The sequence below is a fragment of the Streptomyces sp. NPDC091271 genome, from assembly GCF_044757505.1.
GTDB lineage: Bacteria > Actinomycetota > Actinomycetes > Streptomycetales > Streptomycetaceae > Streptomyces.
This window is the reverse complement of sequence record NZ_JBIVVD010000004.1, coordinates 662,922-720,004: the sequence shown is the minus strand read 5'-3', so window position 1 is coordinate 720,004 and position 57,083 is coordinate 662,922. Positions and strand designations below refer to the sequence as shown.

The window sequence follows — 57,083 nt, the reverse complement described above, 5'->3', positions numbered from 1 at the left end:
AGGCCGAGGCGGGGGACGCCTCCGTGGTGGTCGCCTCCCGGCTGCCGAGGATGGTGGCCGCCGTCCTCATCGGACTGGCACTCGGCATGGCCGGCTCCGCCCTCCAGGCGGTCAGCCGGAACGTCCTCGCCTCACCCGACACGCTCGCCGTGAACGCCGGCTCCTACCTGGCGCTCGGGGTGCTCGCCGTCACCGGCACCACCCTCCCGCTCCTCGCCTCGTCAGGGGCCGCGTTCGTCGGCGGACTCGCCGCCGCGGCCGTCGTGCTCGGGCTGTCCGGGCTCGGCAAGGGCACCGTCCGTCTGGTTCTCGCGGGCAGCGCGCTGGCCCTGGGGCTGAACGCGGCGACCGAAGCGCTGCTCCTGCTGTTCCCTCAGCAGACCGAGGGGCTCTACCGGTGGAACCAGGGAAGCGTCGGCCAGAACGGCTTCGACGGTGTCATCCAGATGGCCCCGGTCATCGCCGTCGGCCTTGTCGGGCTGATGCTCGTCGCCCGACGCGTCGACGCCCTGGCCCTGGGCGACGACGCGGCCCGTGGGCTGGGCGTGCCCGTCCGTGGGACCCGGGTCACCACGGTCGTGCTCGCCACCCTGCTCTCCGCTGCAGCGGTCACGCTCGCCGGCCCGATCGGGTTCGTCGGCCTCTGCGCGCCCGCGCTCGTACGGCCTCTCATCCGGCGCTTCCGGGGGCTCGCCCGCTCCCGGGTGAGCCTGCCCGTGGCGGGGCTCGTGGGGGCCGCGCTCGTGCTGGGCTCGGACGTGCTGCTGCGCGCGTTCGTGCCCGCCGACACCGCCGTCGAGGTGCCGACCGGCGTCGTCACGACCGTGGTCGGCGGGGTGTTCCTCGTCGTGATGGCGCTCCGTACCCGTGACACCGCGGCGGCGGACGCGCCGGACCGGCTGCGGATCCCCGGACGGACCGCGTTCCTGGTGACCGTGGCCGTGCTCGCCGTCGTCCTCGTGGGCGTGCTGGTGGCGGCGGTACTCCTCGGCGACTCGAAGCTGCTGCTCGGAGACGTCGTGAACTGGGCGCAGGGCAGGGCGGGCCGTGTCGTCACGTTCGTCCTCGACACCCGGGTGCCCCGGGTGACGGCCGCGCTCCTCGCGGGTGCCGCGTTGGCCCTGTCCGGCACCCTGGTGCAGGCCGTGACCCGCAATCCGCTCGCGGAGCCGGGCGTCCTGGGGGTCTCCGGAGGCGCCGGTCTCGGCGCCGTCCTGCTGGTGACCACCGCGCAGTCCGCCGGTTCGTGGGAGGTTGCGGGAGCGGCGTTCGGCGGGGCCGCCGTCACCGCGTCGCTCGTCTTCGGGCTGGCCGCACGGGGCGGTTTCCGGCAGAGCAGGCTGGTGCTGCTCGGCATGGGGGTGTCCTCCGCCGCGGCGGCGCTGATCAGCCTGATCATCGTGCTCAGCGACCCGTTCGACACGACGAAGGCCCTCACCTGGCTGTCCGGTTCGACGTACGGACGGAACATGCCCGATGCGCTGCCGGTGGCCGTCGTGCTCGTCGTCGGCATCGTCCTGGCGGTGGTGCGCCGACGGGAACTGGACCTCGTCGCGCTCGACGAGGACACCCCGAGGCTTCTGGGCCTCGGTCTCCCCCGGGCACGTCTCGGTTTCCTCGTGGTCGCCGTCCTGCTGAGCGCCTCCGCCGTCGCGGCCGCGGGCACGATCGGCTTCGTCGGGCTGGTCGCCCCGCACGCGGCGCGCGCCCTCGTCGGCCGGCGGCACGTGCGGGTGGTCCCGGTCTCGCTCCTCCTCGGTGCGGTGCTGGTCTGCCTGGCGGATCTGGCGGGGCGCACGGTGATCGCCCCGGCCCAGCTCGGGGCCGGTCTGATGACGGCAGTCATCGGTGCGCCGTACTTTCTCTACCTGCTGGTCCGCACGCGCCGATGAGACCGGGCGGTGCGGGCTCCACAGACCGGAGCCCGCACCGCCGACCGTCCACCGCCGCGCCCGCGGGACGCGTTGCGGCCGATGCGGACGTGGAGGGTGCGGCCCGGTCCCCTCCTGGACAGAATCAGAGGCACATCCGCCTTCGTCCCTCAGCAGGAGTGCACCGTGTCCATCCGCCGCGTCGTGCCGGACATCCGTTCAGAGGCCATGGAGGAGAGCCGGGGGTTCTACGGACTCCTGGGGTTCGAGGAGGTCATGAACCTCGGGTGGGTCATGACGCTCGCCTCTCCTTCCAACCCCACGGCGCAGATCACCTTCATGAGCCACGACAAGGCGGCCCCGGTGGTGCCGGACGTGAGCGTGGAGGTGGACGACGTGGACGCGGCTTACGCGGTGATGCGGGCGAACGGCGCCGAGATCGTGCACCCGCTGCAGGACGAGGAGTGGGGTGTGCGCCGGTTCTTCGTCCGTGACCCCAACGGCCGCGTCGTCAACGTGGTGGGCCACCGATGATCCGGCTGCCCAGACGCCGCCACCTCGCCTGACCATGCGCCGTTCGTGCGAAAGAGGCCGACGGCTCGCGCGTCCGGAGCGGCAGGAGGAGGACTTCTCCACCGGATGCGCCACTGTTGCGGGCGGAGCGCGCCGAACCCGCCGCTCCGGGTCCCCGTACGTCCGGAGGTGTCGCGTGACCGGCCTTCAGCTGTCGGTCGTCGTGCCCTGCTTCGACGAGGCCGAGGGCATCGGGTCCTTCCACGTGGCGTTGACCGCCGTCCTGGAACGGCTCAAGGAGCCCTTCGAGATCTGTTACGTGGACGACGGCAGCAACGACCGCACACGGGTGATGCTCAACGCGTTCGCCGCCCAGGACGAGCGGACCAGGTACACGGCGTTCAGCCGGAACTTCGGCAAGGAGGCCGCCATGCTCGCCGGGCTCCGCATGTCGCGGGGCGCCGCCGTGGTGATCATGGACGCCGACCTCCAGCACCCGCCCGAGCTCATTCCCCGCATGCTCGAACTGCACCGCCACGGTTACGACCAGGTCATCCCGCGTCGTGACCGCTCGGGCGAGGGCATGGTCCGCAGCACACTCAGCCACGCCTACTACGCGGTCGTGCGCCGCTGTGTGGACGTGGAGCTCCTCGACGGGACCGGGGACTTCCGGCTGCTGTCGCGGCGGGCGGTGGAGAGCGTCCTGTCCATGCCGGAGAGCAACCGTTTCTCGAAGGGGATCTTCTCCTGGATCGGCTTCGACACCGTCAGCTTCCGCTACCGGAACAGCGAACGTGTGGCAGGCCGCTCGAAATGGGGCAGCCGGCGGCTGCTGAACTACGGCATCGACGGACTCCTGTCCTTCAACAACCGCCCGCTCCGCCTGGCCATCTACACCGGCTTCTGGGTCTTTCTCTCGGCCCTGGCCTACGCGGTGTGGACGGTGGTGACCGTGGTGCTGCACGGCGCGGACACTCCGGGCTATGCCACGCTGCTCACCGCGGTGGTGGCACTCAGCGGTATCCAGCTGGTGACCCTAGGGGTCATCGGCGAGTACGTGGGGCGCATCTACCACGAGGCGAAGCACCGACCGCCGTATGTGGTGCGGGAGACCGACGAGAGCTGTCCCGTGCCGTCGGACCGCCCTCCGCCCGCGGTGACCGCGCCCGTCTCCCCCCGGGGTCGCACCGCGCGCCAGTTCGCCAGTTTCGTCCTGGTGGGATGCGTGAACACAGCTGTCTATCTGGGTGTCTACGCCGTCCTGAACCGCTGGATTCCTTATCTGGTCGCCCATGTCCTCGGATACGCGGTCAGCATCGTGTGCTCGTTCCTGCTCAACTCCTACGTCACCTGCCGTACGAAGCCGACATGGCGCGCCTTCGTGCGCTATCCCGTGTCGAGCCTGGTGAACCTCGTGGCTTCGGGCGCTCTGCTCTACGGGGCGGTCAGCGGCCTCGGCATGGACAAGAACCTGGCCGCGCTCGTCGCCGGTGTCCTCGTCACGCCGGTCTCCTTCCTGCTGGCCCGGTGGGCGATCATGTCGGGCCGCCGCGAGGCCCCCACCCCGGCCGGGCGGCCCACGCAGCAGCCCGAGCCGCCCGTGGGCGCGCCGGTCCCCGACCTCCCCGTCCGCGCCTCCGAGGACCGGTGAGCGCGGATGTCCGACAGCACACCGGAGTCCGCGGCCCCTGACCGGCCGGACGCCACGGTGCACGACCCGCGGGGTCTGCCCGGGCGTCCGCAGCACGGCTCCCGGCCACGCACGCGGACCTCGCTCTGGCTGACCGCCCTCTCCCTGCCGCCCCTGGCCCTGCTCGCCGCGGCAGCGTGGTTCGGGCGGTCGGTCCGTCCCGGCGCGGACGACTGGTGCTTCCTGCCCACCGTGCGGGACCACGGCGTCACCGGCCTCGTCGGCCGGTTCTACTTCGACGACAACGGGCGGGTCGTCAACGCCGTACTGGTCGGCGCCTACGCGAAGTTCCAGGTCGCGGGCCACCAGTGGTTCGGCCTGGTCACCGGTGTGCTGACACTGGCGGTGCTGTGGGCTGCGGCCGTCCTCGCGCTGCGGCGTCTCCGGCTCACCGTGCCGCGGGGGCTGCCCCTGCTGGTCGCGGCCATGACGACCGCACTCTTCCTGTTCGTCACGCCCAACACGTACAAGACGTTCTACTGGCCGGCGGCGTCCGTCTCGCACACGATGCCGCCCGTGCTGGCCTGTGCCGCGCTGCTTCCGTTCCTGGTGGCCCGTACGCCCCGTGGCAGGGGCGCGGCCGTCGCCGTGGCCCTCGTCGCCTGCCTGGCCATCGGCACGCTCTCGGAGGAGACCGCGATCGTCGTGGCGGTGCTGCTGGTCACCGTCCTCGTCCTCAGCGGCCGAGTTGCCGCCGGCCCATTAAGGCGCTTCCTCCGCCTCTGGTGCGCGGCCGGCCTCACCGGGGTCGCCGCCGGGGCCCTCGTCCTGATCACCTCACCCGGCTCGAACGCCCGGCGTGACCGGTTCGGGGCGGGTACGACGTCCATGGTCGCGCCGGAGTCGCTCGTCGCCTCGTTGCGCGGATTCGCGGAGATCGCGCTGACCGTGGCCACCACGTGGCAGTACGTCGGGGCGGTGGCGGTGGGGGTGCTCCTGGGCCTGCTGTGCCGGCGCCCGGACAGGAGTCCGCCCGGCCCGCCCGCCCACTGGCCTCTGACGGCCTGTGCGGCGGTGGCCGCGCTCCTCGTGTCCGGCTTCCTCTGCACGGTCGTGGCCTATCCGGTGTTCCAGGGCCGGGTGAGTGATCCGAGCGCCAACCGGCTCTGGAACGACTACCTGTTGGTCTACGTGGCCCTGCTCGTCGCTGCCGGTGCCCTTCTGGGGCTGGCCGCCCGGCAGCGGGCGAGGAGGACCGGCCCCCTGCAGGCCGCGTGCGCGGTGCTCTGCGTCCTGGTCTGCTTCGGGCCGGCCGTCGCACTGCTCGACCTCGACACGAACATGCGTGCTCGGGCCGGGGAGTGGGATGCCCAGGACCGACGGCTGCGCGAGGGGGCGAGCGCCGGCGCGACGGTCCTTCCGTACGAGCGACTCGTGATCAGTCAGATGCTGGAGCCGTTCAGCCGACGTGGGCGCTCGTACTGGCCCGGAGGATGCGTCGCCGACTACTACCGGATCGACCGCGTCACCGACGCGACCCGGTCCCCCGGCCGCGGGTAGGACGGACGAGCACCGTTCCGGGCACCGGCGCTTCTGCGCCCGTCCCCGCGCCGCCCGGTCCCGGGAATCGGTAACACGCGTGACACACGTGCCTGTTGAAGCTTTCCCGGGGTGATCATAGACTTCACCGCCGTCGGCTCCGGTTCGCGTCCGCGACTGTGACCCAGCTCCACGGATGTGCGCGTTCAACGCTGCGCTCCTCACGGCGGGCCCGGGGGCCGCTGCTCGGCCTGCACCACTGCGACACCCCGTACCCACCAAGCCGGGAGAAGCATGTGAGAGCACGTCGTACGGCCGGATGGGCCGCCTCAGCACTCGTCACCGCCCTCGCGCTGACCGGCGTCGTCGCCGGCCCCGCAGCCGCCTCCGGGCCCGCGGCGGCGCAGGAGCGGACGGGGCCGGTCGCCACCGCGGCCGACCCCGTCACACATCAGGAGAACGACCGTGTCCCCGAGGGCTCCCTCTGGACGCAGCACTACTTCCCGTCCTCGGACCGCTCCGGCACGGAACTGCATGCCGACGTGCTGCTGCCCGAAGGGCTGCCAAAGAAGGCGAAGGTGCCCGTCATCCTGTCGGTCGGCCCGTACTTCGGGCACTCCGGGCAGTCGGGCGCCGAGGGCTGGACCCGTACCGGCCCCTCCGACCGGTTCCAGGACTTCATCGAGGGCACCGACCTGTTCGACCAGGGTTACGCCTTCGTCATGGTCGACCTGCGCGGCTTCGGCGGCTCCACCGGCTGCCTCGACTGGGGTGGCCCCGGCGAGCAGGCCGACGTGAGGGCGGCGATCGACTGGGCCGCGAAACAGCCCTGGTCCACGGGTGCGGTGGGCTTGTACGGCAAGTCGTACGACGCCGTGACCGGTCTGATCGGCAACAACCTGGACCAGCGCGCGCTCAAGGCCGTCGTCGCCCAGGAGCCGGTCTGGGACATGTACCAGTACATCTACTCGAACGGTGTACCCCGCCCGAACGTCACCGGCACCGCCAACGCCTACAACTCCATCGCCACGCTGGCCCAGCTGCCGGACGACGACCCCCGCTATCTGGCCAACTCCCGCTACGAGCAATCGCATCCGGAGTGCCTGACGCAGAACGCGGCCGGCTACCGGATAGCCGACCAGGACGACGCGTTCTGGACCGCACGGGACCTGGCCAAGGCGGCCAAGGGCACCGACACCCCGCTCTTCGTGACCCAGGGTTTCATCGAGAACAACACCAAGCCCGAGGAGATGCAGGAGTACCTGGACAACCACAAGGGCCCCGAGCGCGGCTGGGTGGGCCAGTGGGAGCACGTACGCGGCGGGGACCGCACCAGCGACGGGCGCCTGTCCATGGGGCGTGAGGGCTGGTACGACGAGACGCTCTCCTTCTACGACCAGTACCTCAAGGGCACCAGGCCGGAGGTCCGCTACCCGGTCTACTCGGTCGAGGACTCCACCGGCACGTGGCGGGCCCAGAGGACCTGGCCGGCCGTGGAGCGTTCCGTCACCCTCCCCCTGGGCAGCGGATCGTACGTGGACGACGGCGGCCTCTCCTCCCTCGCCGCCCTGGCGACGTCCGGGCTGCCGGCCCTCCAGAAGCGCGTGAAGCCGTCCGGTGACTGGGACATGGAGAACGCGCCCACCACCGACCCGGCCGCGCCGAGGGGTCTGGCCGAGGGACAAGCCCTGCTCCAGAAGGCGGGGAAGGTCACATCGAGCTTCTTCGTATGGTCCAAGGCGCTCAAGAAGTCCGTGCGGATCACGGGGACCCCGCAGATCTCCCTGAGCGCCGAGGGAGAGGGCAATGTCATGCTCAAGCTGTACGACGTCGCCCCGGACGGCACCGCCGTCATGTTCGACGAACAGGTCTCGCTGCTGTCCACGGGCAGGATCACCGTCGACCTCAAGGCGACCGACTGGACGCTGACGGCCGGTCACGTCCTCGCGGTGGAAGTGGGCTCCATCCGGACCGGCTCGTGGCGCGACACCCCGTCCGGCGGGACGATCGACGTCAAGGACGCCCGGCTCCGACTGGCCCTGGACGACCCGTCCGACGACGTCCCCACCGGAGGTGCCCGCTCGCCGTACCTGGACACCTACCTGAGCCAGTACACGGTGGACCTGCCGGCCGGGCCCGCCACGTTCACGGTGGTCCCCGGCGGCCGCCTCTGACCCTCGGGCCGTCGTTCTCCTGCCGGTGGGTGTCCCCGGTTGTACCGTCGACGCATCGACCGGCAGGAGGCGGCGGCACGACATGCGGGTGACGATGACGAGCGGGGCGGCACGACCCGGCCACGTGAACGAGGACTTCACCGGTGCCGTGCCGACGGCGGCGGTACTGGTCGACGGCGCCGGCATCCCCGGCACCGAGTCGATCTGCCGGCACGGCGTGGCCTGGTACGCCACGCGTCTGGGAGGCAGCATTCTCGGCCTCTTGTCCCTCGCCGGAGAGCCCGGTCTCCCGGGGCTGCTGGCCGCGGCCATCGAACAGGTGACGGACGATCACCGGGACACCTGCGATGTGGCCGACCCCGTCAGCCCGTCGGCGGCCGTCGCCTTGCTGCGCGTCTCCGAGGGCATCGCCGAGTATCTGGTCCTGGGTGACGCGGTCCTCGTGCTCGACACGGCGGAGGGGGCACCGCTCGTCGTCTCCGATCCCCGGGAGGTGGTCATCAGCCGGTCGTACCGGTCCGCGCTCGAGGCCACCGCCGAGGACAGCGGCGCGTACCACCGGATTCTCCGGGACCTGCGCGCCAACCGGAACCGGCCGGGTGGCTTCTGGGTGGCCAAGGACGACCCGCGGGCGGCCGACGAGGCGGTCACCGGAAGTTGTCCGGTCTCCGGGCTGTCCGGTGCCGCCCTGCTCAGCAACGGCGCCGGCCGCCTCGTGGACCTGTTCCGGCTGGCCGACTGGCCGGAGGTCATGGCCGTCCTGGCGTCGAACGGTCCCGCCGAGATCATCCGCCGGGTCCGGCAGGCGGAGGCGCGCCACGCGGTGGCGGCGGACGATGCGACCGTCGCGCACTGCACCGACCTTGTCCCAGGCCCCGTTTCCGACCTCGGTGAGGCCTGACGCCGGCCGGGTGGGAGCGCCCACCGCGGCCTGCCAACGCACTCTCCCTCGGCCACCCTTCGGCGTCCGCCAGTCTCACCTGCTGAAACGCCGGCCGGTCAGGACTTGAGCCGGCCGGTGCGGTTCCCCCACAATGCCTGACATGACCGCTGCTGCCGACTTCCTCGTGGCGCGCCTGCACGTCGACCTGTGTCGCCAGTCCAGCGCGACCTGTCGCCGCTGACGCCGGCCTGGCCCTCGGGACCTCAGCTCCCCCGGCCCTGAGCTTCTCGCGCATTCGCATCCCCGCGGCACCACCACCGCGCCGCGGCCCTTCTCTCCCCGTGTCCCCGCGTGCCTCGACGCGTACCTGACCGTACGCCGCCGGGCAGCCGCGGCATGCCCTGCCGGCGTGCCGGCACGCAGTCCTCCGCACCCCTCGGGAGCTCCCGCATGTCTGCTCTTACCTTCCACTGGTTCCTGCCCACGACCGGTGACAGCCGCCACGTCGTCGGCGGCGGCCACGGCTCGACGCCCGGCAGCGCCGGCGGAGACCGGCCGGCCTCCATCGAGTACCTCGGCCAGATCGCCCGCACCGCGGAACAGCTCGGCTTCGTCGGGGCACTCACCCCCACGGGGGCGTGGTGCGAGGACGCCTGGCTGACCACGGCCATGCTCACCCAGGTCACCGAGCGGCTGAAATTCCTGGTCGCCTTCCGCCCCGGCCAGATAAGCCCGACGCTGTCGGCGCAGATGGCGGCGACCTACCAGCGGCAGTCCCACGGCAGGCTGCTGCTCAACGTCGTCACGGGAGGCGAGTCCGCCGAGCAGCGCGCGTACGGTGACTTCCTCGACAAGGACCAGCGGTACGCCCGTACCGGGGAGTTCCTGGACATCGTGCGGCGGCTCTGGGCCGGTGAGACGGTCGACCATCACGGCGAGCATCTGCGGGTCGAGGCAGCCGAGTTGACCAGGCTGCCCGATCCGGTGCCGCAGATCTACTTCGGCGGCTCGTCGCCCGCGGCCGGTGAGGTGGCGGCGCGGTACACCGATGTGTATCTGACCTGGGGCGAACCGCCGCAGCAGGTGAAGCAGAAGATCGACTGGGTGCGCTCGCTGGCTGCCGCCCAGGGACGCTCCGTACGGTTCGGCATCCGCCTGCACACCATCAGCCGGGACACATCGGCTCAGGCGTGGGCCGAGGCGGAGCGGCTCCTCGCCGCCATGGACCCGGAGCGTGTCAAGGCGGTGCAGCGCGGCCTCGCGACCAGCGAGTCCGAAGGACAGCGGCGGATGCGCGCGCTGCACAACAGCGGGGACACCGGCGACCTCGAGATCTACCCGAATCTGTGGGCGGGCGTCGGCCTGGTCCGCGGCGGTGCGGGCACGGCGCTGGTCGGCAGTCATACGGAGGTCGCGAACCTCATCGAGGAGTACCACCGGCTCGGCATCGACGAGTTCGTCCTGTCCGGCGTGCCCCACCTGGAGGAGGCGTACTGGTTCGGCGAGGGCGTTCTGCCGCTGCTGGAGAAGCGCGGTCTGTGGCAGCACCCGGCCGGTCCGCGCATCGTCGAGGCGGGCACCGTCCCGTTCGCCGGCCGGTGAGCGCCACGCCCGTGCCCCCGAGGGCACGGCAGAGCGCTTCGGAGCCGGGACAGGATGCCACGTCTCCCCGGCGGCTGAGGACCGTGGTGCTCGCCAGCCTGCTCGGCACCACGGTGGAGTGGTACGACTTCTTCCTCTACAGCACGGCTGCCGGGCTGGTCTTCAACAAGCTGTTCTTCCCCACGGCCGACGGCACGGTCGGCACGATGCTTTCGTTCGCGACGTTCGCGGTGGGTTTCGTCGCCCGTCCCGTGGGCGGCCTGCTCTTCGGGCACCTCGGTGACCGGATCGGCCGCAAACACACCCTCGCCTTCACCATGGGCCTCATGGGGGTCTCCACCGCGCTGATCGGTCTGCTGCCCACGTACCAGCAGGTCGGTGTCCTCGCCCCCGCTCTGCTTCTGGTCCTGCGCGTCGCTCAGGGCGTGGCGCTGGGCGGGGAGTGGGCCGGGGCGGTGCTGCTGGCCGTGGAGTACGGGCCGGCGGGGCGGAAGGGCCGGTTCGGCAGCTATCCGCAGATCGGGCTCGCCATCGGGCTGGCGCTGGGCACCGGGGTGTTCGCGCTGCTGAGCAATGTGCTCAGCGAGTCGGCGTTCCTCGACTACGGATGGCGGATCGCCTTCCTCATCAGCCTGGTGCTCGTCGTGGTCGGACTGACCGTGCGTCTGAAGATCGACGAGACGCCCGCCTTCCGTGCCGCCCGTCGCCTCCAGGAACTGCCCCGCGCGGCGCCGCTGGTGGAGCTGTGGCGTGAGCCGGCCGCGCGCCGTCACGTCCTGCTGGGCATGCTCGCGCGGTGGGGCGAGGGGGCCGCCTTCAACACCTGGGCGGTGTTCGCCATCACCTACGCGACGGGGACGCTCGAGCTGGCGCGCACCCCGGTGCTGCTCGCGGTCACGGCTGCCGCGCTCGTCATGGCCGCGCTGATTCCGGTGTCGGGAAGCGCCGTCGACCGCTACGGGGCCCACCGGGTCTACCTCGTGGGCATGGCCGCGTTCACCGTCTCCGTCTTCCCGGCGTTCTGGCTCTTCGGTACCGGCGGGACCTGGGCGTTCGCAGCGGCGCTCGTCGTGACTCTGGGCATCGTGCACGGCTCGTTCTACGGCGCCCAGGGCACCCTGTTCGCGGCCCTGTTCGCCACGCCGGTCCGGTACACGGGCATGTCGTTCGTCTACCAGATGTCCGGCATCTTCGCGTCCGGCATCACCCCTCTGATCATGACCGCGCTCCTGGCTCTCGGCGCGGGCAGCCCGTGGTGGGCCTGCGGCTACCTGGCGCTGACCGGCCTGGTGAGCGTGTGGGCGACCAGCCGGCTCCGGGACGGGGACCAGCACGTGCCGACCGGACGGACCGCCTCGGCTCCGGCCTCACCGGCGGCCCTGCCCTCCCTGGTGGGGGCGGGCTCGGGGAGCGCCGAGGGCGCCCGGACCTGAGTACCTCACCCGCATGAGGCTCCGCCCGAGGGGATGCGCGAACCTGTCCACGATGTCCGTGACGGAGGCCGAAAGCAGGTGCGGATCGCCCCCGGACGCCGAGGGCAGGGTGGGTCTCGACTTCAACCGTGCCGCGAACCCTCCCTGCGCTGGAGACCTGCCCGCTGGAGCGCGGCGGACAGACAGCCCAGACCGTACGGCGCCCTCCGAAGCATGGAGACGGCTCCCCGGCTCGTCCCGCCCGTCGGGACGAGCCGGGAGGCTTCATGACGGGTCGCCACCGGATGACACGTCCGGCTCCTGCCGCTCCTCGCCGAGCTGCTCGCGCAGATAGTTCCAGGCCACCGCGATCAGTGCGGCGGCCGGTACGGCGAGCAGGCTGCCCACGATGCCGGCGAGGCTGCCCCCCAACGTCACCGCGAGCAGGATCACAGCGGCGTGCAGACCGAGCCCGCGGCTCTGGATCATGGGCTGGAACACGTTGCCCTCGAGCTGCTGCACCACGACGATGATCGCCAGCACGATCAGCGCGTCGGTCAGCCCGTTCGACACCAGGGCGATGAGAACGGCGACGAAACCGGCGAACAGGGCTCCCACGATCGGCACGAACGCGGACACGAAGGTCAGCACCGCCAGCGGGAGCACGAGGGGCACCCCCACGATCCACAGGCCGAGGCCGATGAGGACCGCGTCGAGCAGGCCGACATAGGCCTGGGAACGCACGAATCCACCCAGGGTCTCCCAACCACGGGAAGCCACGGCAGGAACATCGGTGGCGAGCCGACCGGGCAGCTGACGCTCCAGCCACGGCAGGAACCGGGGGCCGTCCTTGAGCATGAAGAACATCAGGAAGAGTGCCAGGACGGCGGTGACCACCCCGTTGACCACGGTGCTCACCCCCGTGACGACTGTGGTGACCATGCTGCCGAGGCTGTCCTGGATGCGGGCGGTCGCGGAGTCGAACGCACCGGTGATCTGGTCGTCACCGATGTTCAGCGGCGGACCGGAGGCCCACTCGCGCAGTTTCTGGATGCCTTCGACCACGCCGTCGGCCAGCTGCCCGGACTGGGAGGACACCGGTACCGCGATCAACGCCACGACCCCCGCGGCGACCAGGAGGAACAGCACCGTCACAACCGAAGCCGCGAGGGCCGGGGGCCACCCGCGCCGGCGTAGGAGTCGCGCTACGGGCCACGTCAGGGTGGTGAGCAGCAGGCCGACTATGAGCGGCCAGACAACCGACCACATCCGCCCCAACACCCACACCGCCACTGCGGTCATGGCAAGGACGATCAGCAACTCGCCTGAGACGCGGGCCGAAACGCGGAGGGCGGCGCGGGTCTTGGTGGAGCTCAACGTGACAGACATGGGGGTCAGCCTATGGGCCGCCGGCCCCGCTCCGGACCGCCCCCACCCCTCCCCGTGCCGCACGAGGCGTCGACCGACCCGCCGCCCGGGGTATCCGGTGGCTGCGGCGTCCCCAACGCGCCCGCCTGTGTGAGGCATTGACACGCCCGACCGCCCGTACTTAACGTGGCGCCCCGTCATTACATCGATGTAAAAGCGCGTGTGGTCCCCATCCCCCAACGGGCTCGGCCCGGAAGGACGCCTCATGCCCTCACGATCGCCCCAACACCCCACAAGACACATCGGCGCCCTCGTCACCGCCTTCCTCGGGCTGGTCCTGGGTCTGCTTCCCGCTGTCACCGCCCCGGCCGCGGCAGCACCGGCGCCGGAACCGGTGGCCGCCGCGGCGGCCGGCACGTTCCGCAACCCGCTCAACACGGGACCCGACCCGTTCATGACCCACTGGAGCGGGAACTACTACCTCACCACCACCCAGGGCGACAGCATCAAGATGTGGCGCTCGCCCTCTCTCGGCAATCTCGCCGCCGCCGACCCCGTCACCGTGTGGACCGACTCCGACCCCTCACGTAACCGCAACATCTGGGCTCCGGAGTTCTACCGCTTCGGCGACCGCTGGTACCTCTACTACACGGCGGACGACGGCGTCGACGACCACCACCGCCTGTACGTCCTGGAGTCGGAACGCGACGACCCCACCGGCCCCTACCACTTCAAGGCGAAGCTCGCCCCGCCCAACCACGCCGACGAGTTCGCGATCGACGCCGGCATCCTCCAGATGAACGGCCGTCTCTACCTCGCCTACAGCGGCATCAACCAGTACCAGCACAACGGCCTGAACATCGCCCCGATGTCCAACCCGTACACCGTCTCCGGGAACGCCGTCGCCTTCGACGCGGCAGGCGGCTGCCCAGAAGTACGCGAGGGACCGGAGTTCCTCTACCGCAACGGCCGTGTATGGATGACGTACTCCGCCTGCGACACCGGAAAGCCCGATTACCAGATCCGGATGATGTCACTGCCGGCGGGCGCCGACCCGCTGGTCCCGGGCGCCTGGTATCAGCATCCCGACGCGGTGTTCTCACGGGCCGACGACCGGGGCGTGTTCGGTCCCGGCCACCACGCCTTCTTCCGTTCCCCGGACGGCACGGAGGACTGGATCGTCTATCACGCCAAGACCACGTCCGTGTCCACGTACACCAACCGCACCACCCGGGCACAGAAGTTCACCTGGCGGGCCGACGGCACCCCTGACTTCGGCCGGCCTCTCGCCCTCGGCGCCACCCAGGACCTGCCCTCCGGCGATCCCGGTTCCGGTAATTACTGGATCAACGACGACGGCCGGTCCAGCGGGGCGGGCAGCGTGACCTACAGCGGCGCCTGGAACTCAGGCACAGGCTGTGCGACCCAGTGCTTCTGGAGCGACGACCACTGGAGCGACAGCGCGGGCGCCACGGCGACGTTCTCCTTCACCGGCACACGCATCGCCCTGCTGTCCGTGAAGGACACGGGCAACGGTTACGCGGCCATCAGCATCGACGGCGGGCCGGAGCAGACCGTGGACTTCCACGGAGCCATCCGCATCGGAGAGGCCGTGCAGTACAGGAGTCCACGACTCGGGCACGGCAACCACACCCTCCGGATCCGGGTGACCGGGCAGCACAACGCCCAGTCCCAGGGGTCCTTCGTGAGTGTCGACCGTGCCGAGGTCTACGTCAACTGAATCCGCACACGCCGGCCGTCGGTGACACCCCTCGCCGACGGCCGGTGGATTCCTACCGCTCCGGGACGCGGTAGCGCAGGTGGGTCACGGACCCCACGGCGGGTCTTCCCTGCTGGACCAGCCGGGCCCGCTCCCCGGCGAACAGGGGCGTGCCTCCTCCCAGCAGCAGGGGGACCAGGTGGATGCGTACCTCGTCGAGCAGCCCCGCCATGAGCAGCTGGCGGGCGACGTCGGCACCCAGCACCAGGACGTCCTTGTCTCCCGCGGCCTCCTCGGCACGACGGGCCGCGTCCCGCAGCCCGTCGAAGGCGAACGTTCCGCCGTTGTCGCCGAGGAGGTCTCCCCTGGTGCGGTGGGTGACCACGAAGCCGGGGACGCCGGGCCACGGCGTGCCGCCCCACGGGCCCAGCCCGAGGTCGAAGGTGCGCCGCCCGATGACGGCGGCCCCCACCGACGCGTCCACCTCCTGACGGACAGCGGTGTCGACCGCGCCGTCCGGCCCCTCCCCGGCCATCCACTCGTGCAGCTGTTCGCCGCCGTCTCCCATGGGTTCCTCCTTCCGGACGTTCGGTCCGGCCGTGAACCCGTCCAGGGACATCGACACATCCAGCACCACCTCGGCCATCGCGAGCCTCCTCCGCGCCATCGGCACCGCCGTCCGGCGCCGGTGCTGCTCCTGCGGTCGACTCTGGCCGTGCCGCCGGGAGACGGCAACACGCACCTCCCCGAGCGAGCGCCGCTGAGCGCGCGGAGTTCCGGGGGCCGACTCCGTCGACCGCGAGCCGGAGAAGGCGGTCGGCCTGTTCGGCGGCGCCGGGGTGCTGTTCGGTGGCCAGCCGGAGGCCGGGGCTGATGGGTGGCGAACCTCCCATCAGCTCACGGTTCAGGTCGTGGGACGGGTGACCACGTTGAGGTTGAACGTACGGGCCTCCAGGCCGCCCGCGATGCCCATGAAGAGGAGCGCGAAGTGCTCCTGTCCCGTGCGGTGGTAATTCCGCCGATGTCCAGCTGGGACGACGGGGGCCGGCCGAGGTCGGTGAGCAGTCGGCCGGCGGTTCGTTTGGCTTCGGCGTCGTCACCGGAGAAGGCGACGGTGCTCGGGCCGTCGAGACCGTCCGGGGCGGTCATCACGGTGGAGTCCATGGTGCACAGCGTCTTGACGACGGGGGTCAGGGGCAAGGCCTTCTGGATCTGTTCACCCAGGCTGCTGTTGGGGTGCGAGAGATCGGTGAAGTCGTCGGAGAGGCCGACGCCGACATCGATCATGAGGGTGCCGGCGAGCGCCGTACCCCGATGGAGTGCAGCAGTTCCACGGAGACGGTCCGAGTCGTGGCGTTGACCAGTATCTCCGCGTGGGCCGCTGTCTCGCGGAGGCCTGCCACGGGGAGACCGAGGTCCGTCCGTTCCTCGGGGTGGCGTGAACCGAGTAGAAGTCGTGTCCTGCGGCACTCCAGCCGTGGGCGAGCGGAGCGTACTCCTACCCCGGGGCGTGTCGGCCGCCCCGTATCCTGAGCGGTGTGCTGCCGAATGCGGGTATCGAGGGCGAGTCACCGAGCAGGCGTGTCCCGGCCTCCACGACCGAGCCGGAGCCGGACACAGTCGCCGGCCGGCGCTGAGCGGGCCATGACCGACACGGGTGGAGGCGGCCCGCGACCGCGCGGCTCGTGGTGGCGGGAGGGAGCGATCACGGCGACGGCATTCGCGCTCTGCCTGCTCGGCTGCGTGGTGCAGGTCGACGGCACACTGTCGCCGCCTTCTGCCGCAGCCTGCCTCATCGCCGTCGTGTCCTGTGCGGTTCTGACGGCACGTCACCGATCACCCGTGGCCACCATGACGGCCACGACCCTGTGTGGCCTGCTGGTGCCGGCCTCGGGTCTCCTGCTGAACCCGCTCGTCGTGGCCCCCGCCGTGATCACCGCCTACTCCTACGCGCTCACGGCACGCACCGAACGGCGCGCGGCGGGCGTGGTGTCACTCGCCTCCGCGGCGCTGCTGGTCGCCTCCACCCCCGCGTTCGGGGACCTCTCATGGCAGGACGCGAGCAGGATGGGCGCGGTGGCGGCGTTCCCGCTGGTGGCCGGCGTACTCGGTCACTCGGTGCAGACCCGACGGGCGTACCTGGCGGCGGTGGAGGAGCGGGCCCGGCGGGCCGAGAAGAGCCGGGACAGCGAGGCGCGCCGGAGAGTGGCCGAGGAACGGGTGCGCATCGCCCGGGAACTGCACGACCTCGTGGCCCATCAGATCACCCTGGCCAACGCGCAGGCGACGGTTGCCGCCCATCTCTTCGCCACCCGCCCGGAGCAGACCCGCACGAGCCTGAACGAGCTCGTCGAGACCACCGGTCACGCACTCGACGAGCTGCGGGCCACGGTCGGTCTGCTGCGTCAGTCCGGGGACGCGGCCGCGTCCACCGAACCGGCTCCCGGGCTGTCCCGGCTTCCCACGCTCCTCGAGTCCTTCCGCCGCGCGGGCCTGGAGGTGTCGGTGCACCAGGAGGGCACGGCCAGACCGCTGCCGCCGGGGGTGGACCTCACCGCCTACCGCATCATCCAGGAGGCCCTGACCAACGTGACCAAGCACGCAGGCACCGGTAGCGCCCGTGTACGCCTCGGCTGGAACCGTGATCGCGTGACCATCACCGTCGCCGACGACGGAGGGGGTGGCCGCCGTACGGCACCGACCTCATCCAGGGGACCTGGGGTGTCCACGGTGCCGGACCGCCCGCCCGGTTACGGACTGATAGGGATGCGTGAACGTGCCACCGCGATCGGGGGACAGCTCTCCGCGGGCACACGCCCGGAGGGTGGCTTCCTCGTCTCCACCCAGCTGCCCCTCCCGCCCGCCGGAGACACGGCTGGGAGGCGCGACGGAGCGACAGCCGCCAAGGGCCGGATGGCCGGCGGACCGGCAGGCGACGGACGGACGGGCAACGGAGAGGCCGGGGGTGCGCCGTGACGCTCCGCGTACTGCTCGCCGACGATCAGGCCCTGCTGCGCGATGCCTTCCGGATACTCCTCGACACGGCTGACGACATCACCGTGGTCGGCGAGGCCGCCGACGGCAGAGAGGCGGTGCGGCTCACCCGTGAACTGCGCCCCGACGTGGTGATCATGGACATCCGTATGCCGGATACGGACGGACTCACCGCCACGGCGGAGATCTGCGCGGACCCGGAGCTGCGCGCCAGCCGCATCCTGATCCTCACCACCTACGAGACCGACGAGTACGTCGCTCAGGCGCTGCGCGCGGGGGCCGGCGGTTTCATCGGCAAGGGCATCGGGGCCGAGGCCCTGCTGGAAGCCGTGCGTACGATCGCCGACGGCGACACCCTCCTGTCCCCCGCCGCGACGCGCTCCCTGGTCGCCCGCTTCCTGGCCGCACCGGACGACACTCCGCAGCACCACCCCGAGCGGCTCGCCGTGCTCACCCCACGCGAACGCGAGATGGTGGCTCTGGTCGCGACCGGCCTGTCCAACCAGGAGATCGCCGATCGAATGTTCCTCAGCCCCTTCACCGTCCGCGCCCATGTGCAGCGCGCCATGACGAAGCTGGAGGCCCGCGACCGGGCACAACTCGTCGTCATCGCCTACCGGACGGGCCTGGCCCACGCCGCCCCCGACGGCGGTACCGACCGCCTGTCGTAGTCCGCGCCCTCACCTCACCTTCGCTGCCCGCGCCGCCGTACCCGTCACCGGAGCCGGTGTCGCCCTTTCGCCCCGTGCCCTCCCATCGGTCACGAAAGACGTCGGCAGGGACGACCTTCCGCGGCTGAAGCCGGGCCTGGTCGGACGTCGCCGCACCAGGACATGATTGTGGGGTGTCGAGATGCGTGTGGAGCCGGCCACCGTCAGCCCGTACCCCTACCTGCTGTGATGCGCACGAGGTGACTCTGCTGACTCTGCTGCCGTTCAGGTGGATCGCCCCCCGATATGGTGCGGATCGTCGAGCGCGCGGACGCCGCTTCGGTCGTGACCGGAGCGGGAAGGCCGCAGCGCTCAGGGGGCGGGGCTCTCGGCGGCGGCCAGCATGTTCTCGATGAGGTCTGCGGCGCGCATGGTGCCGCCCTCGGCCCGTGCGGCAGCCTGCAGCTGCGCGGAACGGACGACTCGTTCCGGGTCCCCGACCAGGTCGTTCAGCGCCGTGCGAAGGGTCTCGGCGGTGGCATCAGCTGTGTCCACACGGCGGGCGACGCCGAGTTCCACGAGCCGGTCCGCGTTCATGAACTGCTCGGCTCCCTGCGGCACGGCGATCATGGGAACACCTGCCAGGAGCCCTTCGCCGCAGCCGCCCATGCCGGCGTGGGTGACGAAGGCGTCCGCCTGTTCCAGGATCGCCCGCTGCGGGACCCAGGAGTGCACCTCGACATCGGGCGGGATGTCCCCCAGCTCCTCGGGGTCGGTGTGCCTGCCGATCTGGAGCACGACGTGCCAGCCGGGCAGATCGCCGAACGCGGCGAGGCACCGGCGGTAGAACTCCGGCTGACGCGTGTACGCGGAGCCGAGCGAGATCAGCAGCACGCGGCCGGCGGCCGGCGGGCGCGTCCAGCCGTCCCTGTCCGCAGGGGCGTCGAAGCAGGGGCCGACGAAGGTCACGGTCCCGGTGTCGACCCGGTCGGCGTGAGGCTGCATCGCTCGCGGGATCAGGGCGATGGCTCGTGCGGGCGGGCCGGAGAAGGCGTCCACGTCCGTGGTGGTCGCTCCGCAGTCGGCGAGCCACCGCGCAAACCTCTCCCGGTACGCGTCGGCGCCCGGCAACTTCCGTAGATGAACCGCGACTTCCTCCTCGTAACCGTCCCAGCCGACGAACGTCGGGGACAGCTGCAGGAGGGGACGGCCCTGCGCCTCGGCGAGGGCGCGCGCGGCGTGGGCGCCGATGTCGTAGAGGTACAGGTCTGCCGGGTCGTCGTCGTAGGCGGCGCGCAGTTGCGGGAGCGCCTGGACGGCGTCGTCGAGGAAGAGGCTCGCCGCGGCGATGGGGTCGTCGGGCCAGTTGTTGTCGGCGACCGGCAGAACGGAGGTGCAGGGCATCAGTTCGGCGCCCGCGGGCCGGATCCGGTCGGCCACGACCGGATCATTGGCGTAGGTGACCCGGTGGCCGCGGGCCACCAGTTCGCGGATGACCGCGAGGCCGGGCAGGACGTGGCTGACGATGGGCACGCCGACCATCGCGATATGGGCACGGGGGCGAGGCATGGTCGATCACTCGTTTCCAGGAGGCGGGGCGACGAGGAAGGTGAGGCCGGGACGTGTCTGCCAGGACGACGGCACGCCCCGATGTCAGGGCCCGATGAGCGCGGCGGCCTCCTCCAGTTCCGCGATCGACCCCGACATGATCGTCCGCACGTGCTCGGTGATGTGCTGTACGGGCCAGTCCCACCACGCCACGGCGAGAAGCCGCGCGACGTCGGTGGCTTCGTAGCGGGTACGGATGAGTCGGGCGGGGTTGCCTCCGACGATGCCGTAGTCGGGGACGTCGCCGGTGACCACGGCGCCGGCGCCGATGATCGCGCCGTGGCCGATCCGTACGCCGGGCATGACCGTGGCGCCGTGGCCGAACCAGACGTCGTTGCCGACGACGGTGTCGCCCCGGCCCGGCAGGCCGGTGATCAGGTCGAAGTGCTCGGCCCAGGACCCGCCCATGGTCGGGAAGGGGAATGTGGACGGGGCGTCCATGCGGTGGTTGGCGCCGTTCATGATGAACCGGGTGCCCGTACCCAGCGCGCAGTACTTGCCGATGCGGAGCCGCTCGGGACCGTAGTGGTACAGGACGTTGCGCGTCTCGAACGCGGTCGGGTCGTCCGGATCGTCGTAGTACGAGTAGTCCCCGACCTCGATCAGCGGTGACTTCACCAACGGTCCGAGCAGGACGACGCGCGGATGCTCGGGCATCGGGTGGAGCACGGTGGGGTCGGCGGGAACGGGTGGCATCGGGAAGGCGGTTCCTCTCGGGAGGCGGGACACTAGTGCGACAACTGTTGCGTTAAGATGCTGACACAGCCACGGCACATTGATCAACCGGATACTGGATTACCGATGACAGAATCACCGGCCACGAAGGCGGACCGCCGTCCGGGCGGTCGCACCGCCCGCATCCGCGCCCAGGTCCTCGACGCGGTGCGCGCCGAACTCACCGAAGGCGGTCACGAAGGACTCACGGTGGAGGGTGTCGCGGCCCGCGCGGGAGTGCACCGCACCACGGTCTACCGGCGCTGGCGCGACGTGGGCGGCCTGCTCGTCGATGTCATCGACGCCGCCGGCGAGATCGACTGGCAGCCACCGGACACCGGCTCCCTGCGAGGCGATCTGAGGGCCCTCAACCAGGAGATCCAGGAATCCCTGACCGTGCAGCCGTCGTTCGCCGTCGCCCTGATGGCCGTCTCGTTCCACTCCGAGCAGGCCGCGCGGGCGCAGAAGAAGCTGTGGGCGGACCGGTACACCCAGTGCGAGGTTCTCGTCGACCGTGCTGTCGAGCGGGGTGAACTCCCCTCACGGCACACGGACGCGCAGAGCCTGCTGATCGCCGCCACCGCGCCGGTGTACCACCAGCTGGTACTCCTGCGTGCCGATCCCGATCCGCGGCTGCCGGAGCAGGCCGCCGCGACGGCGGTGCTGGCGGCTGCTGCCGGTGCCTTCTCCGTCCGGTGAACGCGAGCGCATCGTGATCAGGGACGCGGGGGTTCACCTGGACCGGTCGACAGCTCCCTCATGCCCGTTCCGGGCACGGTCTGGGAAGTCGGGCAGCGTAAGGGCTGAATGGGCCGGCTGTGCCGGCGAGGCGGGCATGGTGACGAGGTCACGCAGCATGGTGTTGCGCTGCTCGAGCGCCCCCACCGTGGTGGGGAAGAGCCTGGCCGCACCGTTGTCGACCAGTGCCTGGTTCATGGCTACGAACTCCCGGAGGTCCCGTTCGTAGGCGGCGAACGCCGCGGTGTGGTCCTGGTTCCTGGCCAGGGCGTCGGCGAGCATGTAGGCACCTACCAGCGCGAGGCTCGAGCCCTGCCCCGTGAGGAACGAGGGTGCGTACGCGGCGTCGCCGACGAGCGCGACGCGGCCTCTGGACCAGTGCGGCATACGGATCTGACCGGCCGTGTCGAAGAACAGGTCATCCGCGTCGCGCATGGCGCCGACCATGGCGGGGACCTCCCATCCCGCGTCCGCGAAGACCGTGGCGACGAGGTCCCTCTGGGCGCCGGGATTCCTCAGGACATGCAGCGGCACTTCAGCTCGGTGGAAGTTCAGGAAGGCGTGCACCTCGTCGTTGTCGCCGACGGCGTAGAGGGCCGCGGCCTTCCCCGGGGTGTTCCACAGCACGAGCTCGCGGGAGAGTCCGAGGGTGTTCGGCATCGTGAATATGGCGAAGCAGTAGCCGAGGTAGCGGTGGAACTGTTCTTCGGGACCGAACAGGGACGCCCTGGTGTGTGAGTGCATGCCGTCGGCGCCGAACACCAGGTCGAACGTGCGCCGTTGCCCACTGTGGAGTGTGACGTCGACGCCTCGTTCGGACTGGTCGAGAGTGTCGATGGAGTCGCCGAAGAGGAATTCGACGTCGTCTCGAACTATCGCGTGGAGGGCCGCTGCAAGATCCCCACGACTCACCTCGAGGTGCTGTCCCTCGACACTGCCGTCGACGGCTCGAGGGTCGACCGAGGCCAGTGCGCTGCCATCGGCGTCGAGGAAGGTGCAGCGACGCGAGTCGATGTGCGCGTCCCGCAGTCGCGGCAGGATCCCCATCCGCCGGACCACCTCTGTCGCGGTCCCGCGGACGTCGATCGGGTAACCACCGCCGCGCAGTGCGCCCGCCTTCTCCACCACGGTGACCGCGAATCCGTACCGGTGCAGCCAGTAGGCGAGCGCGGGTCCGGCGATACTGGCCCCGGAGATCAGAACCGTGCGCTTCGCGGTGGTGCTCACGTCCGTCGACAGACCGGTAGGTGTCATGCCTGGGCTCCCTTTTTCGTGGTGATACGGACGACGAGCAGTGACAGTGCGGCAACGAGACCGGCGACGGCGAAGGCTGTGGCGAAGGACGACTCAGTCTTCAGGCCCGTCATCGGGCCGGCCCCGGCGTCGAGGACCGCGCTGGCGATCTGGGCGCCCAGGGCGGTGCCGATCACGCGTGTCACCGTGAGCAGGCTGGTGGCGATCCCGGTGTCCTTGGTCTCGACGGCGGTGGCGGTGCTGGTGAGCAACGCCGTACTGGCGATACCGGCGGCGAACGCGGTCAGCACCTTGGCAAGGGCGAGCTGCCATTCCGCGCTGTGCAGCACCGTCAGGGCGGTCATCGTGGCCACCGTGACGACGGCGCCCACGATGACGACGGCGCGCGTACCGAAACGCCGCGCCGCGATCCCGCCGATCGAATCGCTCACACACCCGGCGATGGCGCCGGGGAGCAGGAGCAGTCCGATGTCGGTGGTGTCGGCTCCGAAGCCGTACCCGTCGGCCGGTGCCCCGAACATCTGCGGAAGAAGAAAGCCCACCATCCCGAAACTGGTGGTGATGAGGAAGGTGAGCCCGAACGCATTCCGCAATGCGGGCCTTGCCAGCATTCGCAGATCGACCATCGGCGAGACTGCCCTGCGCTCGACGGCGACCCATCCGGCCGCGAGGGCGACCACGCCCACCACGATGCCTCCGGCCGCGATCGGTGACACACCGCCGTCCTTCGTCACCGTCTTCAACCCCAGCATGAACGCGAGCAACGTGCCGCTCAGCAGTAGGACGCCAGGCCAGTCGATCCTGTTGTCCGACTCGATCGGCGGGTCATGCGGCATCAGCCAACCCACGGCCGACGTCATCACGATGATCACGAGCGTAGGGAGCGCGAACATCCAATGCCAGGACATTCCTTCCGCGACCGGCCCGGCGAACAGCATCCCCACCATGCTGCCGCCCGTGAACAGCGCGAGGACCACCCCGATCGCCGCCTGCGACTCTCCCGTCGAGAGGTGTTTGCGTACGAGGATGAACGAGAGGGGCAGCGCACCCACCATGGCGCCCTGCAACACTTGGCCGAGCAGCAACACCGGCAGGTTCGGCGCCAGTCCGGCCAGCAGACCGCCGGCCGACACGACGGCCATCAGCCGGACCAGCACCCGCTTTCCGCCGTAGCGGTCGCCGAGTTTGCCTGCGACGGGCGTGATGACCGCGCCGGTGATGAGTAACGCGTTGGCGATCAGCGCCCCATCGCCACTACTCACCCCCAACTCACCCTGCAGCAGCGGGAGCGCGGGCTCCACCACTGACTGCAGGGTGCCGAGGGCGAGTGCCAGGATGCCGAGGGCGCCGATCGACAGCCTCCCGATGCGGGCCGGAGAAACCACAGCTTGGGACATGGACGTCCATTTCGGTGTTGGTTGCGGGCCTCCAACACTCCCCTCCGGCGACCCCGCCGGGCATCGTCCTCAGCCGCCGTCTTCCCTTGGTGCATCCGCACCAGCCACTCACGTGTCCTGGTGCCTGCGCACTACAAGCGAACCGAGTGCCCCGGACCGGGCCGGTTCAACGGTGGGCAGCCCCAGCCGTTGTGCGCTTCGGGGAGTTCGGTCAGGTCGGTTCGGCACCGTGAGGCTGTAGCGGAGTTTCGCCTTGGAGTTCGCGCCGAGGCGATCGTGGAAACGGACGGCTCCTGCTGAGCTCCCGGTGGACCAGGGCTTCGACGACCTGCTTCCCGAGGATCTGCTTCCCCCGGGCCACCTGGATGAACTCGAGGACGAAGAGGCCGAACCCGCGAACCTCTCGGGGTCCGGGATCCTCGCACGCCGGCAGTGCGCGAGTACCGTACCGGGATTCGCCCGTGCGGCCCTCGATCACCTGGGCACAACCGCCCGCCGAGGACGACGATTTTTCGGGTGAGAGCATCTCGCCCACTCGCGCGGGCCGATCGGTGTCCCCTCTTCACCCGTTGCGGTGCACCAGGCCGTCAAGGATGAGGGCAAGGCCCGCCTCGAACGCCGACTCGTGATCGATCACCGGCACGTCAGCCGGTAGATCCGCGCTGTCGCCGGATCCTGTGTCCGCCTGCTCTTCCAGGACGCTGCCGACTGTGAACCGGCCGGCGGCCAGCATCGCCATCTGCGCGTCCCGCTCGGGCACGCCGGAGGCGACGAGGAAGTCCATCTTGCGGCGGACCCGACCTCGCCGCGCGCCTTTCGAAGGAGGAGCGCGGCGGCAGTTGGCAGCTCCCCGAGAATCCGGCACCGATCAGCGCGGCCTGCCGACCGACGGGCAGCGGGAGCCGGTGGCCGTCGTGACCCGGGCAAGGCCGGTGGAGCGAACCGCGGCAGGAGGAGCGGAGGCCCGACCGGGCCACGGCGCTGTCGGTTACCACTCCTGAGGCCGCGGACGGAACGACCGGGCAGCCGTCGAGGGCTGTCCGATTCCTCATGAGCACACCACCAGAGGGACTGCCCGTCTACCGAGTCCCTACCGGTCCGGAGGACGCCGCGTTCCGCCAACGCGTGAGCGAATTGATCGGCCTTGGCTACGAGCTGCACGAAGGCCCCGCTGTCACTTTCGACGGTAAGCAGCGCTGGTCGTCATCAGCCGTGAACACAAGGCCTGCCATCACCAGGCTGAGTCCGGGTCACCTTCGACGAGGCGGAAACCGCGTGGGAGTGCCCTTGCCACGGTTCGTGGTTCGGCATCGACGGCGAGGTAGTTCACGGCCGGGCCCTGAACCCGCTACCGGCCCGGACGATCTGAGTGCGTAGCACGGCCTCGTGAAAGAGGCATCGCTCCCCCGTTCCTCTGTTCTGCGGCTGTCCGCCACCCGCACCATGGTCCGTCCCAGCGACGCTCGGCGCACAGGAGTGTGAGCCTGACGGCCCGGGGCAAGGCTGGAGGCATGACGACGACACTAGGTGCCTTTGTCCTCGGCACTCCCGACCCTCCCGCGCTCGCCGACTTCTACCGAGCCCTGCTCGGCTGGCAGGAGGTGGAGCGCACCCCGGAGTGGGTCCGCCTGAGGGCGTTGGAACAGGAACGCCCAGGCCTCAGCTTCCAGTTGGAGCCCGATCACAGGCCTCCGACGTGGCCGCAGCGACCTGGTACCCAGCAGATGCAAGCTCATCTGGATCTGCAGGTGGAAGACCTGGATGCGGAGACCGAGCGGGCATGTGCGCTGGGCGCCACGCTGGAGGATGAGCAGCCGCAGAAGGATGTACGGGTCCTTCGCGACCCACACGGCCATCCGTTCTGCCTCTTTCTTCCGGGAGCCTGAACTCCACTGCCGTGATCGGTCTCAGGTGCTGTGCCACCGGTCCCGTGAAGCGGTTACGGCAACTCCTGGGCCGACTCCGATCACCGGGTCCTGATCGCGCCCAAGGCCCAACGGCCGGACAGGCAGCGACGTCAGTAGTACTGAGCCATACAGAATTCGTGTTCTTCGGGATCGGTCATGACGACGACCACGCCCTCGTCGTAGTCGTGCCGCTCCCCGGTAAACCTGCCGCCGAGCGCGATGACCTGGGCGATTCCCTGCTCGATGTCATCGACCGCGATGTCGAGATGGAGGCGCACTTTGCCACGCTTCGGCTCGGTCACCGGTTGGAAGACGAGGCGCGGCTGGGGGTCGTCGCGGAGACCGAGGTAGATCCAGCCTGGCTCGGACGGTCCCTGCGGGCGGTCCAGTAGCGTGCTCCAGAAGCTCGCCACCCGTTCCACGTCGATGCAGTCGATCGTCACTCCGGCCCAGCGGTTCGTCATGTCGTCAGCACTCCTGCGTCGCCGTGCAGTTCGAGGATGCCGACGGCCCGGCTTCCGTACGGGCCATCCGGGCCCTCCATGGGTCCCGCTCGCCGGCCGCACCGTACCAACTGGCAGCGAGCCGCACGTATCGGTAATTCACGGCGATCAGACTCGAGCACCCCAACCCTGGTGGTCAACGGCGCGCCTCGGCAGGCGTACGACGGCATGGGCAAGGGCTGGCCCCGCGTCCTGAACCCTCTCGAATCCGTCCTGGGCGAGGCCCCACAGGACGCGCCTCGGTCTTGAGCAATGGGTGATCATGTAAGTCCGTTGATCCAGATCATGGAGGCGCGGAGATACAACGACGCACCTCCACTTGTACAGACATGGCCGACGGGCGCCGATCGCCTCCACCGCCCTTCTCCTTCCGGGTGGCGGCCTGGCCCCTGCTCCGATCTCCACCACTGCCGCCGGTCCGGAACCGTCAGGAAGTGGGCGGCGCGATCTGCGCCCGGAGCGGTCCGGCGCGCAGCCCGTCCCGCTTCCCTCGGTTTGGTACCTTTCACTGGACACGAAAATCGATCGGATGTTCGCTTTTTGGGATCTCCGACACGTCCGTTGTCGGCAGTAGACGCTCACGTTCTCCGACGTGCGGCGTGCCACTCAATCGGACCGGGTGAAGCTCATGGCAGGAACCGATCACGAGAAGGCGCTGGACACCGCGCTCGCACAGATCGAGCGGAAGTTCGGCAAGGGCGCTGTGATGCGCCTCGGTGAGCGGCCGAACGAGCCGATCGAGGTGATCCCCACCGGGTCCACCGCGCTCGACGTCGCGCTCGGCGTCGGCGGGCTGCCGCGCGGCCGCGTGGTGGAGGTGTACGGCCCGGAGTCCTCCGGCAAGACGACGCTGACGCTGCACGCAGTAGCGAACGCGCAGAAGGCCGGCGGCTCGGTGGCGTTCATCGACGCGGAGCACGCTCTGGACCCGGAGTACGCGAAGAAGCTCGGCGTCGACACCGACAATCTCATCCTGTCCCAGCCGGACAACGGTGAACAGGCGCTGGAGATCGTCGACATCCTGATCCGCTCCGGCGCGATCGACCTGATCGTGATCGACTCCGTGGCGGCCCTGGTGCCGCGAGCGGAGATCGAGGGCGAGATGGGCGACTCCCACATGGGTCTGCAGGCCCGTCTGATGAGCCAGGCGCTCCGGAAGATCACCAGCGCGCTCAGCCAGACGAGGACGACGGCGATCTTCATCAATCAGCTGCGCGAGAAGATCGGTGTGATGTTCGGTTCGCCGGAGACCACGACCGGTGGCCGGGCGCTGAAGTTCTACGCCTCGGTGCGTCTGGACATCCGGCGTATCGAGACGCTGAAGGACGGCACCGACGCCGTGGGCAACCGCACCCGCGTCAAGGTCGTCAAGAACAAGGTGGCGCCGCCGTTCAAGCAGGCCGAGTTCGACATCCTCTACGGCCAGGGCATCAGCCGTGAGGGCGGTCTGATCGACATGGGCGTGGAGCACGGCTTCGTCCGCAAGGCCGGCGCCTGGTACACGTACGAGGGCGACCAGCTCGGCCAGGGCAAGGAGAACTCCCGCAAGTTCCTCAAGGACAATGCCGACCTGGCCGACGAGATCGAGAAGAAGATCCTCAACAAGCTCGGAATCGGCGTATCGGTGAAGGCCGCGATCGCCGAGGACACGAGGGCCGTCACGGTCCCTGATCCCGCCCGGACCTCGACGGGAAGCGCAACCTGACAGGCGGTCCGCACGTCTCGGCGCGGCCCCGGGCTATGCGGCCGACATCCTGCGCTGCGGAAGCCGCCACGACGCCCCGGTAGCGGTCTTCGCGTGCAGGCACCGGCTCCGCCCTGATGCGGAGCCGTCCCGCACACAGACTGGGTGATCCACGTTTGAAAGCACCGGCACGGTAAAGACGGTCCTTGACACCGTCCTTATACCACCAGGTAGGAGAGGCATTATGGGCATCATTGCTTGGATCTTCATCGGGTTGCTCGCGGGCCTCATCGCCAAGGCGCTCATGCCGGGCAAGGACCCGGGCGGCATCATCATCACGATGCTCATCGGCATCGCGGGCGGACTGCTCGGCGGGTGGCTCGGCAAGGTCATCTTCGGCATCGACTCCATCGATGGCTTCTTCGACCTCTCCACCTGGATCGCCGCGATCGTCGGCTCGATCATTCTCCTCCTGCTGTACCGCGTCATCACGGGCAACCGCCGCCACGCCTGATCCGTACGCCCATCACCGCGAAACGGCTCCGCCCTGCATGGGCGGAGCCGTTTCGCGCGTCACAGGGTCTCGGCGGACCACCGTTACGGCTGTGCGTCCTCTGCCCACGGCGCGCGAACGGCTCGGTCCGGCTGAGCTGCGCCGCGTCGTCGCTTCAGTACCGCGTCTGCTCATCGGCAGGGAAAATGGGCCGGCAGAGGCTGAGCCGGCTCGGCACGTCCGGGTCGGCGCCCGGCATTCCGTCGGCGGGGGCGGGCACGAGGCCGCCCCGTCAGTCGCCGTTCACCGGAGAGAGGTGTTGCCCGATGCCCATGCAGTCCTGGTTCTCCGACGCGAAGCTCGGAATCTTCGTCCACTACGGCATCTACGCCGTCGAGGGAGTGCCCGAGTCCTGGGCCTTTTACACGGGACAGGTTTCGCACGAGCAGTACATGAAGCAGCTCGGCGGTTTCACCGCCGCACGCTATGACCCTCGCGGCTGGGCGGCCCTGTTCGCGCGTGCCGGTGCGCGCTACGCCGTCCTGACGGCACGTCACCACGACGGGGTGGCCCTGTGGAACACCGGGTACGGCGACCTGGACGTCGTCCGGCACGCGCCTGCCGGACGTGACCTGGTCGGACCGTATGCCACGGCGCTGCGCGAGCAAGGTCTCAAGGTGGGCCTGTACTACTCCCACTCCGACTGGAACCACCCCGACTATGCGAGCGTCCTGCACCCCCGCCCCTCCCCCACCCACGAGGACGTGCTGACCAGCCGCTGGGTCGCGCCCCGGGACGGGGTGGAGGACCCGGAGGCCTGGTCCCGCTATCTCGCCTACCGCGACGGCCAGGTCGGCGAACTCGTCGACCGGTACCGCCCGGATCTCCTCTGGTTCGACGGCGAGTGGGAACGCGCCGAGGAGCAGTGGGGCACGGACGCGCTCGCCGCCCGCGTTCTCGGCGGCAATCCGGACACGGTGTGCAATGCGCGGCTGATCGGCCACGGGGACTACGCCACCCCGGAGCAGGGAGTACCGCTGCGCGCACCGGACGGGCCGTGGGAGCTCTGCCTGACGGTGAACGACTCCTGGGGCTTCCAGCCAGGCGACACGAACCACAAGTCGGTGCGGCAGCTGGTGCGGTACTTCGCGGAGACGATCGGGACGGGCGGCAACCTGCTGCTCGGGGTCGGCCCGCGGGAGGACGGCACGGTCACGGCCGAGCAGGCGAAACGCCTCGAAGGACTCGGCGCTTGGATCGCAGCGCACCGCGAAGCGGTGTACGGGACCGTAGCGGGCCTGCCGGCCGGGCACCACTACGGGCCGAGCACCCTGTCCGCCGACCGTCGCACCCTCTACCTGTTCTGCTTCGACCCGCCGCGCGAGTACGTGGCCGTGCGCGGGCTGCGCAGTCGCGTGAGGCGGGTGTCGGTCGTCGGCACCGGCGCGCCCCTCGCGCACCGCGTCGTCGGCGGTCTGCACGACGTGCCGGGCGTCGCCTGGATCGACGCGCCGGCCTCGCGGGACGTCGACGCGTACGCAACTGTGCTCGCACTGGAACTCGACGGTGAGCTCGACGTCTACCAAGGCACGGGCCGTACCTGAGCCGGCGCTGGGCGACGGACCGACGGGGTCAGCCGCGGAGCTGGCCCCGTTCGAAGTACGCGACGAGCTCGGGGGCCGGCTCCGGTACGCGGGCCGGGGTGCCTCCGGACCGCAGGGAGGACGTGGCCTGCACTCCCGCGGCGACCGCCATCCGCGCGGCGACCGGTGAGGTGTCCGTCCGGCCGCCTTCCCGGACGAACCGCAGGAACTCGTCCATCAGCAGCGGGTCGGCGCCGCCGTGCCCGGCGTTGTCCTCGGCGGCCGGGATCTCGTGGACCTGGTCCGCGTCGGCGCGGTAGCCGGACCGCCGGGCGTTCCACACCTTCACGTGGCCGCCGGGCCCGTCGCCGAAGTTCTCCAGGCGTCCCGCGTCCCCGATGACGGTGTAGTTGCGCCAGTAGTCGGGCGTGAAGTGGCACTGCTGGTACGAGGCGAGGACGCCGTTGTCGAGGCGCATGTTGAGCAACGAGACGTCCTCGACGTCGATGACGGGGTTGAGCGCGCGCTGGGTGTGGGGTGGCCAGTGGCCGTCCTTGGTGTACCAGTCGTCGGCCTTGGGCTCACCCGGCGCACGCCGGTGCGGAATGTCGCCGTAGACCATCAGGTCGCCCAGCGCCTGCACGTCGCGCGCGTAGCCTCCGGCCAGCCAGTGCAGGACGTCGATGTCGTGCGCGGCCTTCTGCAGCAGCAGGCCGGTCGTGTACTGCCGTTCGGCGTGCCAGTCCTTGAAGTACCAGTCGCCGCCGTAGCCGACGAAGTGGCGGATCCAGACGGTCTTGACCTCACCGACGGCACCGTCACGGATGAGATCACGCATGAGCCGGACGACGGGCATGTGGCGCATGTTGTGGCCGATGTAGAGCCGGGTGCCGGTTTCGTGGGCGGTGCGCAGAATCGTGTCGCACCGCTCGATGCTGATGTCGAGAGGCTTCTCCACGAAGACCGGCTTGCCCGCCCGCAGTGCCTCGCAGGCGAGGTCTGCGTGGGTGTGGTCCGGGGTGAGGACGAGGACCGCGTCGATGTCGGGGTCCTCGACCACCCTGCGGTGGTCGGCGGACGTGCGGGCCTCCGGGAAGGCCCGCGCCGCCTCCGTACGGGCGCGTGGGTCCGGTTCAGCCAGAGCTGTGACGCGGGCGCCGGAGCCGGGCCGGTGGGCGGTGCGGGCGAGCGAGCCGCGCAGCCCGTAGCCGAGCACGCCGATACGGAGGTCGGTCATGGAACTTCCTTCGTTGTTCAGTGGTGCCTGGTCGTCTCCGTCACGGGTGGACGAGGACCTGGGAGAGGGCGACGCTTCCGGTTCCCCGGACCATGATCTTCACCGTGCGGGTGCGGCTGTCCAGGTCGATGACGGTCGGGCGCAGGGCCTTCCCGGTCACGTGGACGGTGCGGTCGTCGGTGATGACGTCGAAGTCGGCCGTCGTGGACGAGGCGTTGTTCCAGACCTCGATCTGGCGGACCCGCCGCTCCGCGCCGAGGTCGGCCTGCCACCAGGCGCCCGCCTCGGCCCGGGTGCGGGTGTCGGTGTTGGTGTCGGCGTCCAGCGCCAGGGCCGCGGTGGCGGCGCCGTCCGTGGAGGACTGGGTCGCCGTACCCGTGCGGGCCAGGTCGGTCCGCAGTTGTTCGACCGGCCCGCCGTGGGCGCCTGCCCCGGAAGCCACTGCGAGGGCGGCGGCGGGAAGCCGGTCGAGGCCGGTGAGGTTGTCCGTCATGACGGAGCCGGCGCCGCCGAGGGCGGGCGCGGCCGTGTCGGTCCAGTTGCCGCGGGCGGTGTTCCCGATGCCGTAGTCGGCCCAGTTGGAGACCCACTTGTAGCCGATGCGCGTGATGACGTTCTTCTCGACGAGGATGTGGGAGGACTGCTCGTCGAGGTAGATACCGTTACCGTCGCGTTCGGTGTTGCCGAAGGCCGAGCGGTTGATGTAATTCCCGGACAGGACGGTTCCGGGCTGGGCGCCCTGGGTGTAGATCGCGCCGCCGTCGTGCTGTTCCTGGGCGACTTCCATGACGTCGGTGATGCGGTTGCCGGTCACTTCGTTGTCGCGCAGCACGGACTGCTGTGCCTCGGGCTGGTTCCAGCCCCATCCGACGGAGATGCCGGAGTACGGCAGGTGCTCGAGGGTGTTGTGGTCGATGGTCAGCCCGGCCTCGTAGCCGGCCCAGATGCCCACCGAGTCGGTGTACTCGACGCCCGAACGGTGAATCGTGTTGTACGCGATCGTGTTGCGCTCCCCCGCGAGCGCCGCCCCGGGCCGCGGCTCGGTGTCCCCGACGTACACGGCGCCCGAGGACAGGTCGGTGAAGGTGGATCGGGTCAGGGAGCTGTCCTTGGTGCCGGCTTCGAGGATCGCTCCGGCTCCGCCGAGGTTCCTGAAGACGGCCCGGTCGACGGCGACGTGCCGGCCGCCGCGGACGGTGACGGCGGCGGCGGGCTTGGTGTAGAAGCGGCCCGCGTGGTCGACGGGGCCCGTCGCACCTGTCAGGGTGAGGCCGGCCTGCGTGCCCGCGTACCCCTCGTCCGTGCCGGGCTGACGGTAGGCGGCGTACGCGAAGCCGATGCCGCTGACGGTGACGTCGTGGGCGCCGTCGAGGACGAGGAGCTGTTCGGTGTGCGGGGTGACCACGTGGTCACGGCGCATGTCCTCGCCCTTGCGCGGCAGGTAGGCGACGGTGCGCGCTTCGGAGTTCCAGGTGAACTCGCCGGGTTCGTCGAGCAGTTCGGGTGCGTTCTCGAAGAAGGCGACTCCGCTGTAGCGGCCGGAGTCGACCGTCGTGGAGTCCCAGGCGGGGCCGGTGCGGCCGGTGCCCGCCGAGGAGTTGGTCCAGCACGGCTGGGCGAAGGTCATGTCGTCGCCACTTACGCCCGCGATCCGGCAGTGGTAGTTGCGCCAGCGGATCCGGATGACGGCTTCGGCATCGGTGGGGCGTTTCCAGTCGGCGATGCCTGTGGTCTCCACCCCCGTCATCCCGGAGCCGGTGGCATCGCAAACGGTGGCCGCGCAGGCTTCGCCCCTGGCCCGGACGGCCCGTTCGCCGTCGACGAACAGCTGCCTGGGGGTGACGCCGTCGGGGACCGATGCGGTCCAGGTGCCATCGGTCCCGCGCTGCCAGCCCGTGATCTCGCGGGCGCCGGAGAACACGGGGCGGGCTCCGGGGGCGGCGGTCCAGGTGACGGTACGGCCGTCCTTCCCTGAGTCGTCGGCGCCGAGCCGGAGGGGTTCGTCGAGGCGGTACGTACCGCCTTCGAGGAGTATCCGGACATCCCGGTCGCGCTCGGTGCGGGCCCGGTCGCGGGCTCCGTCGGTGCTGCACGGCCGGGAGGCCGTACAGGAGGTGCCATCGCCGTCGGGGGCGGCGTACAGCGTGCGGACGGCCGGGGCCGCTTGGGCGGTGGGGGCGGCGAGGAGCGCTGCGAGGAAGGCGGTGGTGACGGCGGCGGCGGTTCCTCGCAGGATGTGCGCGGTGCGGTTCATGCGGCGGTGGCCTTCCAGTCGGGGTGGCCGGGCATGGGCGGGTTGACGGCTCCGAAGAGCCAGTCCCGCAGGAACGGGTCGAGCGGCTTCCTTCCGGTGACCTCGACGGCGTGACCGATGAAGTCCTCGCTGGAGGCGTTGCCGTCCCTGAACCGCTCGGGCCACAGCCGCATCACGCGGTCGAAGTCCCGGTCGCCGATCTGCCGGCGCAGGGCGTACAGGACGAGGGCGCCGCCGTCGTAGATGTTGGTGCCGCCGAGCGCCTTGGGCAGTCCCGGAGGCCCGTCGGCGGCCCGGATCGCGTCGAGCTTCTCGTACGTGGCCTTCATCTTGTCGGTGAGTACGGACCAGCCGCGCTCCTCCCCGTACACGGCGGCGTAGTAGACGGCGGGGCCCTCGTTCAGCCAGGCCTGCTGCCAGTCGGCGGGGGTGACGGAATCGCCGAACCACTGGTGGACGAGTTCGTGGACCATGGTGGTCTCGTAGCGGGGCCGGCCCTCGGCGTCGGGCTTGAACCAGTTGGTGGAGAAGAGCGAGAGGGTCTGGTTCTCCAGCGCGTCGGTGTAGCCGTCGTAGATGTGCACGCCGTAGACGGAGAACGGGTAACGGCCGAACTTCGCCTCGCACCAGGCCAGATGGTCGGGCGTGCGGGCGACGATCGGGGCGTACGTGTCCTCATGCCCCTGCGGCACTACGTGGCGCAGGGGCAGCCCGTGGGGGCCTGAGCCGTAGAGGTACGTGCCCTTGACGACGGCGATGCCGATCAGCTCGGTCGCCATCCGTTCGCGGAGCGCGAAGTGCCAGACGGTGGAGCCGTCGGCGCGCGGTGTGCGGTGCAGGAGTTCGCCGTTCGCGGTGGCGACGAAACCCCGGGGGGCGCTGATGTGGAACGTCCAGGTCGCCTTGTCCGACGGGGTGTCGTTGCAGGGCAGGAAGGTGTCCGCGCGCGAGGACTGGGCGGCGGAGGCGAACCCGCCGTCGGTGCCGAACCTCCAGCCGGTGAGGCCGAGCCGGGGTGCCTTGCCGTTGCCGCGGTAGCGGACCTCGACGGTGAACGCCTGCCTGTCGCGCAGCGGGCGGACGGGGACGACGGTGAGTTCCTGGCCGCTCTGTCCGGGCGTGAGCTGCCAGGTGGCGGCGCGCCCCTGGACGGTGAGGGCGTCGATGGTGTGGCCGTCGGTGTCCAGGTTGAACGCGGACAGGTCCTGGGTGGCGCGCGCGCTCATCTTCACGACGGCGGTGAAGTCGTAGGTCACCGGGGTGAAGTCGAAGGTCAGGTCGTAGTGGAGGACCTGGTAGCCGCCGTTGCCGAGGGTCGGGAAGAGCGGGTCGCCTACGCCGTCGGAACCGGGCCGGGGGTCGAAGGTGTGCGGGCGGGCCGCGGCGGGCGTTCCGAGGGCGGGGACCGCCACGGCCGCGGCGACGGCCGCGGCGCCCAGTCCGAGGGCCGAGCGTCTCGTGGTCACTTCTTCCCCTTCTGGTAGGCCTCTTCGAATTCGCCGCGGGCCTGCTCGCCGCCCTTGGCCAGGTAGTCCCTGACGAGCTGGTCGTAGGCGGACATGGGCTTGCGGCCCGCGATGATGTCCTTGAGCGCGTCCAGCTTGAGGGTGAGGAGGCTGCCGGTGCCCTTCGAGTCCCAGGTGGGCGAGGAGTACTGGAGTGTGGGGTCCTGCTCCATCATCGGGATCATCTTGGTGAACGTCTCGTGGACGTGGCGGACGCCCTGTTCGGAGTCGGCGCTGTAGATCGCGGGGACGGCGGAGGCCATGAACTTCCAGGGCACGGTGACGTCCTGGGTGCCCTGCTCGGTCAGGGCGGGGTTGCCCTTGTCGTCACGCGTGAAGTCGGTGCCCTCGACGCCGTAGTTGATCAGCGTGTACTCCTCGCTGCCGAACGGCGAGGCGGCGAAGTCGGCCAGTGCGAGGATCTGCCGGATCCGTTCGCCGGAGGCCTTCTTCACATGGGTGTTCTCCAGCTTGACGTTGTCCATCCACGCGACGGCATCCTTGCCGACCGGGACGAAGGGGCGCGGGTCGTACTTCTTGTCGATCGCCTGCATGGCGGCGACGTATCCCACGCCCGGAGCCAGGTAGGTCGGCATGCCGTCGTAGACGTACGCGCCCTTGCCGTTCTTGAACATGTCGGTGTACTGGGCCTTCTGCGCCCCGGACATCTGGATGGTGCCGGGGTAGAAGCAGCCGGCCTTGTAGAGGGCGCGGGCGGTCTCGACGGCTGTGCGGTACTCGGGCGTCTCCAGGTCGGAGGTGAACTTTCCGGTCGCCGGGTCGAGTCGCCAGTAGTACGGCGCCCCGGCGGACATGGCGAGCATGCTGGTGGCACCCGCGATGATGGCGTACTGGTCCTTCTTGGGCCGCGTCAGCTCCTTGCACACCTCGACGAATCGGTCGAGGCCGTCGATCTGGTCGAGGCTCGTGACGCCGACCTCCTCGAACAGGTCGTGGCGGTAGACCCCGGCGCCGCCGGTGCCGGTGCGGGCGATCGGGATGCCGTAGAGCTTTCCGCCGAAGATCGCGGCCTGCCAGGCGCCCTTCGGGATCGCCGCGAGGTTCGGGTAGTCCTTGATCCTGCCCCCGGCGAGGTGCGGGGTGAGGTCGGCGCACTTGGCCTGGAGGAAGGCGGCCTTGTTGTCGACACCGCCGACCTCGGGATACATGAAGAGGTCGGGCAGGCTGTCGCTGGCCACCATCGTGGAGAACTTCGTGCCGTAGTCGTCGGCCGGTACGGCGGTGATGTTCACCTCGCCGCCGAGGAGTTTCTCGATGCTCCGCCAGGCGGCGTTCCTGCCCCGGCCGGGCGGTGGCGGCGAGAAGGTCTCCATGGTCACGCTGATCGGTGCCGCCCCCTTGAGCGGGGTGTTCTTCGTGGCACGCAGCGGCTTTGCCGGGTAGCCGAAGAATCCCTGCGGCACTCCCGCGGCGGTGCCGGCCAGGTCGGGCTTGAGTCCGATGTTGCGCACGGCGGTGTCCGGCAGGAGCGAGGCGCTCTTGGCCTCCGCCTTGGCGGTGGTACCGCCGTCGCCGCAGCCGGCGAGCAGCGGCCCGGCGGCCAGCCCGAGACCGAGGCCCGCGCCCATGCGGAACAGTGAGCGGCGGTAGATGGGGGTGGAGCTCGACACTGGATCTCCTTGGGAGAAGGGGCCGACAGGCCGGGGTGGGCGCGCGCTCAGCCCTTGATGGCGCCGGTGAGCACGCCCTTGGTGAAGTAGCGCTGGAGGAAGGGGTAGACGAGGAGAATCGGCACGACGGCGATCACGAGAACGGCCATCTGCACGGCCTGCTGCGGCGCGAGGACCTCTCCGGCCGAGGCGCTGTTGAGGCTCTGGCCCTGGAGGACGTAGGTGCGCAGCACCATGGGCAGCGGCCACTTGTCGGAGTCACCCAGGTACAGCAGTGCGTTGAAGAAGGCGTTCCAGTACGTCACCGCGTAGAAGAGGCTGATCACGGCGAGAACGGCCTTGGACAGCGGCAGGACGATCCGTACGAGGATGCGGAAGTCCCCGGCCCCGTCGACCTTCGCCGCGTCGTACAGCTCCTCCGGCAGGTTCATGAAGAAGGACCGGAGGACGACCAGGTTGAACGCGCTGACCAGGGTGGGCATCACGAGTGCCGCGTAGGTGTCGTAGAGCCCGAGGCCTTTGATGAGAAGGAAGTTGGGGATGATGCCCGCATTGAAGAGCATGGTGAACAGCGCGATCATCAGGATGGCGCGGGAGCCGGTGACATCGCGGCGGGAGAGCCCGTACGCCATGCCCACGGTGACGAGAAGGCTGGCCATGGTGCCGACCAGAGTGATCCCGATGCTGACGAACAGGGCGCGGGTGACGACTCCGCCGGTGAAGATGGTCCGGTAGGCGTCGAGCGTGGGGTGGTCGGGCCACAGGACGAGGCCGGTCGAGCGGATGATGTCGGACTGCGAGGCGAAGCTCGTGCCGATGACGCCGAGCAGCGGGTAGACGACGGCGGCCACCACGACGACGACGGCGGTCCCCTTGGCGAACTGACCGAGGCGTGTGGGACGTTCCATCCACGGGGGGCGGCCGTCGGAGCGGGTGGTGCGGGTGGTCTTCTTCGCCGGCGCCGTGGAGGCGGACGTGGCGGTCGGCTTCTCAGCGGTCAGCACCGCGGTACACCCCTTCGTGGCCGAGGCGGTGGGCGAACTTGTTCGCGCCCAGGACGAGTGCGGTGCCGATGACCGCCTTGACGAGTCCGACCGCGGCGGCGACGCCCCAGTCGTTGTCCTTGATGCCGTGGTAGTAGACGTAGGTGTCCAGGACCTCGCCGGCATCGGGGCCGACGGCGTCACGCTGGAGCAGGATCTGCTCGAAGCCGACGGACAGGATCTGTCCGAGGTTGAGGATGAGCAGCAGGATCAGCACCGGAGCGATCCCCGGGAGTGTGACGTGCCAGAGGCGGCGCCGGGGGCCCGCTCCGTCGATCGCGGCGGCCTCGTACTGCTGTTTGTCGATGTTCAGCAGCGCGGCGAGGATGATGATCGTGCCCCAGCCCGCGTCCTTCCAGGCCACCTGGAGGGTGAGCAGCCAGGGGAAGGCGTCCGGGTCGCTCATCATGTCGTAGCGCGGCAGTCCCAGACCGCCGAGGAGGTCGGGCAGGACTCCCGCGCCGCCCAGGATCTGCTGGAAGACCGAGACGATGATGACCCAGCCGATGAAGTGCGGCAGGTAGACGACGCTCTGCACGAAGCGCCGCAGCCGTTCGCTGACGATGCTGTTGAGGAGCAGGGCCAGGGCTATCGGGACGGGGAAGAAGAACACCAGTTGGACGAGGGCGATCTCGAGGGTGTTGAAGGTCGCGGACCAGAAGGCGGGCTCGCCGAACGCCGCGGTGAAGTTGGCGAAGCCGACCCAGGCGCTGTGCATGTATCCGAGGTAGGGCTGGTAGTCCTGGAACGCCACGACGTATCCCAGCAGGGGGACGTAGTGGAAGACGACGAAGTACAGCAGACCGGGCAGGGTCAGCAGGAGCATCACCCGGTCCCGCTTCAGACGCTGCCGGAGTGTCAGGCGGTTCTGTGCCCTGGCTGCCCGGCCTGGTGGGGTGGTGTTCGCCGGCGCGGATCCCTCGTCCCCCTTCCCGCGTTTTGACCGCTTTTCCCGCGTCAGCGGGGGTGCTGTGTCAGCCATAGTGCGTCCTGTTCGGCTGGGTGGCGCGTGGTGAGCCTTCTGCGGCCGCAACGTAGTAAGCGGTTAACCCAGCGGTCAAGAGATCCTGGGAAAAGGGTGCCGAAGGAACGGGTTCCCGGACCCAATCCACGGCCCCAGAACCCCAAAAGGCGTCCCTAAACCGGCAATTGGGCACCGGTGTCGCTTGACGCTCACCGGTCCGGCTCCTTAGCGTGCCGGTCATTCCATAGAACGCGATTACTGTGCGGAGGCAGGGTGCGAACCACCGAAGAGGCGCCGGCTGGGTCCGGTGCCGACACCGCGACGCCGCCACCCGAGCGGCCGCGCACGGTCCTGGTGATGCGTCCCGGGTTGCTGGACGATGTCTTCCCGCCACTCGTCCGGGCCCGGATCGAAGACGCGGCGGAGCTTCGCCACCCTGCGGTGATCAGCGAGTTCGACTCCCCCGAGGCGTCGGTTGCGCTGGCCGAGGCCGAGGTCCTGCTGACCGGCTGGGGCTGCCCGCCCGTCGACGCGGCCCTCCTGCAACGGGCCCCGCGGCTGCGTGCGGTGATTCACGCGGCGGGGACGGTGAAGACGTTCCTGTCCCCGGACGCCTTCGACCGCGGCATCGTGGTCTCCTCCGCAGCGGCGGCGAACGCCGTCCCGGTGGCCGAGTACACGCTGGCCGCCATCATCATGGGCACCAAGCGGGTCTTCCCACTGGCCGACATGTTCCGCAGCCGGCGCACGCATCGCACCGGCGCGGACCTGGACCGACAGCACTGGATCGGCACGCACGGGCTGACCATCGGTGTGGTGGGTGCCTCCCGGGTCGGCCGCCGGGTCATCGAGCTGCTGAGCATCCTGGACGCCAACGTGCTCCTGTACGACCCTTACGTCGACGCGGCCGAGGCCGGCCTGCTCGGTGTCACCCCCGTCGACCTGGACACCTTGGTGGCGGCCAGTGACGTGGTCACCGTGCACGCCCCGGACACCGCGCAGACCCGAGGGCTGATCGATGCCCGGCGGATCGGACTCATGCGCCCCGGAACCCTGCTGGTCAACACCGCGCGCGGCTCCCTGGTGGACACCCAGGCGCTGACCGGGCACCTGGTCAGCGGGCGGCTGGACGCGGTCCTCGACGTGACGTCACCGGAACCGTTGCCGCCCGGCCACCCCCTGTGGGACCTGCCCAACGTCTTCATCACCCCGCACCTGGCGGGCGCGCAGGGCAACGAGGTGGGACGCCTGGGAGCTCTCGCCGTCGACGAACTGGTGCGCTACGCGGCAGGGTCGCCCTTCGCCCATCCCGTACACCGCGCCGACCTGGAAAGGATCGCATGAACCCGGCCGCCCCACAGGCTCTAGGCTCGGCATCACACATCAGCCAGCAGGGGGTGAGCCGGATGCGCCGGCAGACCAGCGCCGCGGACGGACAGCGGCGGGCGACGGTCACCGATGTGGCCCGACGTGCGGGCGTTTCCACCGCCACCGTCTCCCGCGTCCTCAACCGCAACTACCCCGTGGCGGAACCCACCCGGGAGCGGGTCGAGTCCGCCATGCGGGAGCTGGGCTACGTGGTGAACGCCCACGCCCGCGCGTTGGCCGGAGTTTCCGCCCGCACCGTCGGCATCATCGTCAACGAGGTGGTCGACCCGTTCTACGCCTATATCGCCCGAGGCGTCGAGCGGGAGGCGGCCCTGGGCGGGAGGCTCTGTCTAGTGTGCTGCACCCAGGGCGACCCGGAGCGCGAACTGGCCTTCATCGACCTGATGCACGAGCGCCGCGCCGACGCGGTCGTCGTGGTCGGCGGCAGCATCGCCGACCGCGGCTACACCTCCGAACTCGCCCGCCGGGCCCGCGAGCTGGACGCGGGCGGTTCCAAGCTCGTGCTGTGCGGCAGGCCCCCGCTGGACGAACCCGCGCCGACCATGGCCGTCGAGTACGACAACGAGGGTGGCGCCTTCGCCATCACGGACCACCTGCTGACACGAGGGCACGAGCGCATCCTGTATCTGGGCGGCCCGCCCAGGCTCTCCACCACCCGCGACCGGCTGGCCGGGCACGCCCGGGCCCTGGAGCTGCGCGGAGTGGCCCGGGACCCGGACCTGGTGCGGCCCGGCGCCTTCAGCCGCAACTTCGGTTATCTGAAGCTGACCGAACTCCTGCGCGGGAAGCTGGACTTCACGGCTGTCTTCGCCGCCAACGACGTCGTGGCAGCGGGCGCCGCGCAGGCCCTGGAGGAGGCCGGGCTGCGGGTTCCCGAGGACATCTCCCTGGTCGGGTACGACGACATCCCCGTCGCCCAGGAGCTGCGCCCCCGGTTGACGACGGTGCACGTACCGCTGGAGGAGATGGGCCGGCAGGCGGTGCGGCTGGCCGTTTCCGGTGGCGATGACGACGACTGGCGTGAACCGACGACGGGGGCGCTGCGGCTGGGCACCCACATCGTGGTACGCGATTCCGTAGCCCCGAGGGCGGGGCGCGGGTCCAGGGCGTAATCGCTTGCCGAACAGCTGCCCTGTCCCGCCATAGTAAATCGTAGTAACTTCCCGACCCCTCTTGCGGCTTGATGGCAACCGCTTACATGCTGACGGCAGGCTCCACCGGTTCCGCCCGCTCGTGCCCTCATTCACTTCAGCAGGGAGAGTTCCGCATGCGCTTCTCCGCCTCAGCCGCCCCGGTCGGCCGCCGTTCCGTCCTCTCCGCCGCGGTGGGGGCCGGTGCCCTCGCCGCTCTGGGCGCCGCCGTCGGCCCTGCGGCCGCCCTCGCCCCGGCCCGCACGTCCGCCCACCGCAGCGTCCGGGTGACGGTGGTCGCCCGGCCCGCAGCCGAGACGGAACGGCTGCGGCTGGCCCAGGCACTGCGCGGCAGCGAGTTCCAGCCCACCGGCCGTTACGTCCCGCCGGGTGCCCCGCTGGACCTCACGGTCGGGCCGCACGACGGTCTGCTTCCCACGCTGTGGATCGGCGCGTGGGACTACTACGGCGAGGTCAAGGAGCCGCGCCGCTACCCGCTCACGGCGGGACCCAACACCGTCACGGACCCGCACGGCGGTCCGGTCTACCTCACCCTCGCCGGAGCGGGTGAACGGGCGGAGGTGGTCTTCCGTTCCGGCTCGGTGGCCATGCCGGTGTTCGCTCTGGGCAGCACCACGGAGGCCGGCTACCAGGAGATGCTGGACACCTCACCCGGGGTGCCGTACGTGGAACTCCACGCGCCGCGCACGATCATGACGCTCACCCGGGAAGGGGCCCTGCTCCACCGCGGCGAGGACCACGCCGCGCTGCTGCGCCTCGTCGAGCAGATCATCGACTCGGCGGCCGCGATCAGCGGCCTGGACGGTTCCAAGCCGGTCCACCGGCGCAAGGCCGGCCCGTATCACTTCACCGAAGTGAGCAAGGTCCCCACGGGCGTCGGCGCCTACGCCACGCACGGGTACAACGGCTTCCCGCGCGCCTACCTCGACCGGGCCACTACCGTGGAGGGGCTGCGCACCCGCGGCTGGGGCCTGTACCACGAGCTCGGCCACCTCCATCAGCAGATGGCGTACAAGCCGGGAGGGCTCACCGAGGTCACCGTGAACATCTACTCCCTGGCCGCCCAGCGCGCCCTGGGGCAGCCTTCCAACCTCCTCACCGTGGACCCGGCGACCGGGCTGACCGCCTTCCAGACGGCCCGGGCGAAGTTCGGGACGGCGGGACTGACGTACGAGAAGTCCTTCGGCGCCTACGAGAAGCTCGTCCCGCTCCGTCAGCTGGAGCTGGCCTTCGGCGACGACTTCTGGCCCCGGCTGCACCGCCTGGTGCGCGAGGAGAATCCGCAGTCCGACTCCACGGAGAACGCCAAGCGCTACCGGGCGCTGGCGACGTACTCCAGCCGGATCGCGGGCTACGACCTCGGCGAGTTCTTCATCGGGACCTGGGCCTTCCCGATCGACGCCACGGGAAGGGCCGAGCTGGCCGCGCTGAATCTGCCGAAGCCGCCCGTCGACCCGAGCACCCTGACCGACTGACCGTCCGGAACGGAGCCAGCATGGACATGAGCAGGAGATCCCTCCTCACCGCCACCGGCGCCACGGCCGCCACCGCACTCATCGCCACGGCCGGCCCGGTGTCAGGGACCGCACAGGCGGCCGGCGAGGCACGGGGCTCGACGGACGCGGACGATTTCGACACGCTCCTCGAACGGGCCGGAACACTGCTGACGGGAGGCGCGTTCGACTCCGCCGACCCGGACTTCGCCACAGCTCTCGACACGCTCGACACCACGGCGCGGGGCTTCTGGGCCACCCTGGACCGCGACACCACCGGCCGGACCGCGCTGTGGGCCGATCTCGCACCGCTCACCGACGCCGGCAACTTCGGCCAGAGCTACGCACGGCTGCGGACCCTCACCACGGCCTGGGCCACCCCCGGCACCTCACTCTCCGCCGACCAGGAGGTGGCGGACACGCTCGTGGCGGCCCTGCGCTTCGTCCACGACACCGCCTACAACCCCGGGCTGCCGGAGAGAGGCAACTGGTGGTTCTGGGAGATCGGTGCACCGCGGGCGCTGATGGACTGCTGCGTGCTGCTGCGCGACCGGCTGCCCGGCGCCGACCTCGCCGCACACCTCGCGGTCGTCGACCGCTTCTGTCCCGACGCGGACCGTCGCACCAACTCCCCCACTCTCGCCGAGACCGGCGCCAACCGCACGGACAAAGCCGTGATCGTCGCCCTGCGGGGGCTGCTCGGGCAGGACGCGGCGAAGCTGGCCTCGGCCAGGGACGCGCTGTCCGACGTACGCGATTCCGGCCGTAACAGCCTTTTCAGGTACGCCGCTTCGGGCGACGGGTTCTACGAGGACGGTTCCTTCGTACAGCACGACGTGGTCGCCTACACCGGCACGTACGGCACGGTGCTGCTCGGCGGGGCGGCGTATCTGCTGGCGCTGCTGGCCGGTTCACCCTGGGCGGTCACCGATCCGAAGGTCTCGGTGATGTACGAGGCCGTGGAACGCTCCTTCACCCCCGTGATCTTCGACGGACTCATGATGGACGCGGTGCGCGGCCGCGCCGTCTCCCGGGAGCGGGCCGGTGACCACCGGGACGGCGCCGCGGCGGCGGCGGCGATCCTGCTGCTGGCGGCCGGCGCGCCGGCCGCGTACGCGGACCGTTGGCGTGCGGTCGTCAAGGGCTGGCTGACCCGCAACCGCACCACCCCCTTCGCCGGTCTCGCCACTCTCCCCCAACTCGCTCTGGCCAAAGGCGTGCTGGTCGACCCGCAGATCCATGCGGAGCCACGCACCACAGGTCTGACCGTATTCGCCGACATGGACCGGGTGGTGCACCGCCGGCCGCACTGGGCCTGCACCCTGTCGATGTCCTCGAAACGGATCTCGGCTTACGAGGCGGGCAACGGGGAGAATCTGCACGGCTGGTACACCGGTGACGGAATGACCTACCTCTACGACGCCGACGACCTCGGACAGTTCAACGACGGCTTCTGGCCCACGGTCGACCCCTACCGGCTGCCCGGCACAACCGTCGACACACGCCGGCGTACGGACCTCGGCACCGGTGGCGGAACCTCCACGTACCGGCCGGGGAACGCGGTCGCTGGCGGCGCGGTCCTCCAGGACCGCTACGGCGCGGCCGCGATGGAGATGACCGGCGCGCCCGGTACGACACTGCGCGCCAGGAAGTCCTGGTTCCTGCTGGACAACGCGGTGGTCGCACTCGGATCGGGCATCTCCTCGGGGGACGGGCACCGTGTCGAGACGGTACTGGAGAACCGCAACCTCGGTACGGACGGACGACACCGGCTGACCGTGGACGGCATCCGGCAGCCCGTGGAGCAGGGCCGGTCGGCGGACTTCGACCAGGCCCGTTGGGCTCACATCGAGGACGTGGGGGGCTACGCCCTGCTCGAACGAGCCACGCTGCGCACCCTGCGGGAGGAACGCACGGGGGCCTGGCGCGAAATCAACACCGGTGCGGACACAGGTGGTTCGGCCGACCCAGTGATTCGTCGCTACCTCACGCTCTGGGTCGATCACGGCGTCTCACCCACCGACGCGCGGTATGCCTACGTCCTGCTGCCGGGCGCGTCGGCCGCCGCTACGGCCGTGTGGTCACACTCGCGGCCGGTGCATGTTCTCGTCAACGATGCAACCGCGCAGGGGGTGGACGTGCGCCGGCTGGGTCTGACGGCGGTGAACTTCTGGGCGGCGGGCAGCGCCGGCGGGATCACCGCCTCCGGCCCTTCATCGGTGCTGGTGCGACGGCACGGTCCCCGGATCGCGGTCGCAGTGGCGGACCCGGGCCGTACCCAGACCTCGCTCACCCTCGAACTGCCGTACCGGGTACGGACGGTGAGTGGCGCCGACGAGACGGTGAGTGTGGTGCCGGGCCGTCGGACGCTGATCACCGTCGCGGTCGGCGGCTCCCGCGGGCACACCCACCGCGCCGAACTCGTCCTGTAGTCCGACTTCCCAGGAGCCTCCGCAATGCCCGTCGCCCCGTACCTGCACCTCCCGCCGACCGACCGGGTGCTGTCCTCCCGCACCGGGTGGACCCGGGCCCACTGGGAGGTGACGGCCGATCGGATGCTAGACGCTCTGGTGCCGTACGCGACCCCCGGCTTCGCCCAGTACCGGTTGCCCGGGCGGTCCAGCTGGTCGGGGATCGCGTGCGACGGGCTGGAGGGATTCGCCCGGTCGTTCCTGCTGGGCGCCTTCCGGATCGCGGGCGCCGGCGGGGCCGTGGAGCCCGCGCTGATCGAGCGGTACGCGGCGGGCCTGGCGGCCGGCACCGACCCGGGCAGCGGCGAGTCGTGGCCGAGGATCACGGACTGTTCGCAGCAGATGGTCGAGGCCGCCTCGATCGCGGTGGCACTGCACGAGACGAGGCCGTGGATCTGGGACCGGCTGGACGCCGGGGTGCGGGAACGGGTGGCCGACTGGTTCTCCGGATTCGTCGGCGGGCGCACCTGGGACAACAACTGGCGGCTGTTCCAGGTGGTGTCCGAGCAGTTCCTGGCCTCGGTCGGGGCCCCGTACAGCCGTACCGACATCGAGTCCGGCCTCGACCGGATCGAGGACTGGTACGTCGGCGACGGCTGGTACACCGACGGCGACGGGCAGAACTTCGACTACTACATCGGCTGGGCGATGCATCTGTACCCGCTCCTGTGGTCGCGGATCGCCGGGCCGGAGGACGGGGGCCGCACCGCTGTCTACCGGCAGAGGCTCAGCCGGTTCCTGGAGGACTACCCGCACTTCTTCGGGGCCGACGGCGCCCCCGTCCACCAGGGGCGTTCGCTGACGTACCGTTTCGCGGCCCTCGCTCCCGTCTGGATGGGCGCGCTGGCAGACTGCACGCCCCTGGCCCCTGGCCTTACCCGGCGGCTCGCCTCGGGCACGATGCGGCACTTCGCCGAGCGCGGGGTGCCGGACGAGCGTGGACTGCTGACCCTGGGCTGGTACGACACGTTTCTGCCCGTCACCCAGCCGTACTCCGGGCCCGCCTCCCCGTACTGGGCGAGCAAGGGGTTCCTCGGGCTGCTGCTCCCGCCGGACCACCCGGTGTGGACGGCACGGGAAGTGCCGCTGCCGATCGAGGAGGGTGACCGGTACACCGCGCTGCCCGCGCCGGGCTGGCTGCTGCACGGTACACGGCACGACGGCATCGTCCGGCTGGTCAACCATGGCAGCGACCACAGACCCCCCTTGGACCCCGACGCCGATCTCGCGGACGGAGAGGAGGACCCGCATTACGCACGGTTCGCCTACTCGACGGCGACGGCACCGGAATCGGCCCCGCACGCGGCAGCCCGCGGGATCGACAACCACCTGGCGCTGCTCGCCCCGGACGGAACTCCGAGCCGTCGCAGTCGCATCCATCGGTCGCACTGTGCCGGCCGCTCGGCGGGCTCCTGGTATGCCGCCAGGCTGCCGGGCGACGACCGGGAGTACCGGATCGGGACAACGAGCGTGCTGCACGGCCCGTGGGAGATCCGCGTCCACCAGCTCGACGCGCCCGCGGGGGCAACGGTGCGGGAGGGCGGTCACCCGGTGGCACACACGCAGCCCCCTGACGGGTCGTCCGGGCCCGGTTGGTCGATGGCCCGTACGGTCGAGGGACTGAGCAGCGCGGTGGTCGCACTCCACGGCTGGGACGGGGCGGCGGGCACCGGCCGAGCAGCGGCTGAGGTGGCCCGGGATGTGGAGGCCAACGCGTATGGACCGCATTCCGCGATTCCCTGCCTGCGGCTGGACCGTCATCCGGGCGGCAGGAGTCTTCAGGTGTCCCTCGTCGCACTCTCCCGCGACACACTGCATCCTGAGGCACTGCGGGAGGCGGTGTCCGTGCGGGTCACGGACGGTGAGGCGTCGGTGGTGCTGACCTTCCTGGACGGTACGACGGTGGAGGTCGGGGCGCCTGTGGAAGTGGGCGGCTGACTCCCTCTGCCCATCGAAGGGACCGTAGCCTGCCGTGGGTCCGCAAGCACTCAGGCAGGGCTGCCGATCGTCAGCTCGACCTCGTCTCCCGTGCGGACGAACTCCCGGATCAGCCACCTGTGACCGTCGATGTGAGTGCCGGCGCCCGTGGTGTAGGCCGGGACGGTGAGTACGGGGTCCGCCGGGCCTTCGATGCGCAACTCGACCTCGGTGACCACATCGTCGGAGAAGCGCAGCTCCAGGTCGACCGGCCACGGGGCCGCCGCGAAGGCCTGGAGGTCCGGCAGCCCCGTGACTCGGCAACGGGCGCCCGGAAACAGGTGGGTGTGGGCGCACACGGCCAAATAGGTATCCGGGTCGGTCGGTCCGGTGGAGGACGGTGACATGAGGGAGCTCCGGAATGTGCGGGTGTGACGACGGGCCCTGACAGTCTGGCTCCCTGAGCAGCCGGGCTTCGGCATCCCACACCCGCGCTGCTCCCCCTGTCACTCTGCCGGACGCGGACCACGTGGTTGGCCGCCCGCGACTTCCCCGGGCAACTGACCGGTGAGTCGGTGCCCAGGTACAACATGGTCGCCACGATGATGTCCTCCGACCGGTAGTGGGTCACTCGCTTCGCGCAGCGGACGCCGAGGCGCGGACCGCGCGGGCAAACCGGCGGGGGGTGCGCTCGGTCCGTGATCTGACGGCCCATGGAACCGGTCGGCCGACGATCGATGAGTTCCGGGTCGTGCGGAGGTCACAGCCTGCAGGACCGTCGGCAAGACGTACGCGCACGCACCCGAAGGAGACACATGGCGAAGCTCATCTACTCGATGATCACCTCCCTCGACGGCTACGCCGAGGCGGCGGAGGGCGACCTCGGCACCGGGGCCGAGGATCAGGAGGTGCATACCTTCGTCGGGGACCTCTTCCGCCCCGTCGGCACGTACCTCTACGGCCGACGGATGTACGAGACGATGGTCTACTGGGAGACCGCACACACCGAGCCGGACCAGCCCCCGCACATCCTGCAGTACGCCCGCGACTGGCAGGCCGCGGAGAAGATCGTCTACTCCACGACGCTCGAGTCGGTGTCCAGCGCGAAAACCAGGATCGAGCGGACCTTCGACCCGGAGGCGGTGCGCACGCTCAAGGCCGAGGCTGATCACGACCTCACCGTCGACGGCCCGAACCTGGCGGCCCAGGCGATCGCGGCCGGCCTGGTGGACGAGTACCACCTGTTCATCACCACGAGCGTGGTCGGCGGCGGCAAGCGATTCTTCCCCGACGGCGTGCGTCTCGATCTCGAACTGGTCGAGGAGCGTGCCTTCGACAGCGGACTGGTCTACGCCCGCTACCGGACCCGCTGAGCCGCACCTGTAGGTCCCTGTTGCCGAGCCGGGGCAGCAGGTCCCGCCCTCGATGACGGTGAGGTCGGAGATGTCGCAGTCACGGGCCTGCGAGGTGGCGGCGGCCGATCAGGTGAAAGCCCGGCGGCCGGTGGACGACCCGTCGGGCAGGTGTGTCCAGCCGCCGGAGCGCGAGGCCCAGGGACCCGAGGCCGGAACCCGGTCTGCCTTGGCACCACCTGCCCCGTGCGGCCGGCCCGAGGGATACCGCGACTCCAGCTCAGCGCACGCGCCCTCGCGGTTTCGGATCGACATGACCAGCACGAGGGCGATCAAGAAGTCGAAGGCGATCGTCGACGAGTTCGCAGGCTGGTTCGACGCCCCCCTGTTCTCGATCGGCGCGGAGGAAGTTCCGGGGCAGCTCGCCAACTGCCCTTGTGTCAAAGACTTCCTGGCCACCGACGCGGACGTCACCACACTCGGCGATCTCCTCAACCGCTACATCAACACTCTCGACGACGTGGTCCGCAAGCACGGCAGGCGCACCGCCGTCTACAACGGATCCGAGCATCTCGACGCGCCACAGCAGACGGTCCACACCCCCGTCGTCTTCCTGACCTGGGAGGGAACGGGCGGGGAACCGGTCATCCCCGGCCACGACGAGATCGCCATCGGCCCCTTCTACGTCACCCCGAACAACTACCACCACCTGTATCCCGACGAGCCGTGGATGTACGACACCTGGACCCCGAGCGGCTCCCCCGACATGCTCGGCTCCGGCCTGCCCAACTGGGCCGACTACAACTTCTGGGCCGCTGACGAGTACTTCGAGCAGCACATGGCCGGCGCCCGAGCGATCCTCGCCGACCGTGCCTGGAATGCCACACCGACACCGGGCGGCATCAACGACCTTCCGTTCGCTGACGGCCCGCATCGGCGACCCGCCCGGCATGCACGCCGAGCCCACGGGGCACCTCACCGACGACGGCCGCCCCAGCCACCACTGGACGTTCGACCCGGCGCCGTATCCGAGCGGCTGGACGTACGCGGGCAGCCCCGGCAACACCCTGTACGCCGAGGACACGGCCGGTGACCTGCCCGGCACCTCGTACATCATCAACAACCCGTCGCCGGTCACGGGCGAGGGCGGCGTCGGCGGGGCCTGGCGCTTCGACCACGACCGGGACGGTGTCGGCTTCGGAGGACTCGACGTCAGCGAACCGTGGACCGTGTCGGTACGCGTACGCCCCACGGCCCGCACCGCCGACCAGGTCCTGCTGAGCTCGAAGGCCGGGGCGCTCAAGCTCATGCAGCACGGCACCGGCGAGGTCGGCATCACGCGCTACGGCAGCGCCGACCACTCCTTCCCCTACACGCTTCCGCTCGACCGCTGGACCACGTTGACCTGGGTGGCCGATCCGGGCCGCACCACGCTGTACGCCGACGGTGAGCGTGTCGGCACGGTCGAGGCATCCATCCCGCTGCCGATGCGCTCCATCGGCACCGAGAAGGCGAGCCTGCGCGGTGACCTCGACGAACTCCTCACCTGGGACGAGGCACTCAGCCCCGCCCAGGTCCAGGTCGCTCAACAGCCATCCCACACCCGGGTGGTTCGAGGACGACAAGTTCGTCATGTAGCGCTGCGGCACGGGCGGCTCACCACCGAGACGAGGTGACGGTGGTTGTCACGCGGGAGAACCTGGCGGCCGGCCGACCGGCCACCCAGAAGTCGACGGCCTGGGACGCACCGGCCCCCCGGGCGGTGGACGGCAACACCGACGGAGCGTTCGGCAACGGCTCCATGACGCACACGGCGGACCCGGCCGGCCAGGCGTGGTGGCAGGTGGACCTGGGCGGCAGCGCCCGCGTGGACGAGGTCGAGATGTGGAACCGCACCGACTGCTGCCCGGATCGCCTCCGCGACTTCTGGGCGCTGGCGTCGAAGGACCCGATCACATCGGGCTCACTGGCCGAGGCCAGGTCCGAGCCGGGTGTGACAGCCGTCCATGTCACGTCGCAGGCGGGCCGCCCGACCTCTGTCACTCTCCCGCCGGGAACGGAGGCCGCGCACGTCCGCGTGCAGTTGGCATCGGGCACGGATCCGCTGTCCCTGGCCGAGGTCAGGGTGCGGGGGGCCAGGCGATAGGCCCACCTGGGACACGTGTGAGCTGGACTCTCCGGGAGGAGTGTGAGCTGGTCCCCGAGGCTGTCCAGCAGCTCGCGCAGCTTCCATCTCCTCCTCGGCCGTCCGCCGACGGGAGCCCCCGGATCACCTGGCGGCATTTGGCCAAGGCCCGAGGGCACAAGGCCCGGGGCACGCCCGCTTCCGCCCGGCCGGCCGGCCCGGGCGGTGGCTCACTCCTGCTTCTCGCCGGAGGCGAAGCGGGAGATGACCAGTGCGACGATGATGATGGCGCCGTTGAGGAACTGGTTCCACAGCGGTGGCACTCCGCCGAGCGTCATGATGTTGACGACCAGTTGCAGGGTCAGCACACCCGTGAGCGCGCCGAGCAGGGTCCCCTTGCCGCCGTTGAGGCTGACGCCGCCGATGACGGTGGCGGCGAACACCTGGAAGATCCAGCCGCTGCCCTGGTTCGCCGACACCGAGCCGTAGTGGCCGGTGTAGAGGATGCCGGCCAGGGCGGCCAGCACGCCGGCCAGGATCAGCACGACGCAGACGATCCGGTCGACCCGGATACCGGCGGTGCGGGCCGCCTCGGGGTTGCCGCCGATCGCGTACAGCGCGCGGCCGTGTCTGAGCCAGGAGAGGGCCGCTCCGCCGGCGGCGAAGAGCAGTCCCGTGATCCACACCGCAGCGGGCACGCCGAGCCAGGAGGTCTGGCCGAGGTAGGTGAACGAGGGAGGCAGATCGACGATCGACTGCCCCTCGGAGACGGCGATGTGCAGACCGCGCAGCATGGTCAGTGCGCCGAGGGTGACGATGAAGCCGTTGAGCCGCAGCCTGAGAATGAGGAAGGCGTTCATCGCGCCGATCAGGGCGCCGACGAGCAGGCACAGCGGCACGGAGAAGGAGCCGGGCAGCAGGCCGAGACCGCTGAACCGGCCGGCGTCCGCGGGCAGCACCATCCATACGGCGATGACCGGGGCGACGCCGATGGTCGACTCCAGGGAGAGGTCCATGCGGCCCACGATCAGCACCAGTGCCTGCGCGAGGACGAGCAGGCTGAGCTCGGTGGACTGCTGCGCGACCCCGATGAGGTTGTCGGCGGTCAGGAATGCCGGCGAGACGATGACTCCGATCAGTCCCAGCACCAGCAGGACGGGCACCAGGGACAGGTCGCGCAACCTGGAGAAGTCGATGCCCCGGTGCTGCGACGGCTCCGGCGGCGCCGGTGCGGTGGCCGCTTCATCGGCCGCCGGGCTGTCAGTGCTGGTCGGCATCGAGGGCCTCCTTCTCATGTGTGCCGGCCATGCCTTCGATGGCGGCGACCATCTGTTCGTCGCTCCAGTCCCGGTCGAACTCCGCGGTGACGCGCCCCTGGAACATGACCACGACCCGGTCGCAGATCCGCAGGTCGTCGAGTTCGTCCGAGATGACGACCGCGGCCTTCTCGTTCTCCGCGACCTTCCGGATCCTGCCGAGCAGGAACTCCTTCGACTTGACGTCGACGCCGTTGGTCGGCCGGATGGCCACCAGTACGTGCGGGCCGGTGGCCAGGGCCCGGGCGATCACGACCTTCTGCTGGTTGCCACCGGACAGGGCCGACACGGGCGTGCGCGCCCCAGGCGTCTTGATGTCGAGGTCCTCGATCATGCGTCGGGCGAACAGCCGGGAGCGGGACGGCAGTACGGTGCCGTACGGGCCCAGCTGGTCGCCTACGCTCAGTGTGGCGTTCTCCTCGACGCTACGGCCGGCCACCAGTCCCTGCAGATGACGGTCCTCCGGGACCAGTGCGACCCCGGCGGCGAGCGCGGTGGGAACGTCGCCGGTGCGCAAGGGCCGGCCCGCGACAGTGGCCCGGCCGCTCGTCGCGCGGTGCAGACCGGCCAGCGTCTCTCCGAGCTGGACGCTGCCGCTCGCAGCCGAACCTGCGAGACCGACCACCTCGCCGGAGCGCACCGTGAGGGACACGTCCTCGTACGCGCCGGGGAGCGTCAGCCCGTCCAGATGCAGCAGAAGACGCCCGCCGGCGGCAGGTGAGACGGCAGCCCACTCGGCGGTGGCCGATGACACCTCGCCCGTCATGGCCTCCACCAGCGCGTCGCGGCCCAGTTCGGCCACCGGTGCGGTGACGACGTGCCGGGCGTCGCGGAAGACCGTGACGGTGGCGCACAGGTCGTAGACCTCTTGCAGGTGGTGGGAGATGAAGAGGAAGGCCACGCCCTGGGCCTGGAGGTCGCGCAGTTTGCCGAAGAGCCGTGCGATGCCCCTGGCGTCCAGCTTGGCGGTCGGTTCGTCGAGGACGATGAACCGGGCCCCGAAGGACAGGGCACGGGCGATCTCCACGAACTGCCGCTGCTCGACCGTCAGGTCGCGGGCCCGCGCGGTGGGGTCGAGGTCGACACCGTACTCGCGGAGCAGGTCGCGGGCGCGTTGCCGCAGTTCCTTCCAGCGGATGGGGCGCAGTGCGGACGCGCTCTGGCGGTGGATGAACAGGTTCTCCGCCACGGTGAGTTCGGGCAGGATCGTCGAGTGCTGGTAGACGCAGGCGACCTTCGACCGCCAGGCGTCGAGATCGCCGTGAGCGGGTGCGGGCTCGCCCTGGAAGGTGAGGGTGCCCGTGTCCGGCTTCTGCAGGCCGGTGAGGATGGAGACGAGGGTCGACTTGCCTGCTCCGTTGCGGCCGACGAGTGCGTGCGACTCACCGGGCATGACGGTGATGCGGGCGTCGCGCAGGGCGACGGTGGCGCCGAAGCGCTTGGAGACGCCGGTCGCCTCGACCACAGAGGTCCGGGCAACCGGGGCGGTCGCCGTGTTCACCATGGCGGGTGTGCCGTCCTTTCGGTGGGGACCGTTTCGTGCCGGTGCGGCACTGCCGGCTCTCGTGCTGCCGCCGCGGCCGTCGGTGGCCGTTCCGCAGGCCGGCCGGTCATTTGCTCACGCTGTTGCCCCAGAGCGCGGCGTCGTCGACGTTGTCCTTGGTCACCAGCGGGGCCGGCAGCTGGTCCTCGTAGCCGTTCGGCAGCTTGATGATCATGGAGTCGTGGTCGGTCGGGCCTTCCTTGACGGGCTTTCCCTCGGCCGCGGCTTTCGCGTAGTACAGCGCGTACTTCGCGTACAGGTCGGCGGGTTGGGAGACGGTCGCGTCGATATGGCCCTTGCGGATGGCGTCGAACTCCTGCGGGATGCCGTCGTTCGAGATGATCGTGATGTGACCGGGGGCGCCGGCCGGCTTCAGCAGGCCCTTCTGCTGGAGCAGAGCGAGCGTCGGCTGCAGGAACACACCGCCCGCCTGCATGTAGACACCGTGGAGGTCGGGGTGCTGGGCGAGCAGGCTCTGAAGTTTCGCGGAGGCCACGTCGCCCTTCCAGTCGGTGGGCAGTTCGAAGACCTTGATCTTCGGGAACTTGGTCTTCATGCAGGTCGCGAACGCGACCGAGCGGTCACGTCCGTTGATCGAGTCGAGCGCACCCTGCAGTTCCGCGACCTTGCCCTTGCCGCCGAGCTGCTTGCCGAGGTACTCGCACGCTTTGATGCCGTAGGCGCGGTTGTCGGCGCGTACGACCATGTAGACGGCGCCCTTGTCGGGGCGGGTGTCGACGCTGACCACCGGAATCTTCTCGGCGGCCAGCTGATCGAGCGTCGAAGAGACAGCGCCGGTGTCCTGCGGGGCCATCACGACGGCTTCGGCGCCGCTGTTCTGGAACACCTGGACATTGGCGACGAGCTTCGTCACGTCGTTCTGGGAGTTGCTGGTGGGAAGCATGGTGAGGTCGCCGTCGGCAGCCTCCTTCTTCACGTACTGGGCGTAGGAGTTCCAGAAGTCGGAGTCGGAACGGGGCAGGTCGACACCGATCTTGGGTTTGTCCGCCGCACCGTCGGCCGCGGCACCGCTTTCGCGGTTGCAGGCCGTCGCGAGCCCGGCGACCATGACCACCGCGGTGGCTACGGCGGCCGTTCGAACACTGGTGAGCTTCATGGCGCACTCCCTCTTCGCGGCCGGCGCCGGGCGTCGGCATGGTGTGACGAGTCAGGTCCAGCTCTGCTGTGCCGGGCGCCCGAGTCTGCGGCTGGGCCAAAGACGGCGCACCTCCCTCGCCGCCGAGATTCTCCCTTGTCATCCGACGACTGTGGGCGACTCGGGCGATTGTCGGGGAGATTACGGGAAAGAGCCCCCGAGTTACAAGAGATTCATCGGATGAATATCCGCCCACTCCACCGTTGAGGCCAGCGACCCAACCGCGTTCTACCCCGAGGAGCACCTTTGAAGGGTCCCAGTCAATACCTCCGATGAATACTTGCCGGGGGTGATGGTGGTCGACGTACGCGCCCTCCCTGCACAGCAGCGGGGGCAGGAACAGCACAGGGTCGATGCCGTGACACATGCTTGACACGAACGCGTCCGCTTGTATGGTCTAGTCCAACAGAACTCACCGCTCCGCTTGCGGAGTTGGGCCCTGCCGGTAGCTCTACACGCCGGCGAGGACGGTGAGTGCGCGTGACCTTCCGCCTCTTGGCCCCACCCAGAGGCCGGACCCGGCGCGTGCGGTCACCCCCACATATGACCGCACATCCCCCGGGGCGGCCTGATGTGAAGGAGTTACGTATGCACGCCAGTAGGAAGACGGCGGCGCTGATCGGTGCCGCCCTGGCCCCCGTCATCGCGATCAGCCTGCCCGCCGGTTCGGCGAGCGCCCACGGCTACATCTCGGATCCGCCCAGCCGGCAGGCTCAGTGCGCCGCGGGGGCGGTGTCCTGCGGGGACATCACCTACGAACCCCAGAGCGTGGAAGGGCCCAAGGGCCTGACCAGTTGCAGCGGCGGGAACAGCCGCTTCGCGGAGCTGGACGACGACAGCAAGGGCTGGGCCGTCACCTCGGTCCCGAAGAACGCGACGTTCTCCTGGAAGCTGACCGCTCAGCACTCCACCAGCACCTGGGAGTACTACGTCGGCGGTCAGAAGATCGCTCTGTTCGACGACGGCGGCGCCAAGCCGGGCGCCGTGGTGAATCACGAGGTCGACTTCGGCAGCCTCACCGGGCAGCAGAAGGTGCTCGCCGTGTGGAACGTGGCCGACACCGACAACGCGTTCTACGCCTGCATCGACGTCAACGTCGGCGCCTGACACATCGAGTGGAGCGAGGCCGGGAGAGCTGTGGCCCCATCCCGGGCCTACCGAGCTCGCCCGTCCGCGGGAGGGGCTTTCACGACAAGCCCCTCCCGACCTCGTGAAGTACCGCTGAAGAAGCAGGAGGCCGCCGCCTTCCTCGCCAACGTCAGCTACGAAAACCGGTGGGCTGGTGTACGTCGTCGAACAGAACACCGCCAACTACCCGCAGTACTGCGACGCCACCCAGCCGTACGGCTGCCCAGGCAGGCCACGACAAGTACTACGGGCGCGGCCCATCCGGCTCAGCTGGAACTTCGATTACAAGAGTCCAGGCGAACACCCAGAGCGGACCCGGCCCCATCGGCCGGCAGCAGCAGACTCTGCACCACCGGAATGGTGACGACAACTCCCGACGTCACGAAGACGATCGTGTCTCGATCAGGGCAGAGCGCTCCCGAGTCCAGGACGGTCGGTACTGCCGGAGCGACCGGGAGCGAGACCGCGCCGCGGAAGCCGGAGACGGCACTGACCACCCGGGAGCAGTAGTTCACGCGGCGAAGGCGCTGTTGCGGACGGCGATCGAGCAGACGAACCTTCCGGCAGCTTCCGGGAGTCAGGTCAGTCAGCGGGTCCGGCGACGGTCTTCGGGTGCTGCCCTGCGGCCCAGGAGGCGAGAATCCGCAGGCCGTCGTGGGAAGGGGAGCCGACCTCCGTGGTCCATACGACCAACTGCTGGTCGGGGTCCGTGCTGGCGCTCAAGGTGTCCCAGTCCAGCGAGAGTTCACCGGCGACCGGGTGGTGGACGACCTTGGTGCCCACGCTGAGCGTGGCGACGTGGTGGGCGGCCCACCATGTGCGGAAGTCGGCGTCCTGCACGGACAACTCCCCGACCAGCGCGGTCAGGCGCGGGTCGTCCGGATACTTGGCCGCCTCCATGCGCAATTGTGCGACCGCCATGCGTGCGACGCTTTTCCAGTCGGCATACAGCGTACGCATCGTCGGATCGGTGAAAAGAATCCGCACGTAATTGCGATGCTTCTCCGGCACCGAACCGAAATCGGTGATCAAGGCGGCTGCGAGCGGATTCCACGCGATGACGTCCATCCGGCGGCCCATCACGATTGCCGGCGTGGAGGTGAGATCGTCCAGAACCCTGCGCAGCTGCGGCTGGACCTTCTGCAGCGTCCGGCGGCGCGGTTTCGCGGTC

Annotated in this window: 47 protein-coding genes and 2 pseudogenes (2 of these 49 cut by a window edge); 29 read left to right on the top strand and 20 right to left on the bottom strand. The window is 70.1% G+C overall.

The genetic code is table 11. The features are described from left to right. The 9 genes from ACIQM3_RS19730 to ACIQM3_RS19690 all read left to right on the top strand — a co-directional run. Positions 1-1,892 carry the 3' portion of an iron ABC transporter permease gene (locus ACIQM3_RS19730; RefSeq protein ID WP_401625822.1) on the top strand. The gene continues 175 nt to the left of window position 1, outside the view, so 1,892 of the gene's 2,067 nt are visible here — the last part of the coding sequence; its start codon lies beyond the left edge, outside the window; the stop codon is at positions 1,890-1,892. Positions 1,893-2,057: 165 nt separating this feature from the next. Continuing rightward, a complete protein-coding gene (locus tag ACIQM3_RS19725; RefSeq protein WP_401517272.1) occupies positions 2,058-2,405 on the top strand; it encodes a VOC family protein in 348 nt (115 codons plus the stop codon). Positions 2,406-2,580: 175 nt separating this feature from the next. Further along, positions 2,581-4,035, top strand: coding sequence for a glycosyltransferase (locus tag ACIQM3_RS19720; RefSeq protein ID WP_401625819.1), 1,455 nt, complete (start codon positions 2,581-2,583; stop codon positions 4,033-4,035). Positions 4,036-4,041: 6 nt separating this feature from the next. Beyond that, positions 4,042-5,574, top strand: coding sequence for a DUF6056 family protein (locus tag ACIQM3_RS19715; RefSeq protein ID WP_401625816.1), 1,533 nt, complete (start codon positions 4,042-4,044; stop codon positions 5,572-5,574). Positions 5,575-5,849: 275 nt separating this feature from the next. Next, the gene (locus ACIQM3_RS19710) at positions 5,850-7,727 is read left to right on the top strand and encodes a CocE/NonD family hydrolase (RefSeq protein WP_401625813.1); all 1,878 of its coding nucleotides are present in this window, start codon (positions 5,850-5,852) and stop codon (positions 7,725-7,727) included. An 82-nt stretch (positions 7,728-7,809) separates the two neighbouring features. Then, complete coding sequence (locus ACIQM3_RS19705; RefSeq protein WP_401625811.1) at positions 7,810-8,628, top strand: integrase; 819 nt, start codon at positions 7,810-7,812, stop codon at positions 8,626-8,628. Positions 8,629-8,761: 133 nt separating this feature from the next. Beyond that, positions 8,762-8,851, top strand: coding sequence for a putative leader peptide (locus tag ACIQM3_RS19700; protein ID WP_375147069.1), 90 nt, complete (start codon positions 8,762-8,764; stop codon positions 8,849-8,851). Positions 8,852-9,060: 209 nt separating this feature from the next. Further along, entirely contained in the window at positions 9,061-10,212 is a 1,152-nt protein-coding gene (locus tag ACIQM3_RS19695; protein ID WP_401625808.1) for an LLM class flavin-dependent oxidoreductase, read from the top strand. Positions 10,213-10,295: 83 nt separating this feature from the next. Continuing rightward, positions 10,296-11,645 carry an MFS transporter gene (locus ACIQM3_RS19690; protein WP_401625806.1) on the top strand — a complete coding sequence of 450 codons (1,350 nt, stop codon included), beginning with the start codon at positions 10,296-10,298 and terminating at the stop codon, positions 11,643-11,645. Positions 11,646-11,909: 264 nt separating this feature from the next. Here ACIQM3_RS19690 and ACIQM3_RS19685 read toward each other — a convergent pair whose 3' ends face one another. After that, the gene (locus tag ACIQM3_RS19685; RefSeq protein WP_401625804.1) at positions 11,910-13,013 is read right to left on the bottom strand and encodes an AI-2E family transporter; all 1,104 of its coding nucleotides are present in this window, start codon (positions 13,011-13,013) and stop codon (positions 11,910-11,912) included. Positions 13,014-13,257: 244 nt separating this feature from the next. Here ACIQM3_RS19685 and ACIQM3_RS19680 point away from each other — a divergent pair, with 244 nt between their 5' ends. Continuing rightward, positions 13,258-14,733 carry a family 43 glycosylhydrolase gene (locus ACIQM3_RS19680; protein WP_401625801.1) on the top strand — a complete coding sequence of 492 codons (1,476 nt, stop codon included), beginning with the start codon at positions 13,258-13,260 and terminating at the stop codon, positions 14,731-14,733. 52 nt (positions 14,734-14,785) lie between these two features. On the opposite strand, the gene ACIQM3_RS19675 is transcribed toward ACIQM3_RS19680, so the two are convergent. Further along, positions 14,786-15,358 (bottom strand): dihydrofolate reductase family protein, encoded by a 573-nt coding sequence (locus ACIQM3_RS19675; protein WP_401625799.1) that lies wholly within the window; start codon positions 15,356-15,358, stop codon positions 14,786-14,788. Positions 15,359-15,616: 258 nt separating this feature from the next. Further along, positions 15,617-16,198: pseudogene (locus ACIQM3_RS19670) on the bottom strand (NADPH-dependent F420 reductase); the annotation flags it as partial. 158 nt (positions 16,199-16,356) lie between these two features. Between ACIQM3_RS19670 and ACIQM3_RS19665 the strand changes: the two are divergent. Continuing rightward, the gene (locus ACIQM3_RS19665) at positions 16,357-17,688 is read left to right on the top strand and encodes a sensor histidine kinase (protein ID WP_401625796.1); all 1,332 of its coding nucleotides are present in this window, start codon (positions 16,357-16,359) and stop codon (positions 17,686-17,688) included. Then, a complete protein-coding gene (locus tag ACIQM3_RS19660) occupies positions 17,685-18,377 on the top strand; it encodes a response regulator (protein ID WP_401625793.1) in 693 nt (230 codons plus the stop codon). Before ACIQM3_RS19665 ends, ACIQM3_RS19660 begins: the two co-directional genes overlap by 4 nt. 351 nt (positions 18,378-18,728) lie before the next feature. Here ACIQM3_RS19660 and ACIQM3_RS19655 read toward each other — a convergent pair whose 3' ends face one another. Continuing rightward, entirely contained in the window at positions 18,729-19,925 is a 1,197-nt protein-coding gene (locus tag ACIQM3_RS19655; RefSeq protein WP_401625790.1) for a macrolide family glycosyltransferase, read from the bottom strand. Positions 19,926-20,009: 84 nt separating this feature from the next. Further along, entirely contained in the window at positions 20,010-20,660 is a 651-nt protein-coding gene (locus ACIQM3_RS19650; protein WP_401625787.1) for a CatB-related O-acetyltransferase, read from the bottom strand. Positions 20,661-20,765: 105 nt separating this feature from the next. Between ACIQM3_RS19650 and ACIQM3_RS19645 the strand changes: the two genes are divergently transcribed. Further along, the gene (locus ACIQM3_RS19645) at positions 20,766-21,377 is read left to right on the top strand and encodes a TetR/AcrR family transcriptional regulator (protein ID WP_401625784.1); all 612 of its coding nucleotides are present in this window, start codon (positions 20,766-20,768) and stop codon (positions 21,375-21,377) included. 33 nt (positions 21,378-21,410) lie between these two features. Here the strand turns inward: ACIQM3_RS19645 and ACIQM3_RS19640 are convergent, their stop codons facing one another. From ACIQM3_RS19640 to ACIQM3_RS19630, 3 genes are all read right to left on the bottom strand, one after another. Continuing rightward, positions 21,411-22,670 carry an FAD-dependent monooxygenase gene (locus ACIQM3_RS19640; RefSeq protein WP_401625781.1) on the bottom strand — a complete coding sequence of 420 codons (1,260 nt, stop codon included), beginning with the start codon at positions 22,668-22,670 and terminating at the stop codon, positions 21,411-21,413. Beyond that, entirely contained in the window at positions 22,667-24,067 is a 1,401-nt protein-coding gene (locus ACIQM3_RS19635; protein ID WP_401625778.1) for an MFS transporter, read from the bottom strand. Before ACIQM3_RS19635 ends, ACIQM3_RS19640 begins: the two co-directional genes overlap by 4 nt. A gap of 562 nt (positions 24,068-24,629) precedes the next feature. Then, the gene (locus ACIQM3_RS19630; RefSeq protein WP_401625775.1) at positions 24,630-24,851 is read right to left on the bottom strand and encodes a hypothetical protein; all 222 of its coding nucleotides are present in this window, start codon (positions 24,849-24,851) and stop codon (positions 24,630-24,632) included. 266 nt (positions 24,852-25,117) lie between these two features. Between ACIQM3_RS19630 and ACIQM3_RS19625 the strand changes: the two genes are divergently transcribed. Continuing rightward, on the top strand, positions 25,118-25,444 hold the full coding sequence (locus ACIQM3_RS19625) for a DUF1737 domain-containing protein (RefSeq protein ID WP_401625772.1): 327 nt from the start codon (positions 25,118-25,120) through the stop codon (positions 25,442-25,444). Positions 25,445-25,578: 134 nt separating this feature from the next. Continuing rightward, on the top strand, positions 25,579-25,953 hold the full coding sequence (locus ACIQM3_RS19620) for a VOC family protein (RefSeq protein WP_401625769.1): 375 nt from the start codon (positions 25,579-25,581) through the stop codon (positions 25,951-25,953). Positions 25,954-26,084: 131 nt separating this feature from the next. On the opposite strand, the gene ACIQM3_RS19615 is transcribed toward ACIQM3_RS19620, so the two are convergent. Further along, positions 26,085-26,438, bottom strand: a complete 354-nt coding sequence (locus tag ACIQM3_RS19615; RefSeq protein ID WP_401625767.1) for a VOC family protein — start codon at positions 26,436-26,438, stop codon at positions 26,085-26,087. Positions 26,439-27,105: 667 nt separating this feature from the next. Here ACIQM3_RS19615 and recA point away from each other — a divergent pair. From recA to ACIQM3_RS19600, 3 genes are all read left to right on the top strand, one after another. Beyond that, positions 27,106-28,182, top strand: a complete 1,077-nt coding sequence (recA, locus tag ACIQM3_RS19610; protein ID WP_401625764.1) for a recombinase RecA — start codon at positions 27,106-27,108, stop codon at positions 28,180-28,182. Between the two features lie 223 nt (positions 28,183-28,405). After that, a complete protein-coding gene (locus ACIQM3_RS19605; RefSeq protein ID WP_401625761.1) occupies positions 28,406-28,675 on the top strand; it encodes a GlsB/YeaQ/YmgE family stress response membrane protein in 270 nt (89 codons plus the stop codon). Positions 28,676-28,980: 305 nt separating this feature from the next. Beyond that, the gene (locus ACIQM3_RS19600) at positions 28,981-30,258 is read left to right on the top strand and encodes an alpha-L-fucosidase (RefSeq protein ID WP_401625758.1); all 1,278 of its coding nucleotides are present in this window, start codon (positions 28,981-28,983) and stop codon (positions 30,256-30,258) included. A gap of 28 nt (positions 30,259-30,286) precedes the next feature. Here the strand turns inward: ACIQM3_RS19600 and ACIQM3_RS19595 are convergent, their stop codons facing one another. The 6 genes from ACIQM3_RS19595 to ACIQM3_RS19570 form a co-directional block, all read right to left on the bottom strand. After that, positions 30,287-31,474 carry a Gfo/Idh/MocA family protein gene (locus tag ACIQM3_RS19595; protein WP_401625756.1) on the bottom strand — a complete coding sequence of 396 codons (1,188 nt, stop codon included), beginning with the start codon at positions 31,472-31,474 and terminating at the stop codon, positions 30,287-30,289. Between the two features lie 40 nt (positions 31,475-31,514). Further along, on the bottom strand, positions 31,515-33,728 hold the full coding sequence (locus ACIQM3_RS19590) for a right-handed parallel beta-helix repeat-containing protein (protein ID WP_401625754.1): 2,214 nt from the start codon (positions 33,726-33,728) through the stop codon (positions 31,515-31,517). Next, complete coding sequence (locus tag ACIQM3_RS19585; RefSeq protein ID WP_401625751.1) at positions 33,725-35,194, bottom strand: M1 family metallopeptidase; 1,470 nt, start codon at positions 35,192-35,194, stop codon at positions 33,725-33,727. Before ACIQM3_RS19585 ends, ACIQM3_RS19590 begins: the two co-directional genes overlap by 4 nt. Then, positions 35,191-36,864, bottom strand: a complete 1,674-nt coding sequence (locus tag ACIQM3_RS19580; protein ID WP_401625749.1) for an extracellular solute-binding protein — start codon at positions 36,862-36,864, stop codon at positions 35,191-35,193. The genes ACIQM3_RS19585 and ACIQM3_RS19580 overlap by 4 nt, the downstream gene beginning before the upstream one ends. Before the next feature lie 47 nt (positions 36,865-36,911). Next, positions 36,912-37,772: a carbohydrate ABC transporter permease gene (locus ACIQM3_RS19575; protein ID WP_401518271.1), complete on the bottom strand. Its 861-nt coding sequence runs from the start codon at positions 37,770-37,772 to the stop codon at positions 36,912-36,914. Positions 37,773-37,854: 82 nt separating this feature from the next. Further along, a complete protein-coding gene (locus ACIQM3_RS19570; RefSeq protein ID WP_401625747.1) occupies positions 37,855-38,889 on the bottom strand; it encodes an ABC transporter permease in 1,035 nt (344 codons plus the stop codon). 339 nt (positions 38,890-39,228) lie between these two features. Here ACIQM3_RS19570 and ACIQM3_RS19565 point away from each other — a divergent pair, with 339 nt between their 5' ends. The 5 genes from ACIQM3_RS19565 to ACIQM3_RS19545 all read left to right on the top strand — a co-directional run bounded on the left by ACIQM3_RS19565 (position 39,229) and on the right by ACIQM3_RS19545 (position 47,313). Continuing rightward, the gene (locus ACIQM3_RS19565; protein ID WP_401626475.1) at positions 39,229-40,215 is read left to right on the top strand and encodes a hydroxyacid dehydrogenase; all 987 of its coding nucleotides are present in this window, start codon (positions 39,229-39,231) and stop codon (positions 40,213-40,215) included. 62 nt (positions 40,216-40,277) lie between these two features. After that, positions 40,278-41,372 carry a LacI family DNA-binding transcriptional regulator gene (locus tag ACIQM3_RS19560; RefSeq protein WP_401625746.1) on the top strand — a complete coding sequence of 365 codons (1,095 nt, stop codon included), beginning with the start codon at positions 40,278-40,280 and terminating at the stop codon, positions 41,370-41,372. Between the two features lie 155 nt (positions 41,373-41,527). Beyond that, positions 41,528-42,886, top strand: coding sequence for a M60 family metallopeptidase (locus tag ACIQM3_RS19555; RefSeq protein ID WP_401625744.1), 1,359 nt, complete (start codon positions 41,528-41,530; stop codon positions 42,884-42,886). A 20-nt stretch (positions 42,887-42,906) separates the two neighbouring features. Continuing rightward, on the top strand, positions 42,907-45,336 hold the full coding sequence (locus tag ACIQM3_RS19550) for a polysaccharide lyase 8 family protein (protein WP_401625742.1): 2,430 nt from the start codon (positions 42,907-42,909) through the stop codon (positions 45,334-45,336). A gap of 24 nt (positions 45,337-45,360) precedes the next feature. Continuing rightward, positions 45,361-47,313, top strand: a complete 1,953-nt coding sequence (locus ACIQM3_RS19545; protein WP_401625739.1) for a DUF2264 domain-containing protein — start codon at positions 45,361-45,363, stop codon at positions 47,311-47,313. Between the two features lie 50 nt (positions 47,314-47,363). Here ACIQM3_RS19545 and ACIQM3_RS19540 read toward each other — a convergent pair whose 3' ends face one another. Then, positions 47,364-47,699 carry a hypothetical protein gene (locus tag ACIQM3_RS19540; protein ID WP_401625736.1) on the bottom strand — a complete coding sequence of 112 codons (336 nt, stop codon included), beginning with the start codon at positions 47,697-47,699 and terminating at the stop codon, positions 47,364-47,366. A 408-nt stretch (positions 47,700-48,107) separates the two neighbouring features. Between ACIQM3_RS19540 and ACIQM3_RS19535 the strand changes: the two genes are divergently transcribed. The 4 genes from ACIQM3_RS19535 (at position 48,108) to ACIQM3_RS19520 (ending at position 50,790) form a co-directional block, all read left to right on the top strand. Continuing rightward, positions 48,108-48,665: a dihydrofolate reductase family protein gene (locus tag ACIQM3_RS19535; protein ID WP_401625735.1), complete on the top strand. Its 558-nt coding sequence runs from the start codon at positions 48,108-48,110 to the stop codon at positions 48,663-48,665. 292 nt (positions 48,666-48,957) lie between these two features. Continuing rightward, positions 48,958-49,737, top strand: a complete 780-nt coding sequence (locus tag ACIQM3_RS19530; protein WP_401625732.1) for a family 20 glycosylhydrolase — start codon at positions 48,958-48,960, stop codon at positions 49,735-49,737. A 136-nt stretch (positions 49,738-49,873) separates the two neighbouring features. Continuing rightward, on the top strand, positions 49,874-50,320 hold the full coding sequence (locus ACIQM3_RS19525; RefSeq protein WP_401626472.1) for a LamG-like jellyroll fold domain-containing protein: 447 nt from the start codon (positions 49,874-49,876) through the stop codon (positions 50,318-50,320). Beyond that, positions 50,317-50,790, top strand: coding sequence for a discoidin domain-containing protein (locus tag ACIQM3_RS19520; protein WP_401625730.1), 474 nt, complete (start codon positions 50,317-50,319; stop codon positions 50,788-50,790). Before ACIQM3_RS19525 ends, ACIQM3_RS19520 begins: the two co-directional genes overlap by 4 nt. Before the next feature lie 209 nt (positions 50,791-50,999). Here ACIQM3_RS19520 and ACIQM3_RS19515 read toward each other — a convergent pair whose 3' ends face one another. The 3 genes from ACIQM3_RS19515 to ACIQM3_RS19505 form a co-directional block, all read right to left on the bottom strand. Continuing rightward, positions 51,000-52,046, bottom strand: a complete 1,047-nt coding sequence (locus tag ACIQM3_RS19515; RefSeq protein WP_401625728.1) for an ABC transporter permease — start codon at positions 52,044-52,046, stop codon at positions 51,000-51,002. Further along, entirely contained in the window at positions 52,030-53,589 is a 1,560-nt protein-coding gene (locus ACIQM3_RS19510; RefSeq protein ID WP_401625725.1) for a sugar ABC transporter ATP-binding protein, read from the bottom strand. Before ACIQM3_RS19510 ends, ACIQM3_RS19515 begins: the two co-directional genes overlap by 17 nt. 106 nt (positions 53,590-53,695) lie before the next feature. After that, positions 53,696-54,745, bottom strand: coding sequence for a sugar ABC transporter substrate-binding protein (locus ACIQM3_RS19505; protein ID WP_401625722.1), 1,050 nt, complete (start codon positions 54,743-54,745; stop codon positions 53,696-53,698). A gap of 627 nt (positions 54,746-55,372) precedes the next feature. On the opposite strand from ACIQM3_RS19505, the gene ACIQM3_RS19500 reads away from it, so the two are divergent. Beyond that, entirely contained in the window at positions 55,373-55,891 is a 519-nt protein-coding gene (locus ACIQM3_RS19500; protein WP_401625720.1) for a lytic polysaccharide monooxygenase auxiliary activity family 9 protein, read from the top strand. Between the two features lie 117 nt (positions 55,892-56,008). After that, positions 56,009-56,213, top strand: a pseudogene (locus tag ACIQM3_RS19495) (glycoside hydrolase family 19 protein); the annotation flags it as partial. A gap of 281 nt (positions 56,214-56,494) precedes the next feature. Here the strand turns inward: ACIQM3_RS19495 and ACIQM3_RS19490 are convergent. Continuing rightward, positions 56,495-57,083, bottom strand: the 3' portion of a protein-coding gene (locus tag ACIQM3_RS19490; RefSeq protein ID WP_401625717.1) for a helix-turn-helix domain-containing protein. The gene runs 284 nt beyond the window's last position; only the last 589 of its 873 coding nucleotides appear in the window; its start codon lies off the right edge, out of view; it ends in the stop codon at positions 56,495-56,497.

What these genes read in the sequence shown, in the direction of transcription:
- ACIQM3_RS19715 (WP_401625816.1), top strand. Translation starts at nt 4,042, where the DNA reads ATGTCCGACAGCACACCGGAGTCCGCGGCCCCTGACCGGCCGGACGCC.
- ACIQM3_RS19505 (WP_401625722.1), bottom strand. Translation starts at nt 54,745, where the DNA reads ATGAAGCTCACCAGTGTTCGAACGGCCGCCGTAGCCACCGCGGTGGTC.
- ACIQM3_RS19510 (WP_401625725.1), bottom strand. Translation starts at nt 53,589, where the DNA reads ATGGTGAACACGGCGACCGCCCCGGTTGCCCGGACCTCTGTGGTCGAG.
- ACIQM3_RS19615 (WP_401625767.1), bottom strand. Translation starts at nt 26,438, where the DNA reads ATGACGAACCGCTGGGCCGGAGTGACGATCGACTGCATCGACGTGGAA.
- ACIQM3_RS19665 (WP_401625796.1), top strand. Translation starts at nt 16,357, where the DNA reads ATGACCGACACGGGTGGAGGCGGCCCGCGACCGCGCGGCTCGTGGTGG.
- ACIQM3_RS19560 (WP_401625746.1), top strand. Translation starts at nt 40,278, where the DNA reads ATGCGCCGGCAGACCAGCGCCGCGGACGGACAGCGGCGGGCGACGGTC.
- ACIQM3_RS19500 (WP_401625720.1), top strand. Translation starts at nt 55,373, where the DNA reads ATGCACGCCAGTAGGAAGACGGCGGCGCTGATCGGTGCCGCCCTGGCC.
- ACIQM3_RS19685 (WP_401625804.1), bottom strand. Translation starts at nt 13,013, where the DNA reads ATGTCTGTCACGTTGAGCTCCACCAAGACCCGCGCCGCCCTCCGCGTT.
- ACIQM3_RS19620 (WP_401625769.1), top strand. Translation starts at nt 25,579, where the DNA reads ATGACGACGACACTAGGTGCCTTTGTCCTCGGCACTCCCGACCCTCCC.
- ACIQM3_RS19530 (WP_401625732.1), top strand. Translation starts at nt 48,958, where the DNA reads ATGACCAGCACGAGGGCGATCAAGAAGTCGAAGGCGATCGTCGACGAG.
- ACIQM3_RS19695 (WP_401625808.1), top strand. Translation starts at nt 9,061, where the DNA reads ATGTCTGCTCTTACCTTCCACTGGTTCCTGCCCACGACCGGTGACAGC.
- ACIQM3_RS19570 (WP_401625747.1), bottom strand. Translation starts at nt 38,889, where the DNA reads ATGGCTGACACAGCACCCCCGCTGACGCGGGAAAAGCGGTCAAAACGC.
- ACIQM3_RS19645 (WP_401625784.1), top strand. Translation starts at nt 20,766, where the DNA reads ATGACAGAATCACCGGCCACGAAGGCGGACCGCCGTCCGGGCGGTCGC.
- ACIQM3_RS19700 (WP_375147069.1), top strand. Translation starts at nt 8,762, where the DNA reads ATGCCTGACATGACCGCTGCTGCCGACTTCCTCGTGGCGCGCCTGCAC.
- ACIQM3_RS19540 (WP_401625736.1), bottom strand. Translation starts at nt 47,699, where the DNA reads ATGTCACCGTCCTCCACCGGACCGACCGACCCGGATACCTATTTGGCC.
- ACIQM3_RS19605 (WP_401625761.1), top strand. Translation starts at nt 28,406, where the DNA reads ATGGGCATCATTGCTTGGATCTTCATCGGGTTGCTCGCGGGCCTCATC.
- ACIQM3_RS19590 (WP_401625754.1), bottom strand. Translation starts at nt 33,728, where the DNA reads ATGAACCGCACCGCGCACATCCTGCGAGGAACCGCCGCCGCCGTCACC.
- ACIQM3_RS19600 (WP_401625758.1), top strand. Translation starts at nt 28,981, where the DNA reads ATGCCCATGCAGTCCTGGTTCTCCGACGCGAAGCTCGGAATCTTCGTC.
- ACIQM3_RS19675 (WP_401625799.1), bottom strand. Translation starts at nt 15,358, where the DNA reads ATGGCCGAGGTGGTGCTGGATGTGTCGATGTCCCTGGACGGGTTCACG.
- ACIQM3_RS19515 (WP_401625728.1), bottom strand. Translation starts at nt 52,046, where the DNA reads ATGCCGACCAGCACTGACAGCCCGGCGGCCGATGAAGCGGCCACCGCA.
- ACIQM3_RS19680 (WP_401625801.1), top strand. Translation starts at nt 13,258, where the DNA reads ATGCCCTCACGATCGCCCCAACACCCCACAAGACACATCGGCGCCCTC.
- ACIQM3_RS19705 (WP_401625811.1), top strand. Translation starts at nt 7,810, where the DNA reads ATGCGGGTGACGATGACGAGCGGGGCGGCACGACCCGGCCACGTGAAC.
- ACIQM3_RS19565 (WP_401626475.1), top strand. Translation starts at nt 39,229, where the DNA reads ATGCGTCCCGGGTTGCTGGACGATGTCTTCCCGCCACTCGTCCGGGCC.
- ACIQM3_RS19650 (WP_401625787.1), bottom strand. Translation starts at nt 20,660, where the DNA reads ATGCCACCCGTTCCCGCCGACCCCACCGTGCTCCACCCGATGCCCGAG.
- ACIQM3_RS19550 (WP_401625742.1), top strand. Translation starts at nt 42,907, where the DNA reads ATGGACATGAGCAGGAGATCCCTCCTCACCGCCACCGGCGCCACGGCC.
- ACIQM3_RS19545 (WP_401625739.1), top strand. Translation starts at nt 45,361, where the DNA reads ATGCCCGTCGCCCCGTACCTGCACCTCCCGCCGACCGACCGGGTGCTG.
- ACIQM3_RS19635 (WP_401625778.1), bottom strand. Translation starts at nt 24,067, where the DNA reads ATGTCCCAAGCTGTGGTTTCTCCGGCCCGCATCGGGAGGCTGTCGATC.
- recA (WP_401625764.1), top strand. Translation starts at nt 27,106, where the DNA reads ATGGCAGGAACCGATCACGAGAAGGCGCTGGACACCGCGCTCGCACAG.
- ACIQM3_RS19625 (WP_401625772.1), top strand. Translation starts at nt 25,118, where the DNA reads ATGAGCACACCACCAGAGGGACTGCCCGTCTACCGAGTCCCTACCGGT.
- ACIQM3_RS19630 (WP_401625775.1), bottom strand. Translation starts at nt 24,851, where the DNA reads ATGGACTTCCTCGTCGCCTCCGGCGTGCCCGAGCGGGACGCGCAGATG.
- ACIQM3_RS19655 (WP_401625790.1), bottom strand. Translation starts at nt 19,925, where the DNA reads ATGCCTCGCCCCCGTGCCCATATCGCGATGGTCGGCGTGCCCATCGTC.
- ACIQM3_RS19640 (WP_401625781.1), bottom strand. Translation starts at nt 22,670, where the DNA reads ATGACACCTACCGGTCTGTCGACGGACGTGAGCACCACCGCGAAGCGC.
- ACIQM3_RS19535 (WP_401625735.1), top strand. Translation starts at nt 48,108, where the DNA reads ATGGCGAAGCTCATCTACTCGATGATCACCTCCCTCGACGGCTACGCC.
- ACIQM3_RS19555 (WP_401625744.1), top strand. Translation starts at nt 41,528, where the DNA reads ATGCGCTTCTCCGCCTCAGCCGCCCCGGTCGGCCGCCGTTCCGTCCTC.
- ACIQM3_RS19575 (WP_401518271.1), bottom strand. Translation starts at nt 37,772, where the DNA reads ATGGAACGTCCCACACGCCTCGGTCAGTTCGCCAAGGGGACCGCCGTC.
- ACIQM3_RS19595 (WP_401625756.1), bottom strand. Translation starts at nt 31,474, where the DNA reads ATGACCGACCTCCGTATCGGCGTGCTCGGCTACGGGCTGCGCGGCTCG.